The following is a 56,447-nucleotide window of genomic DNA, read 5'->3' on the forward strand; positions in this document are numbered from 1 at the left end:
TTCGTACCGTGTGCGGGCGGTACCCCGGCCTCGAACGAATCTACCTGCGGGCACTGACAACGCCCGGCCGCGAGGGCGTGGGCGCCGCCCGGGGCCAGAGGATTCATGAAGCGTTTCCCCTGGGGAACCCGGTGGCTCATGGGTCGGTAGCCGCCCCTACCCCGGGGTTCGTGATTCCAACCACTTCTTGGTCCCGACGGGTTGCGACGGGTTCTCCCAGGGGGCGCCTACCCACTCAGGTGGGGGTGTCCTCGCCCTCGTCCTCGTCGTTTTCGGCCAGAACGGGGGACGCGTGGTGCGACCAGAGCTTCCAGCCCTCGGGGGTGCGCCGGAACACGTTCGTGGCGACCACGAGCTGGCCGACCAGCGGGCCCAGTTCGTCGCTGTCGTCGGGGGAGGGGCCGCCGCTGAGGATGTTCTCCGTGCAGGTGACCAGCGCGGTGTCGCCGGTCACCGAGACGTGCACGTCGGTGAGGAAGAACTGGATGTACTCGGTGTTCGCCATGATCAGCGCGTACGACCGCAGGACCTCGCCGCGGCCGGTCAGCACCGGCCAGCCCGGGTGCACGCAGGAGATCACGCCGCTGTCCGCCGGGTCGTGGTACTCCTCGTCGACGCCGAGGTCGGCCGGCGTGAGCCAGAGCGCGGACAACTCGTCGAAGTCACCGCGCTCCAGCGTCTCGTAGAACGCGGTGTTGGCGAGTTCCACCTGTTCGACGTCGGTGTGTGGGGCGGTCACAGGGCTCCCTCGGAGCTGGTGTGCGAGGCCGCTCGGGCGCCCGGCGTGCGCGCCCCCTCGACGGCGCGTGCGACGCGTACGGCGTCGGCCGTGGCGCGGACCTCGTGGACGCGCACCGCCCAGGCGCCGGCGTGCGCCGCGAGCGCGGAGACGGCGGCTGTGGCGGCGTCGCGCTCGCGCGCGGGCGGGGGCGCGCCCTCGGGGCCTGCCAGGACGCGGCCGAGGAACCGTTTGCGGGAGGCGGCGACCAGGAGGGGGTGGCCGAGGGCGAGCAGGCGGTCGAGATGGGCGAGGAGGACGAGGTCGTGCTCGGCGTCCTTGGAGAAGCCGAGGCCCGGGTCGACGACGATCCGCTGGGGGGCGACACCGCCGGCCAGAACGGCCTCCACGCGTGCGTGCAGTTCGTCGACGACCTCGGTGACGACGTCGTCGTAGACCCCCCTGACGTTGCCGCCCTCCAGGAAGCCGCGCCAGTGCATGACGACGAAGGGGGCACCCGAGGCGGCGACGACCGGGATCATCGCGGGGTCGGCGAGGCCGCCGCTGACGTCGTTGACGAGGGCGGCGCCGGCGGTGAGGGCCTGCTCGGCGACGGAGGCGCGCATGGTGTCCACGGAGACGGTGACGCCCTCGGAGGCGAGGCCGCGCACTACGGGGATGACGCGCTTGAGTTCCTCGGCCTCGTCCACGCGCGAGGCGCCGGGGCGGGTGGATTCACCGCCGACGTCCACCAGGTCGGCGCCCTCGGTGACCAGGTCCAGGCCCCGCTTGACGGCCGCCGTGGTGTCGAAGAAGCGGCCGCCGTCGGAGAAGGAGTCCGGGGTGACGTTCACGACCCCCATGACCGCGCACCGGTCCCACTCCGGAAGGCCCGTGACGCGCCCGCGCCCGCTCTGCTTGCTCATACGTTCAGCGTAGGCCCAGGAGGAGGGGGTACGGCCCCGCGGGCCGGGCGGAAGCGGGCTGGTCCGGTGCGGGAGGGGACTCTGGGGTGGGGCCGGGTGTGGGGCGTTGCGCTTGAGGGGCGTGCGGGAGTCTGTGGGTGGGGCTCTCGGGGGTGGGTCGTCTTCGGGGTGGTGGTGTGAGGCTGCGCCGTGCCGGCTCGTGGCCTTGGGACGTCTGTCGGCGGGTACCGGCCCCTGCCGGGATCGCTCGCGACCTTCGGCGGACCGGACGGTGCTCCGGCGGTCGGCCTGCTCCGCAGGCAGAGGGGCGCGCGAGCCGGTGGATGGGGCACTCGGCCGTGGACCGTCCGGCGGCGGCCCGTCTTGGCGGTACTGGCTTGCGGCTTTGGGGTGTCTGGCGGTGGACGTCGGCCCTTGCCGTCGTCGCCCGCGATCCTCGGCGGACCGGCGCGTGCCCGTCGGCGCAACGCCCCGAGGTCCGCACGAAGGCCTCCGGGTCGGCCGGGCGGAAACCTCAGGCCCGGCCCGGGCGACACCCCCAGCCGGGGCTGAGGTGCTCGCTCGGGCCGGGCCCGTTGGTCAGGCTGCCCGGACATCCCGTTCCGCCAGGCCGTGGGTGCAGGCCGGGGCCGCGGTCGTGCGGCGGCGGAGGAAGCGGGGGAGGGGGAGGGCGAGGTTGACGAAGCCCTCTGCCTGCATCGCTGCGAAGCCGATGCGGGGGAGGTCGCCGGAGGCGCGGTAGACGACGAAGCGCGGTTCCCAGCGGGGCTGGAACTTCGCGTTGAACTTGTACAGGGACTCGATCTGGAACCAGCGGGACAGGAAGACGAGCAGTCCGCGCCAGGCGCGCAGCACCGGGCCCGCGCCGATCTTCTCGCCGCGGGCGAGTGCCGCGCGGAACATCGCGAAGTTGAGCGACACGCGCGTGATGCCGAGCTTCGGTGCCGCCTGGAGGGAGGCCACGATCAGCAGCTCGTTCATCCCCGGGTCCGCCGCGCGGTCACGGCGCATCAGGTCCAGCGACATGCCGTCGGTGCCCCAGGGCACGAAGTGCAGGATCGCCTTCAAGTCGCCGTACTCGCCCGGATGTTCGTCGGTCTTGTGGGCGGTGGCGATGAAGCAGTCACCGTCCTCCGGGTCGCCGATGCGGCCGAGCGCCATGGAGAAGCCGCGCTCGGTGTCGGTGCCCCGCCAGTCCTCCGCGGCGAGCCGGATCCGCTCCAACTCGCCCTCGCCGAGGTCACGTACACGCCGTACCCGGGTTTCGTAGCCGGCCCGCTCGATGCGCTTCACCATTTGGCGTACGTTGCGCATCGCGCGCCCGGCGAGCGAGAAATCCGCCACGTCGACCACCGCCTCGTCGCCGAGTTCGAGGGCGTCGAGACCGGTCTCGCGGGTCCACACCTCGCCGCCCGTCTCCGAGCAGCCCATGACGGCGGGCGTCCAGGAGTGGGCCTTCGCCTCGTCCATGAACCGCTCGATGGCACCCGGCCAGGCCTCCACGTCGCCGATGGGGTCACCACTGGCGAGCATCACTCCGGAGACGACGCGGTAGGTCACCGCCGCCTTGCCGCTGGGCGAGAAGACGACGGCCTTGTCGCGGCGCAGGGCGAAGTGACCGAGCGAGTCACGCCGGCCGTGCTTCTCCAGGAGGGCGCGCAGATGCGTCTCGTCCTCCGGGGTGAGCTGCGCGGCCGGGTGCTCGGGGCGGAACGCGAGGTAGATCGTGGTGACCGCGGTGAGCAGCCCCAGGGCGCCCAGTGAGAAGGCGACCGTCCAGGAGGTGCTGCCCTCGTAGTCGACCGGGCCCTCGAAGCCGAACAGGCCGTACAGGACGTGCGTAATCCGATCGGCCAGGCTCGGGTCGCCGACCATGCGCTTGGAGTGGACGCTGACGATGACCAGTCCGAGGACGAGGGAACCGGCGCCCATGAGCACGAAGTTGGCGAGCGCGCGCCACCGGCTGCGCGGGTCGGGCAGCGCCCGGAACTCGTCCCGGTGCAGCAGCAGCGGCGCGAGCAGCGCCGCCGAGATGACGACTCCTATGAGGGAGTGCCGGTACGCGAACTGCGCCACCGCGCCCGCCGGAAGCAGCGCGACGGCGGCCCGCCACGCCCGGCGCTTGCGCCGCCTGAGCCCGTGCGCGAGGAGCAGCAACAGCACGCCGGCACTGAGCGAGAGCGCCGCCGCGAACGGTCCGAGCGCGCCCGGCAGCACCTCGGCCATGGTGTGCATACGGCTGTGCCGGAAGCGCGGGAACACCCCCGCGGCGATGTCCAGCAGGCCGACGAGGGCGCAGGCCCTGGCGACGAGCGTGGGAACGACCTCGGGGCGCGGACCTCGGACTATGCGCCGGACCCGGCCTGAACGGCTCGGAACCCCACCCGACATTTCCCCATCTATCCTGACAGACATCGCATCCCGTAGTTCTGCGAGAGACCTTGGATCCGGGCCCGATTCGGGCATCCGGCGACATTGCGCCCTCTAGGACGGTGTCTAGGGGAAGGAGGTTCCTTCCTCACCGGAAAGCCGGTTCAAAGGCAGAGGAAAGCCTGGGGCAAACGCTCGCGAAACTTGCGTGCGCGCGCCGGGCGGAAAGCGCAGGCGGGGACAGCTCATGGGACTCACGAGCAGGAAAGTGCTGGTACTGGCGGTCGTCTGCGCCGTACTGCTGTTCATCGGCACAGTATGGCTGTGGCCCCGCCTGGCCAGACGCAACTGGCGGGCCGTCAGCGGGCGCGTGGGGCTTCTGCTGGCAACGCAGTTGGTGCTCTTCGCCTCGGTCGGCCTCGGTGCCAACCAGGCCTTCGGGTTCTACGCCAGCTGGACCGACCTGTTCGGCAAGGAGACCGACCAGGGAGTGGTCGTCGACAACTCGGCGCTCCAGGGCGCGGGCGGACCGCTCCAAGTGGTCGAGACCCGGCGGGTGGACGCACCGGGCGGCTCCTCGCGGCCGCAGAGCGTCGGCCAGGTGCAGCGCGTCGACATAGTCGGCCGTACGACCCACATCGCCACCCCCGCGTACGTGTACCTGCCGCCGGAGTACTTCCAGCCGCGCAACCGCACGCGCTCCTTCCCGGCGACGGTCGTCCTCACGGGGTACCCGGGCACCGCCAAGGCGCTCGTCGACAAGCTGAACTACCCGCGTACGGCACTGGAGTTGGCCAGGGCCGGCCGGATGCAACCGATGATCCTGGTGATGATGCGGCCCACGGTGGCGCCGCCGCGCGACACGGAGTGCGTGGACGTCCCGGGCGGCCCGCAGACCGAGTCGTTCTTCGCCAAGGACCTCCCCGACGCCGTACTGGCCCACTACAGGGTGAGCAAGAAGCCCGGGAGCTGGGGCATCATCGGCGATTCCACGGGCGGCTACTGCGCCCTGAAACTCGCCATGCACCACCCCGGGGTGTACGCCGCGGCGGCGGGCCTGTCGCCGTACTACAAGGCGCCGAGCGACGCCACCACGGGAAACCTCTTCCAGGGCGACGAGACGCTGCGCAACGAGGCCGACCTGTCGTGGTACATCAAGCACCGGCCCGCGCCCGACACCTCACTGCTCGTCACCAGCAGCAGGATCGGGGAGCACAACTACAACGACACCCTGAAATTCATCGACCAGGTGAAGGCCAGGAACTCCACCCGTATCTCGTCGATCATCCTGGACAGCGGCGGCCACAACTTCAACACCTGGCGACGGGAGATCCCGCCGGCCCTCCAGTGGATCAGCGGGCGGCTCACCGACTGGTGGAAGTGACCGCCGAACCCGTGTGAGGGAAGAGCGGTGGCTGTGTTTTTACCGGGCGGGGCACCATCATTCGCCTACGCGCGGTAAGTTTCTGGCCATGCCACGTGGACGTCACCGCCATTCCCCGCCGTTGCACCGGCTGTTGCCCCCCTCGGCGATCGCAGGCGTGTCGCTCGTCTGCGCCTTCGGGCCCTGGGTCTTCTCGCAACCGGCGGCGCTCCGCATAGTCGCGGCGATCGCCGCCGCGACCGCGCTCGTCGGCGCGGCGTTCATGCGCCGCTGGGACACACAGGCGGGCAAACAGGTGGCCGACCTGGTACGCGCGCGTACGAGCGACGAGTGGCGCTACGAGGAGCGGCTCGCCGAGCTTGAGTCCGACCTCGACGAGTCGCGCGAACTCCGCGTCAAGCTGGAGCACAAGCTGCGCGCCAAGCGCACGGAGCTGGCGGGCCTGCGCAACGAACACGCGGCCCTGCTGCGCCGGTACGCCACGGCCGAGACCGAGCGCGCGAGCGCCCTGGAGGGCCGCCGCCTGCTGGAGATAGAGGCCGCGGAACCCGCGCGCGCGTTGCCACCGGTTCCGGCGGACGACGACGAGGCCGCGGCGGACGTGGAGTTGGAGCTCCAGGACGACGTTCCCGAGACGGACGACACCGAGGCTGTGGCTGCTTCGGTCGACTCCGCGGGCGAGACGGACGCCGAGGGCGAGACCGACGCCGACGCCGGGGGTGACACCGAGGACGGGGAGCCGGAGGCGGCCGAGGTCGCCGCGGAGAAGCCCGCGGAGTCCACGGTGTTCTCCCCGGAGGGGTCCAAGCTGTTCCTGCGCGCCAAGGCGGCCCTGGTCCGGCTCGACGACGACACCGAGACCCCGGCGCCCACGCCGAAGGACTCCGCGCCGAGCGACCCGGCGGCGAAGGACTCCGCACCGAAGGACATCGCACCGAAGGACGACGACTCCGCGCGGGCCGAGCCCGCCCCGGTGTCGGCCGACAGCGGCGGTACCGAGTCGGAGGCCGCGCAGGAGGACGAGGCGGAGGGGAAGCCCGAGGCGGTCGACGGGCATGAGCACGCGGCCGCCGTTCCCCCGGCCGCACAGCCCGCCCAACTCGCCCCGTCCGCACAGCCGTCCGGTCACTTCACCGTGCCGACCGCGGTGGCCGTCGTACCGGCGTCCCCCGTACGGCGCCCGATGGTCGAGGGGGGCTTCGACTTCTTCGGTATGCAGAAGGGCGCTACGTCCGCCGCGATGGACGCCGTACAGAACGAGGACCTCGCCGACGTCGTGGGCGAGGAGGCCCTTGCCGTGCACAAGGCCGAGGAGGCGCAGTTCAAGCCGGCCGACGAGCGGTCGCGCGATGTCGGCGTCGGCCAGGTCATTGACCTGACGGCCCACGACGAGACCGAGCAGATCAACCTCCACGGGCTGCGCAGCGCGGCTTCCTGACCGGCTCTCAGGCCATCCAGCGGTCCGGGCGCGCGTCCCTGCGGCCCGTCCGTGACCGCTCGGCCTGGCCGCGGAGCAGCTCCGCGGCCTCCTCAGCGTCCCGCAGACGCGCTGTGACGGTCTTGTTGGCCCCGGTGTCCACGTGGACCTCGGCAAGCCGCCAGAGGCGCTCCCAGGGCCCCTGGCTCAGCCGTACGCTCTGCACCTTCGCGTGCGGCACCAGCGCCAGGCTCCGGCGGAGCAGGCCGTGCCGGGCCGCGAAGACCGTGTCGGTGACCGCGAGGCCGTAGCCCCGCCACCACAGGGGCATGCACCGGCCCGCCCGCCGTGGCGGACGGGACAGCGCCTCTCGTGGCGGCACGGTCACGCCGGGCAGCACGCGCGCGACGACCGCCTCGGCGATCTCGCGCGGGGCGACCGGCACCAGCACGGAGTTGGACGAACCGGCCACGTCCAGCTCGACCCGCACCCAGCCGCGCCGCCGCCACAGCAGCGGCTCCACGATCCGCACGGTCTGCACCCGCCCCGGCGGCACCGTCTCGTGCGTGCGGTCCAGCAGCCCGTGGTCGATGCGCAGCCCGTCCGGGGACTCGCCCACCGTCCAGTCGTACTCGCCGACGAACCGCCCCACACTGCTCGCGCCCGCCGCGCCCAGCAGCGGCAGCGCGGTCGCGAGGACCGTCCACACGCTGTGGGTGGCGAACCACAGCAGCGGCGGTACGACGAGTGCGGCGGCCAGTGATCCCCAGGTGGCGCCGGTCAGCACCAGGGACACGGCGAGGACCCCGGCCGGCACGTGCAGCAGTTGCCGCGCGGGTGCCTCGCCGACCTCGTGCGCGGTCTCGGGCGCGAACCCGGCCGCCCGCGCGAGGAGTTCGGCCCGCAGCGCCCGCGCCTCGCCCTCGCCCAGGAAGGCGAGTTCGTCCTTCTTGTCGGTCCCCACGACGTCCAGCTTCAGCTTGGCGACGCCCGCCACGCGCGCGAGGAGGGGCTGTGTCACATCGACGGCCTGGATGCGTTCCAGCCGGATGTGCGCGGTGCGCCGGAACAACAGGCCGGTGCGGATGCGCAGTTCGGTGTCGGTCACCGCGAAGTGCGTGAACCACCAGGTCAGGAAGCCGTACAGGGCGGCGGCCGGGACGAACACGGCGAGCCCGATGAGCAGCGTGACCGTGGTCAGCCGGGTCAGCTGTTCCTGCGCCTGGTTGGGGTCGTGCACCGCCCACCCGATGATGACGGCGACCGGCGCCCACGCCCGGCGCAACGGCGTCACCGGATGCAACCGCCGCTCCACGACCGGCACTTGCTCCCGGACGACCTCGGTCGCTTCGGGTACGTCCTTGTCGGCGCCCGGCGTCGTCACAGCCCCGCCGATCGGGCCTCGCCCAGCTCGGTGAGCCGGTCACGCAGCCGCTCGGCCTCCGCCGGGACGAGCCCTGGGATGGTCGCGTCGGTCGCCGCGGCAGCCGTGTGCAACTGCACGCTGGCCAGCCCGAAGTGCCGCTCCACGGGCCCCGAGGTCACCTCCACGAGCTGCATCCGCCCGTACGGCACGATCGTCTCGTGGTGCCACAGCACGCCCCGAGTGATCAGCAGGTCGTCGGCGCGCTCGGCGTACCTCCAGGAGCGCCAGTTGCGGCCCAGCAGCACCCAGCCCCACGCCATCAGGCCGAGCGGCAGCAGCGCGAACGCAGCCCACCCGGAGCCGACGAACAGGCCCAGCGGCACCCCCAGGGCCACGGCCAGCAGCCCCAGCCACACGACCAGCAACAGGCGTCGCATCTTCAGCAGCCCCGGCGGCAGCCCGGTCCACACCGGCTCGCGCGCCGCGCCGTCCTGCGCGGCAGTCCCCGTTTCCATGCCGCAAGCGTACGTACGAGAGACTGTGTCCATGACTCCCACGACGGAGACCATGGTCGGGATCGGCGGCGCCGCGGAGAGCACCGACATGGTGCTCAACATCGGCCCCCAGCATCCCTCCACACACGGTGTGCTGCGCCTGCGGCTCGTCCTGGACGGCGAGCGCATCCAGCACGCGGAGCCGGTGATCGGCTATATGCACCGCGGCGCCGAGAAGCTCTTCGAAGCGCGCGACTACCGCCAGATCATCATGCTCGCCAACCGCCACGACTGGCTGTCGGCCTTCTCGAACGAGCTGGGCGTGGTCCTCGGGGTGGAGCGCATGCTCGGCATGGAGGTCCCCCCGCGCGCGGTGTGGACGCGCACCCTGCTCGCCGAGCTGAACCGGGTGCTCAACCACCTGATGTTCCTGGGGTCGTACCCCCTCGAACTCGGCGGTATCACCCCGGTGTTCTACGCGTTCCGGGAGCGCGAGGTGCTCCAGAACGTCATGGAGGAGGTCTCCGGCGGGCGCATGCACTACATGTTCAACCGCGTCGGCGGACTCAAGGAGGACGTCCCTGCGGGCTGGACGGCACGCGCGCGTGAGGCCGTCTCCGCGGTGCGCTCCCGGATGGACCGCTTCGACGACCTGGTGCTCGGCAACGAGATCTTCCGGGGCCGCACGCGCGGAGTGGGCGAGTTGTCGCCGGAGGCCGTGCACGCGTACGGCGTGAGCGGGCCCATCGCGCGCGCCTCGGGCGTCGACTTCGACCTGCGGCGCGACGAGCCGTACCTCGCGTACGGGGAACTCCAGGACACTCTGAAGGTCGTCACGCGCCAGGAGGGCGACTGTCTCGCCCGCTTCGAGGTGCTCCTGGAGCAGACCCACAACGCGCTCGACCTCGCGGACGCCTGCCTCGACCGGCTCGCCGAGCTGGAGCCCGGCCCGATCAACCAGCGGCTCCCGAAGGTCCTGAAGGCGCCCGAGGGGCACACGTACGCGTGGACCGAGAACCCGCTCGGGATCAACGGCTACTACCTCGTCAGCAAGGGCGAGAAGACCCCGTACCGGTTGAAGCTGCGCTCGGCGTCCTACAACAACATCCAGGCGCTCGCCGTGCTGCTGCCGGGGACGCTGGTGGCGGACATGGTGGCGATCCTGGGGTCGTTGTTCTTCGTGGTCGGGGACATCGACAAGTAATTGGCCAGTAGGGGTTGTTCAGGGTTCGTCGAGCGGGTCCGGAATTCCAACCGACTGCACGAGCCAGCCGAAGTCGCCGAGTCCGCCGGTCGCGGTGAGCTCGGCTGCCTCACCGGCGCTCGCGAGCGCGCGGACGTACGCCGTCGGGTCGGTGGAGGCCAGCGTGAGCGGGGGGCGTGCGCCTGTGACGCCGAGGGCGCGCAGGGCGGCGCGTTGGGTGAGCAGGCGTGCGCCGGGGAGCGCGCTCCCCTTGTGAGCGGCCGCCTCGCCCGCTTCCGCGCAGGCGTCCAGGGCGACGTGCGCCGTGATGTCGCAGGAGCCGTCCGGTACGGGTGCCGTCTCGCGGCCCTCGCGGAAGCCGGTGAGCGTGCCGAAAGGGGGGCGGGTGTCCCGGGTGTGCGTGTAGTCGACGGCGATCGCGAGCCCCCGGTCGACGCCGGCGACGGCGGACGCCCAGGCCGTGTCCCTCGGGAGACCGATCTCGGCGCGCAGCCCCTCCTCCGGCGCCTGCGGCCACCACCGGGCGAGCCACTCGGCCTCCGCACCGGCCACCGGCTCCCCGAGCCGCTCGGTCCCGTCCTGCCGTACGAGGACGAGCCGCGGTACGCCGGCGGGGTCCACCTCGGCCACCTCCACGGGCACGTTGTCCAGCCACTCGTTGGCGAACAGCAGCCCGGTGATCTCCTTCGGGGGCACGGTCAGCCATTCGACGCGGGGATCGAGTCCTTCGGGGCGGTCGGCGAGCTCGACGGCGTGGGCACGCACGCGTGCGGCTACTTCGGCGGGCAGCGCGGCGAGCACGCCGGTCACCAGTTCACCGCGGCCGGCGGCGAGGTCCACGAAGTCGAGTCCCGCCGGCTGCCCCAGCGCCTCGTCCACCCGGCACAGCAGCCGCGCCACGGCGCCCGCGAAGAGCGCCGACGCGTGCACGGACGTACGGAAGTGTCCGGCGGGTCCCTCGGGCCTGCGGTAGAAGCCCTCGGGCCCGTACAGCGCGTCCTCGGCCGCCGTCCGCCAGCCGCGCCACCGGCCCGTGGTGTCTTCCGTCACGCGGTCAGACTAAGTGCACAGGACAACGGGGCCTCCACCTTGGGGAGTACGCGGGACGTATACGGATCGGTCCTCCGGTTGACCCCCGCACACATCACGCGTCCCTACGCTGGGTTACGTGCAGCGCCTCTATGACTTCCTCCGCAGACACCCGACATGGGTCGACACCTTCTGGGCTGTCTTCCTGCTGGGGCTGAGCGGCGTGAGCATCGCGAGTACCAGCTACGCGTCGGGCCGGCACGGGACGGCCGCCGGGGCGATGGCGGTGTCCGCCGTGATGTGTGTGGCGATCGCGCTGCGCCGTCGCTGGCCGGAGAAGATGCTCGTCCTGGCAAGTGCGACGGGCCTCGCGCAGCTGGTCCTCGACATCGAGCCCGTGGTGGCCGACTTCGCCATGCTGGTGATTGTCTACACGGTCGCCGCGGTCGGTGCCCGCTGGGCCTCCCGCTTCGCCCTGGCCGCCGGTCTGTCCGCGGCGACCCTGGCGCAGATCCGCTGGCCGCAGGAGAACACCAGTTCCGCCGGGCTGGTCGCGCTGGCGATCTTCCAGACGGTGCCGTTCGCGCTGGCCTGGGTGCTCGGCGACTCGATGCGCACCCGGCGCGCGTACTTCGCGCAGCTGGAGGAGCGCGCCGCCCGGCTGGAGAAGGAGCGCGAGGCGCAGGCGAAGGTCGCGGTCGCCGCCGAGCGCGCCCGGATCGCGCGCGAGCTGCACGACGTGGTCGCGCACAACGTGTCGGTGATGGTGGTCCAGGCCGATGGCGCCGCCTACGTCCTCGACTCCGCGCCGGACCAGGCGAAGAAGGCCCTGGAGACGATCTCCTCCACCGGCCGCCAGGCCCTCGCCGAGATGCGCCGACTGCTGGGCGTGCTGCGCACCGGCGAGCACAAGGAGGCCGGCGAGTACGTGCCGCAGCCGGACGTCGAGCAGATCGACGACCTGGTCGAGCAGTGCCGTACGTCCGGACTTCCCGTCGACTTCAAGGTCGAGGGCACCCCGCGCCCGCTGCCGAGCGGCGTCGAGCTGACGGCGTACCGGATCGTCCAGGAGGCGCTCACCAACACCCGCAAGCACGGCGGCCCGAACACGGGCGCCAGCGTGCGGCTGGTCTACTTCGACGACGGACTCGGGCTGCTCGTCGAGGACGACGGCAAGGGCGCCCCGCACGAGCTGTACGAGGAGGGCGGCGCCGACGGGCAGGGGCATGGTCTGATCGGTATGCGTGAGCGGGTGGGCATGGTCGGCGGCACGCTCGACGCGGGACCGCGGCCCGGCGGCGGCTTCCGTATCAGCGCGCTGCTGCCGCTGAAACCCGCGCACTGACGTGCCGTACGCCGAGCAGTGACACCTGTAACGAATTGTTGAACGACCTGTTGAACCACTTGTTGAACGATCCTGTTGACGGAACGGAAGAGGACCCGATGGCGATCCGCGTGATGCTCGTCGACGACCAGGTGCTGCTGCGCACCGGGTTCCGGATGGTGCTCGCCGCCCAGCCGGACATGGAGGTCGTCGCCGAGGCGGGCGACGGCGTCGAGGCCCTTCAGGTGCTGGCCGCGACCGCGGTCGACGTGGTCCTGATGGACGTCCGGATGCCGAAGCTGGACGGGGTGGAGACCACCCGCCGCATCTGCCAGGGCGAGAACCCGCCGAAGGTGCTGATCCTGACCACCTTCGATCTCGACGAGTACGCCTTCTCCGGGCTGAAGGCCGGCGCCTCCGGCTTCATGCTCAAGGACGTGCCGCCCGGCGAACTCCTCACCGCGATCCGGTCCGTGCACAGCGGGGACGCCGTAGTGGCGCCCTCGACGACCCGGCGCCTCCTGGACCGCTTCGCCCCGATGCTGCCCGCCACCGGCAAGGAGCCCCAGCACAAGGAGCTGGAGCGGCTCACCGAGCGCGAGCGCGAGGTCATGATCCTCGTCGCCCAGGGCCTGTCGAACGGCGAGATCGCGGCCCGCCTGGTGCTGTCCGAGGCCACCGTGAAGACCCACGTCGGCCGCATCCTGACCAAGCTCGGCCTGCGGGACCGGGTGCAGGTCGTCGTCCTGGCCTACGAGACGGGGCTGGTGCGGGCGGGCGGCCACGGCTGAGGAGGCCGCCGGCGATCTGCGGTGGTGCGGCTCTACGGGACCGCTGTCCGTCCGGTGCCGCCTACCTGAGGATGCCCTCCAGGAAGTCGCTGCCCAGGCGGGCCACCATCGTGACGTCCAGCTGGTGCAGGACGTAGCGGCCGCGGCGGCGGGTGGTGATCAGGCCGGCCTTCTTCAGGACGCCGAGGTGGCGGGATATCTCGGGGGCGGTCATGCCGTGCACCTGGGTCAGCTCGCCGGTGGTGAACGCGCTGCGGGCCAGGCTGCGGCACAGGCGCATGCGGACCGGGTGGGACAGGGCGGTCATCCGCAGGGTCAGCTGCTCCAGGGAGGTCGGCGCGGCGATCTTCGGGGTGTTGTGCACGGGGTAGTGCACGACGGGCTGCCAGCCGTACCGGTACAGGACCGTCAGGTGCGGCCAGCCCAGGGCCGTGGGCACCAGGAGGAGGCCGCCGTCCTGGGTCGCCGTACGGCCGGTGCCGAGCTTGTCGACCGTGATGCGGGTGGCGCTCTCGTCGAGGGTCACCGCGGTGGACATCGACGTCAGTGCCTCGGCGAGGCCCTTGTGGCGCAGGAGATCCGTCTTGTGGCGGGCGTCGGCCACGAGTTGGTGGTGCGTCCGGGTCCAGGTCTCCGCGAAGAACGCCTCGTCGCAGTCCTCCAGGAACTGCCGCAGCCAGCCCCTGGTCCGCGGCGGGTCGGCCAACAGCCGCTCGGTGAACGCGAGTTGATGCGGTCCGCGCGCGGCCGCCTGCTCCAGGGCGCGCCGCCGGATCCCGGCGTCGGTGAGCGGGCCGGGTCCGCCCGTGCTGTAGGAGATCGCGCAGGTGGTGAACTCCATGGCCGCGTCCACGAACTGCTCGTCGGTGAGCTTGTCCAGCAGGTCCAGCTCCTCGGCGAGCGTGGCCCCGGGGAGCGTGCTGCGGCCCGGGATGCCCGCGTACGGCAGGAACAGGTCGGAGAACGTCGACCGCCACAGGAAGTCCGCCTCGCACATCCGGTCGGCCAGATGCGGATCGAGCCGCGCGGTGACACCGGTGACCCAGCCCTGGAGGCCGGGGTGGTGCCCCGGCTCGGACATCGCGTGCAGCGCCATGCACAGCTCGCCCAGGGGTGAGGGCGCGAAGGTGATCCGCTCCGGCCGCAGCCCGGTGATGTCGATGTGCACGCTCATGTCCTCAATCGTGCACCCCGCCACTGACAACGCCCCCTCGTTTGACGGCGCCCGTCAATCGACGCGACAGTCACCGGGCGGCGGCGCAGCCTGGAGACACGAGCATCACCCAGCAGTACCTCCTCGGCACCTACCGCGCCCAGCGGCTGGGCGAGACCCCGCCGCCCCCGCCCGGCACCCACGACTGGCGCACCGCCCGCGAGCCGCGCGGCTACCGGCGGTTCCGCGCGGTCGTCGCCTCCTGGCGGGCGGCCGTCTCCTCCTTCAGGCGGATCACAAAGTCCGCGACGGCCGCCTTCACGTCCTCGGCCGTCCACTCCAGGGCGGCGGCGCGCACGTAGACCTCGGTGACCGCCAGGCCCGGGCCCTTCGCGTCCCAGTAGTTGGAGAACAGGGAGGTCTTCGTCTCCTCGGCCTGCCGGATCGCGGCCTCTGTGACGGTGTCGAGGTCGTACGGCAGCCAGACCTGGAACTCGTTCGTGTGCGGCTGCTCGGGGTGGACGCGCATCCAGGGCACCCCGGCCGCCGCGAACCCCTCGCGCAGCGCCTCGGCGACCACGCGCGCGTGGGCCACGTACGCGGGAAGCCGGGGGAGTTCCCGGTCCAGGCCCGCGAGGGCCGTCAGCGCGGTGGGGAACTGCTGGAAGATCGTGCCTCCGTAGCGGTGCCGCCAGGTCTTCGCCTCGTCGATGAGGGTCTTCGGGCCCGCTAGCGCGGCGCCGCCGAGGGCGTCGAGGGACTTGTAGAACGACACGTAGACGCTGTCGGCGAGGTCGGCGATCTCGTCTAGCGGGCGGCCGAAGTGGGTGGCGGACTCCCAGAGACGGGCGCCGTCGAAGTGGACCACCGCGTCGCGTTCGTGGGCGGCCTCGACGACGGCGGAGAGTTCCTCCCAGGAGGGCAGCACGAAACCGGCGTCCCGGAGGGGCAGTTCGAGCATCAGCGTCCCGAAGGGCTCCGGGAAGTCGCGGACCTCGTCGGCGGTCGGCTGCCGGGGTTCGCTCGTCACGTGGACCGGGCGGAGCCCGCTGACCTGGCTGAACGCATCCCGTTCGTGTACTTCGGGGTGGGCGAGCGGGTGCAGGGCGACGGTCGGGTTGCCGGTGCGGCCCGCCCAGCAGCGCACGGCGACCTGCTGCGCCATCGTGCCCGTGGGGAAGAAGGCGGCGGCCTCCTTGCCGAGCAGTTCGGCGACCCGCTTCTCCAAGGTCTCGACTATGCCGCCGCCGTACATGTCCGACGTCTCGTCCAGGTCGTACGGCTCGGCCGCCTCCTGTACGAAAGCCAGCCGTTCCCGGAGCGTGCCCAGGAAGCCGAGGCGCGCGAGCGCGCGCTCCGCGTTCCGGTTCGCGCTGAGGCGCCGTTCGCGGCGCGCCAGGTCGCGTTCCTCGTCCGTTGCCGGCTCCGCTCCCCGCTCGCCCTGCTCCGCCTGATCCACGCCCTGTTCCGCCGTATCGCTCATGCTCCGGATGATGCCTGGCACGGGTCCGCGGAAGCACCCGGATTTCCACAGGCTTTCCCGTACGGCACGGCTGTGCGACCGCCCACAGCCTGTGGACAACCGGACCTCCCTCGAACCGATCGCGTTAACATGACGAGAAATCGTCCGGTACCCGGAGCGGACTGGAACGGGAAGGCCGCCGTCGCGTGAGTACATTCCAACAGCCAGAGCCCAAGGACCGCCCCGCGCGGCTCGCCGTCGGGGTAGTCGGCGCCGGCCGGGTGGGACCCGCGCTGGCCGCCTCGCTCCAGCTGGCCGGGCACCGCCCGGTGGCCGTCTCCGGGGTGTCCGACGCGTCCAGGCGACGGGCCGCGCTGATGCTCCCGGACGTGCCGGTCGTCACGCCCGCGCAGGTCCTGGAGCGCTCCGACCTGGTGCTGCTGACCGTCCCGGACGACGCGCTGCCCGGGCTCGTGGAGGGCCTCGCCGACACCGGGGCCGTACGCCCGGGGCAGCTCCTTGTGCACACCTCCGGGCGGTACGGCGCGCGGGTCCTGGACCCCGCTCTGCGCGTCGGCGCGCTGCCGCTGGCCCTGCACCCCGCGATGACCTTCACGGGCACTCCGGTGGACGTCCAGCGGCTCGCCGGATGCTCCTTCGGGGTCACCGCGCCCGAGGAGCTGCGGCTGGCCGCCGAGGCCCTGGTGATCGAGATGGGCGGCGAGCCCGAGTGGATCGCCGAGGAGAGCCGCCCGCTCTACCACGCGGCCCTCGCGCTGGGCGCCAACCACCTGGTGACCCTGGTCGCCGAGTCCATGGAGCTGCTGCGCACGGCCGGCGTCGAGGCCCCCGACCGGATGCTCGGCCCGCTGCTGGGCGCCGCCCTGGACAACGCCCTGCGCTCCGGCGACGCGGCGCTCACCGGCCCCGTCGCGCGCGGGGACGCGGGCACGGTCGCCGCGCATGTCACCGAGTTGCGCAAGCACGCCCCGCAGACCGTCGCCGGCTATCTGGCGATGGCCCGCGCGACCGCCGACCGGGCCCTGGCCCACGGGCTGCTCAAGCCGGAGCTCGCCGAGGACCTCCTCGGGGTGCTCGCCAACGGCACCGAGGGAGATGCCGGATGACCGCCACCCTGCTGCGCACCGCCGAGGAACTGCACGCACGCACGCGTGCGGGCCGTCGCGCCGTCGTGATGACGATGGGCGCCCTGCACGAGGGCCACGCCACCCTGGTCCGCACGGCTCGCGAGATCGCCGGACCGGACGGCGAGGTCGTGGTCACCGTCTTCGTGAATCCGCTGCAGTTCGGCAAGGGCGAGGACCTCGACCGCTATCCGCGCACCCTGGACGCCGACCTCAAGATCGCCGAACTGGCGGGCGCCGACGTGGTGTTCGCACCCTCCGTGGACGAGGTCTACCCCGGCGGCGAACCCCATGTCCGCATCTCGGCGGGCCCCATGGGCGAACGCCTGGAGGGTGCGGTCCGCCCCGGTCACTTCGACGGCATGCTCACCGTCGTCGCCAAGCTGCTGCACCTCACCCGTCCCGACGCCGCCCTGTTCGGCCAGAAGGACGCCCAGCAGCTCGCCCTGATCCGCCGCATGGTGCGCGACCTGAACTTCGGCATGGACATCGTCGGCGTGCCGACCGTCCGCGAGGCCGACGGCCTGGCCCTGTCCAGCCGAAACCGCTATCTGTCCCCCCGGGAGCGGCGCACCGCGCTCGCCCTCTCCCAGGCGCTGTTCGCGGGCCGCGACCGGCACGCCGCCCAGGAGGCGCTCCGCGCGCGGGCCCGTGAGGTGCCCGCCACGCACGCGCGTGCCGAGGCGCTCAGCGCCATAGGGGAGTCCCGCGCGGCGGCCGACGCGCACGCCGTCGCCAAGGCGGCTCCCGGCCCCGGCAACCCGGCCTCCGTCCGCGCCGCCGCCCGCCTGGTCCTCGACGACGCCGCCCGCCTGGACCCGCCGCTCGCCCTGGACTACCTCGCCCTGGTCGACCCCTCCGACTTCACGGACATCGACGAGGACTTCACCGGCGAGGCCGTCCTCGCGGTCGCCGCCCGGGTCGGGACGACCCGGCTGATCGACAACATCCCACTCGCTTTCGGAACCCTCGGAGCCGCCTCGTGACCAGCACAGGCATACGACTGCACGCGCCCGCCCCCGGGTGGTCCATCGACGCGGACGTGGTGGTGGTCGGCTCCGGAGTGGCCGGCCTGACCGCAGCCCTGCGCTGCGAGGCGGCGGGCCTGCGGGCGGTCGTCGTCACGAAGGCCCGCCTCGACGACGGCTCCACCCGCTGGGCCCAGGGCGGTATCGCCGCGGCCCTAGGGGAGGGCGACACCCCCGAACAGCACCTGGAGGACACCCTGGTGGCCGGTGCGGGCCTGTGCGACGAGGAGGCCGTACGGATCCTCGTCACCGAGGGCCCCGACGCCGTACGGCGGCTCATCGAGACCGGTGCCCACTTCGACGAGTCCTCCGAAGGAGGACTGGAGCTGGCCCGCGAGGGCGGTCACCACCGGCGCCGTATCGCGCACGCGGGCGGCGACGCGACCGGCGCGGAGGTCTCCAGGGCGCTCGTCGAGGCCGTACACGCGCGTGGCCTGCGCACGATCGAGAACGCGCTCGTCCTCGACCTCCTGACGGATGCCGACGGCCGTACCGCGGGCGTCACCCTGCACGTCATGGGCGAGGGCCAGCACGACGGTGTGGGTGCCGTGCACGCGCCCGCGGTGGTCCTCGCGACCGGTGGCATGGGGCAGGTCTTCTCGGCGACCACCAACCCGTCCGTGTCGACCGGCGACGGGGTCGCCCTCGCCCTCCGCGCGGGCGCCGAGGTCTCCGACCTGGAGTTCGTGCAGTTCCACCCCACCGTGCTGTTCCTCGGCGCCGACGCGGAGGGCCAGCAGCCCCTCGTCTCCGAGGCGGTGCGCGGCGAAGGCGCCCACCTGGTCGACGCCGACGGCGTGCGCTTCATGGTGGGCCAGCACGAACTGGCCGAGCTCGCGCCCCGGGACATCGTCGCCAAGGGCATCATGCGGCGCATGCAGGAGCAGGACGCCGAGCACATGTTCCTGGACGCCCGGCACTTCGGTGCCGACATGTGGGAGCACCGCTTCCCGACGATCCTCGCGGCCTGCCGCAGCCACGGCATCGACCCGGTCACCGAGCCCGTCCCCGTCGCCCCGGCCGCCCACTACGCCTCCGGCGGCGTCCGCACCGACTCCCGGGGCCGTACGACCGTCCCCGGCCTGTACGCGTGCGGCGAGGTCGCCTGCACCGGCGTGCACGGCGCGAACCGGCTCGCCTCCAACTCCCTCCTCGAAGGCCTCGTCTACGCCGAGCGGATCGTCGCCGACATCACCGGCAACCAGGCCGAGAACGCCCTCCACGCGCGTGTGCCCGAGCCGGTCCCGCACCCCCAGAAGCCCGCGCACCCCCTGCTCGCCCCTGAGGCCCGCTTCGCGATCCAGCGGATCATGACCGAGGGCGCGGGCGTCCTGCGCTCCGCCGACTCCCTCGCCCAGGCCGCCGGACAGCTCCAGCGACTGCACAGCGACGCCCGTGACGCCCTCGACGAGAACGGCAAGACCGCCGAGCCCGGCGTCGACACCTGGGAGGCCACCAACCTCCTGTGCGTCGCCCGCGTCCTGGTCACCGCCGCCGCCCGGCGCGAGGAGACCCGCGGCTGCCACTGGCGCGAGGACCACGCCGACCGCGACGACACCGCATGGCGCCGCCACATCGTCGTACGGCTGAATCCCGATCGCACGCTGGCCGTACACACCACGGACACCGCAGACTTCCCCCCGACCCGGCAGCACCGTCCCCAGGAGCAGTGACAGAAGTGAGCACCCACGACCTTCCCCTCGCCGACAGCGGTGGCTGCGGCGACGGCTGTGCCTGTGGCTCGGGCGAAGATGCCGAGTACATGGAGTGCGGCCTTGATCCCGCGCTCGCCGAGCTCCTGGCGGACGCCGGACTCGACCCCCTGGAGGTCGAGGACATCGCCAATGTCGCCATCCAGGAGGACCTGGCCGGCGGCGTCGACGTGACGACCGTGGCGACCATCCCCGAAGAGGCCGTCGCCACCGCCGACTTCACCGCGCGCGAGGCCGGTGTCGTGGCGGGCCTGCGGGTCGCCGAAGCGGTGGTCTCCGTGGTCTGCACCGACGAGTTCGAGGTCGAGCGGCACGTCGAGGACGGCGACCTCGTCGAGGCCGGACAGAAGCTCCTGTCGGTCACCACGCGCACGCGTGACCTGCTGACCGCCGAGCGCAGCGCGCTCAACCTCCTGTGCCGCCTCTCCGGCATCGCGACCGCCACGCGCGCGTGGGCCGACGCCCTGGAGGGCACCAAGGCGAAGGTCCGCGACACCCGCAAGACGACGCCGGGACTGCGCTCCCTGGAGAAGTACGCGGTCCGCTGCGGCGGTGGCGTCAACCACCGCATGTCCCTCTCGGACGCGGCCCTCGTCAAGGACAACCACGTGGTCGCCGCGGGCGGCGTCGCCCAGGCCTTCAAGGCCGTACGGGAGGCCTTCCCGGACGTTCCGATCGAGGTCGAGGTCGACACCCTGCACCAGCTCCGTGACGTCCTGGACGCGGGCGCCGACCTGATCCTCCTGGACAACTTCACGCCCGGGGAGTGCGCGGAGGCCGTCGGTATCGTCCACGGCCGCGCCACCCTGGAGGCCTCGGGCCGGCTCACCCTGGACAACGCCAAGGCGTACGCCGACACCGGGGTGGACTACCTCGCCGTAGGCGCCCTGACCCATTCCGCGCCGATCCTGGACATCGGCCTCGACCTCCGTGAGGCGCAGTAGTCATGCTCCTCACGATCGACGTGGGCAACACGCACACCGTCCTGGGCCTGTTCGACGGCGAGGAGATCATCGAGCACTGGCGCATCTCCACGGACGCGCGCCGCACCGCCGACGAACTCGCCGTCCTCCTCCAGGGCCTGATGGGCATGCACCCGCTCCTCGGAGAGGAGCTGGGCGACGGCATCGACGGCATCGCGATCTGCGCCACCGTCCCGTCCGTCCTGCACGAACTGCGCGAGGTCACCCGCCGCTACTACGGCGACGTCCCCGCGGTCCTCGTCGAACCGGGCGTCAAGACCGGCGTCCCGATCCTCACCGACAACCCCAAGGAGGTCGGCGCGGACCGCATCATCAACGCGGTCGCCGCGGTCGAGCTCTTCGGCGGCCCGGCGATCGTCGTCGACTTCGGTACGGCGACCACGTTCGACGCGGTCTCCGCGCGCGGGGAGTACATCGGCGGTGTCATCGCCCCCGGGATCGAGATCTCGGTCGAGGCCCTCGGCGTCAAGGGCGCCCAGCTGCGCAAGATCGAGGTGGCCAGGCCGCGCAGCGTGATCGGCAAGAACACCGTCGAGGCGATGCAGTCGGGCATCGTCTACGGCTTCGCCGGTCAGGTCGACGGTGTCGTCACCCGGATGGCCAAGGAACTGGCCGACGACCCGGAGGACGTCACCGTCATCGCGACCGGCGGCCTCGCCCCGATGGTCCTGGGCGAGGCCTCGGTCATCGACGAGCACGAGCCCTGGCTGACCCTGATCGGCCTGCGGCTGGTGTACGAGCGGAACGTCTCACGGATGTGACCTGGTGAGCGGCGCCGGGCAGCGGCTGACCCCCGCCGGCGTCGCTCAGGCGCGCCCAGCGGGTGCTGTCGCGCCCGACGGAGCCGTAATGCCAGCGCAGTGCGCCTGCCCCGCGCGGTAGCGCCGTCGCCGCCCGCCCCGGGCGAAAAGCCCGCGCCACACCCGCCCCCTATGTCGAATTTGTCTGATTAGCGCGTATCGTCGGCACATGCCCACGCCATACGGATCCCGCGGCGGCATGGCGTTCGGTGCGGAGGAGCTGCGTGTGCTCCGTCGCGCCCTCGCCCTCGCCCTCCAGCCCCGAACCGCCTCGGCCGAGGATGTCCAGGACTGTCTCCGGCTCGCCGAATCGCTCGACGAGGCGGTACGCGAGGGAGTCCGACTGCGCGCCTTCCTGGTCGCCGACCTCGCCCGGTACCGCGCCGCCCTGCCCGGCACCACCGCCGGCTACCTCACCCTCCTGGAGGAGGCCCTCGGCGCCGGGTACCGCCCGGACGTCGACGACCTCTCCGCGCTGAGAGCACTGCGCGGGAACCCCTCCGCGGCCGCCCTCCTGGACCGCTGCCTCACCCTCGCCGAACAGGACGTACGCGCGCGCCTGGCCCGCCGTACGACCGCCAGGACCGCCGCCCCGACCGTCCCCGCCTCGCGCACCCGCCTCCTGGCGCTCCCTGGAGGTCTCTCCGGCGGCTTTCGCGCGACCGACGGCGAACTGGTCGGGGAGGACGCCAAGGAGCCCGTACGCAAGCCCGTGGAGCGGCCCGGCGGGCGGCCCGTGCCGGCGCCCGCGCCCGCGGCGCCGAAGCCGTCGCGGCCCATCCCCACCCCCGGCGAGGTCTTCCCCCGGCGCAAACCGGCACCACCTCCCGCGAACCCGTCGCAGCGGCTCGCCGCCGGCTGAACCGACCCCGTCCCGTCCTCCTTGGGGCCCGTGGCTACTCTGGGGGCATGGACTATGTCTCCGCGCTCGTGCCCCCGGTCGTCATGGCCGTGTTCTTCATCGGACTGATCCGGGTCATCGTGAAGACCCAGGGCGGGGCCATGAAGGCCAAGGAGGACGCGGCCGTCGACGCCGCCATCGCGCGCGCGGAGAGCGCCCGCCAGGCCTCTTCGGCCGCCGACGCCTGAACCCTCCGTTTTCCGCGGCGCCTTCAAGGGCGTACGACTCCTGCATGCGCACGCGTGCTTTCCGAGTCGTACGCCCTTTTTGTTCCTTTTCCACTATGGTTCTGAGCTGTGCCTCGCCCATTGGGAGAACTCGAAGACTCGGTCATGACGCGGGTGTGGAAGTGGAACCGCCCGGTGACCGTTCGAGAAGTCCTGGAAGACCTTCAGCGGGAACGGTCCATCGCGTACACCACGGTGATGACCGTTTTGGACAATCTCCATCAGAAGGGCTGGGTGCGTCGTGAGGCGGAAGGCCGGGCCTATCGATATGAGGCGGTCTCCACACGGGCCGCCTACTCCGCCGCCCTGATGAACGACGCCTGGTCCCAGAGCGACAACCCCGCGGCCGCTCTCGTCGCCTTCTTCGGGATGATGAGCGACGAACAGCGTGAGGCCCTCCGCAGCGCCGTACGCATCGTCCAGGGACCGGAAACACCCGAACCCGCGGATGGCGTCCAGAACCCCGGCTCCGCGCCCTCGGGCGGCGGGCGATAGCGTCCGCTCATGTCAGCAGAGCACCCCGAAGTCACCGCGAAAGCCATCACCGTCCGGCGGGCCCGGACCGGCGATGTCGAGGCGGTGCGCCGACTCCTTGACGCCTACGTCCGCGGTCGCATCCTGCTCGACAAAGCGACGGTGACTCTTTACGAGGACATCCAGGAGTTCTGGGTCGCCGAACGGGACGACAACGCCGAGGTCGTCGGCTGCGGGGCACTGCATGTCATGTGGGAAGACCTCGCGGAAGTCCGCACTCTCGCGGTGAAGCCCGGCTTGAAGGGTGCCGGTGTGGGCCATCAGTTGCTGGAGAAGTTGCTGCACACGGCTCGCTGGCTAGGCGTTCGTCGCGTTTTCTGTCTCACCTTCGAAGTGGACTTCTTCTCGAAGCACGGCTTCGTGGAGATCGGTGAGACACCTGTTGACACCGATGTCTACGCGGAGCTGTTGCGTTCCTATGACGAGGGCGTGGCGGAGTTCCTCGGTCTCGAACGAGTGAAACCGAACACCTTGGGCAACAGCCGGATGCTTCTGCATCTGTGATCGCGGCCCCCAATTCGGCCGGGTCGCCCTGCCCAGGTTCCCTATGTCCGAAACGCGCATCTTTCTGGACGAGGGAGGTCACTCGGTCTCTCCCAGGGGTTTGTGTTTTTCCAGCAAAAGCGGTTTGCTTTCCGACGTACTGCAGTACTGCATATAACAGGGGACGGCGAAACGGCGGACGCCGCAGACCCCAGGCCCGCAAGTAATCGATGAAAGGAAATCCGGTGGCACAGAAGGTTCAGGTCCTTCTTGTCGATGACCTCGACGGCGGCGAGGCGGACGAGACAGTGACGTTCGCGCTGGACGGCAAGACGTACGAGATCGATCTCACCACCGCGAATGCGGACAAGCTCCGTGGACTTCTCGACGCTTACGTGAAGGGCGGGCGCCGTACCGGTGGCCGCGCTTCGGGCGGTCGCGGAAAGGCGCGTGCCGCAACGGGCGGCAGCCAGGACACCGCGCAGATTCGCGCGTGGGCCAAGGAGAACGGCCACGACGTGAACGACCGCGGTCGTGTTCCCGCGGCCATTCGCGAGGCCTACGAGAAGGCCAACGGCTGAGCGCAGGAGCGCCGCAGCCGTACCCGGTGGCACTGAGTGGCCATCGTGTCCACAAGTCGTACGAGATCAGGGGCGTGCCCAACGCCCCCCACGGCCGGCATTGTCGGCAGCGAGGCCTCGACCTCGCACCCCGGCTCGGGGGGTCGCAGCCACACGGCGGCCCCCTGCAAGGGACGCGAACTGCCCGCGGGGAACGGTTGCACCTTCGCGACCCCCGAGCCCGGCAGTGGTGCCCCTGAGGGCCTCGCTCCGGGGAACGACGGCGCCTCCATGTGCCCGTCCGCGCCCAGCGCCACCAGATCCAGCGTCGGCGCCAGAGCGCCCCACTCCAGCCAGTCCAGCAGCCCCGGAAGTTCCTCCGCGCTGCCCGCGGCCACCAGAAGCCGCATCCGGTCGCCCCGTACGGCCACCGGAGAGTCCGGGCCCAGTCGCCAGAGCGCCGCGGCGCCGGCCTCGACCGGCACGTCCAGGACGTCGAAACGCAGGCCCGTGACGAGCCGTAGCGGCTCTCCGGGCACCGTGCGCCACCCCAGTTCGTTCTCGTACCAGTTCCGCTGCCACTCGTCCGGATCGAGCGGGCGGCGGGGGAGCGGGACCGTGCCGAGAGGGGGGACTGTGCGAACCATGCCAAGAGCAACCGCCGAAGCGGGCCGGGAGTTACGCTGGGTGGTCCAACGAATGCGCTGGGTACGGGAAACGGGGGCGTTCGGGGGTGCGGCGCGGCGCAAGGTTGTTCGCCCGTAGCGGAGGGAACCGGTGCGAACGGCATGGAGTGTCAGTCCGTACGGGTAAGACAATCCCTAGTGGGAGGGGGCGACACGCAGAAAAGGGCGTCTCACGTTCGCCATCGGCGTACTCATGGTGAGGGTAACTGCCTGGCCTGCGGGAACATCGTCTCGCACCATCAGGTTGGAGCAGATGTCGGCGTTCGGGTTCAGGAGGCAGTGTTGGATCTCGGTCCGGTGTCGGCAGTTGGAATGAGCGGTCCCCGCTTGCGGGACTAAGCTGCGGAAGGACAGGGAGGGGAGCGTCCCCTTACTGCCTGACCGCTCTGAGGAGCGATTAACGATGTTCGAGAGGTTCACCGACCGCGCGCGGCGGGTTGTCGTCCTGGCTCAGGAAGAAGCCCGGATGCTCAACCACAACTACATCGGCACCGAGCACATCCTCCTGGGCCTGATCCACGAGGGTGAGGGTGTCGCCGCAAAGGCCCTGGAGAGCCTCGGCATTTCGCTTGAGGCGGTCCGCCAGCAGGTGGAGGAGATCATCGGACAGGGCCAGCAGGCGCCGTCCGGTCACATCCCCTTCACCCCCCGAGCCAAGAAGGTCCTGGAGCTCTCGCTCCGCGAGGCCCTTCAGCTGGGCCACAACTACATCGGCACGGAGCACATCCTGCTCGGCCTGATCCGTGAGGGCGAGGGCGTCGCCGCCCAGGTCCTGGTCAAGCTGGGCGCTGATCTCAACCGTGTGCGGCAGCAGGTGATCCAGCTGCTCTCCGGTTACCAGGGCAAGGAGACCGCCACCGCCGGCGGCCCTGCGGAGGGCACCCCCTCGACGTCCCTGGTCCTCGACCAGTTCGGCCGCAACCTCACCCAGGCCGCTCGTGAGTCCAAGCTCGACCCGGTCATCGGGCGCGAGAAGGAGATCGAGCGGGTCATGCAGGTGCTGTCCCGCCGTACGAAGAACAACCCGGTCCTGATCGGTGAGCCCGGCGTCGGCAAGACCGCCGTCGTCGAGGGCCTCGCGCAGGCCATCGTCAAGGGCGAGGTGCCCGAGACCCTCAAGGACAAGCACCTCTACACCCTGGACCTCGGCGCGCTGGTCGCCGGCTCCCGCTACCGCGGTGACTTCGAGGAGCGCCTGAAGAAGGTCCTCAAGGAGATCCGCACCCGCGGCGACATCATCCTGTTCATCGACGAGCTGCACACGCTGGTCGGTGCGGGTGCCGCCGAGGGCGCCATCGACGCCGCTTCGATCCTGAAGCCGATGCTGGCCCGCGGTGAGCTGCAGACCATCGGTGCGACGACGCTGGACGAGTACCGCAAGCACCTGGAGAAGGACGCGGCCCTTGAGCGCCGCTTCCAGCCCATCCAGGTCGCGGAGCCGTCCCTGCCGCACACCATCGAGATCCTCAAGGGTCTGCGCGACCGGTACGAGGCGCACCACCGTGTCTCCATCACGGACGAGGCGCTCGTGCAGGCCGCCACGCTGGCCGACCGGTACATCTCGGACCGCTTCCTGCCGGACAAGGCGATCGACCTGATCGACGAGGCCGGTTCCCGGATGCGCATCCGCCGGATGACCGCGCCGCCGGACCTGCGCGAGTTCGACGAGAAGATCGCCGGCGTCCGCCGCGACAAGGAGTCCGCGATCGACTCGCAGGACTTCGAGAAGGCCGCCTCCCTCCGCGACAAGGAGAAGCAGCTCCTGGCCGCCAAGGCCAAGCGGGAGAAGGAGTGGAAGGCCGGCGACATGGACGTCGTCGCCGAGGTCGACGGCGAGCTGATCGCCGAGGTCCTCGCGACCGCCACCGGCATCCCGGTCTTCAAGCTCACCGAAGAGGAGTCCTCCCGGCTCCTCCGCATGGAGGACGAGCTCCACAAGCGGGTCATCGGCCAGAAGGACGCCGTCAAGGCGCTCTCGAAGGCGATCCGTCGTACGCGTGCGGGCCTCAAGGACCCGAAGCGTCCCGGTGGTTCGTTCATCTTCGCCGGCCCGTCCGGTGTCGGTAAGACCGAGCTGTCCAAGGCGCTCGCCGAGTTCCTCTTCGGTGACGAGGACGCGCTGATCTCCCTCGACATGTCGGAGTTCAGCGAGAAGCACACGGTGTCGCGGCTCTTCGGTTCGCCCCCCGGATACGTGGGCTACGAAGAGGGCGGCCAGCTCACGGAGAAGGTCCGCCGCAAGCCGTTCTCGGTCGTCCTCTTCGACGAGGTCGAGAAGGCCCACCCGGACATCTTCAACAGCCTTCTCCAGATCCTGGAGGACGGTCGCCTGACCGACTCCCAGGGCCGGGTCGTGGACTTCAAGAACACGGTCATCATCATGACGACCAACCTCGGCACGCGGGACATCTCCAAGGGCTTCAACCTCGGTTTCGCGGCCACGGGTGACACGAAGTCCAACTACGAGCGCATGAAGAACAAGGTCTCGGACGAGCTCAAGCAGCACTTCCGCCCCGAGTTCCTCAACCGCGTCGACGACGTCGTCGTCTTCCCGCAGCTCACGCAGGAGGACATCCTCCAGATCGTCGACCTGATGATCGGCAAGGTGGACGAGCGCCTCAAGGACCGGGACATGGGCATCGAGCTCTCCCAGGCCGCGAAGGAGCTCCTCTCCAAGAAGGGTTACGACCCGGTGCTGGGCGCGCGTCCGCTGCGGCGCACGATCCAGCGCGAGATCGAGGACACGCTCTCGGAGAAGATCCTCTTCGGCGAGCTGCGTCCCGGGCACATCGTGGTCGTGGATGTCGAGGGCGAGGGCGACGCGAAGACCTTCACCTTCCGGGGTGAGGAGAAGTCGGCGCTTCCCGATGTGCCGCCGATCGAGGATGCCGCCGCTGGTGGCGCGGGTCCGAATTTGAGCAAGGAGGCGTAAGGCTCAGCGGTTTGGGTTTTACGGCTGGGAGAGGGGCCGGTGCCTTTTGGGCACCGGCCCCTTTTGCTTGTTCAGAGGCGTGGCACTTCTATTACCTCGGCCGTGGGGAAGATTTCAGCGTACATGTCGTGGGAGGTCGCGCCCCCGTAGGTCCAGATGGTCAGCGTGCGCAGGCCTGGAAGGCGGGAGGCGAGGGTGCGAAGCCGACTTGGGTGCGCATCAGGGGCGGAAAGGCGGAGGGACTCGATGGAAGGCAGTTCTGGCATGACATCCACGGCGTAGCCGTTGAGCTGCCCGCTCAAGGCGAGGTGCCGCAGGGCGGGCAGGCCTTTCACTCTCCGCCAGTCTCTGGCGCTCAGTGGGGCGCGTGGTTCATCGAGGCGGAGCGTGGTGAGGGTCGGCCAGTGTTCCAGACCGCGTATGCCGGTGGAGGCCATCGTGTCCCAGCCCAGGTTCAGGTACTCCAGAGGCGCGTCCACGGGCAGGTGGTCGGGAAGCTGTCCGCCCTCCGGGAACGACTGGTCCAGGGAAAGCCGGGTGAGCCCGGACAGGGTGCGCAGACCTGTAGTGCGCCCGATGCGGAGACATGTCAGGTCTGTCAGGGGCGTTTTTGACAGGGCTGCCAAGGAGCGGACGTTGACGCAGTTCTGAAGCCGCAGCTCGGTCAAGGACCGGAAGGCCATCAATTCGTCCAGAGGACCTATGTCGTCGTTCCTCACAAAACTCAGCAGGTTGACGGCGTTCGGATCCACGATGGCGTCGACTATCTCGCCTATGCCGTGCGAACCGGTGAGCGTCAGTCTGGACCAGGGGCGCATCAGCCGCAGTGCCGCCAACTGTTCGGACGATGCGCAGCCCATGAAGAGACCGTCCCGGAGCAGATGGTCAAGGACCTCGACCGCGTACTCCCGGATGTCGAACCGGTCCCACGTTCCCGTGAGTTGACGCCGCACGCCGAGGGACGGATGGCTGCGGAAACGTCGCAGTACACCGAGGGCACCGTCGGGTTCCTCCGCGCCCAGGACCGAGGCGGTAACCGTGACGGCCCTCGCTTCATCGTCCGTCAGCCCTTCCGGCCCCGGCAGCAACTCCAGGACCAGCGGCCCGGCCTCGGCCAGCTCCTTTCCTTCCGCCGTCGTACGCGGCGGAATCAGCGCGGCGGCTCGTTGCTCCACCTGCGCCCGCACCGCCGGATCCAGCGCTGTCGCATGCTCAAGGCACGCCAGCGCCAGCAGGGTCAGGCGGGGGCTGTCCCGGGCCAGCAACTGCCTTAGCACTACGACCCGTTCGCGCGGCCGGGCGTGGGCCACCGCCATGCGGATGACGTCCTCCCACTGGGTGTCGTCCGCGTGACTGGTGAGGACGTCGAGGTGGCCCTCCTCCACCGCGTGCCGCGCGCCCAGGTAGTCCTGGAAGGTGCGGTGGACGAAGTCGACGACACCGTCGGCGGGTTGGCGGAGCAGGCCGCTTCTCAGCAGCAGGTCCCGTAGTACCGTCCTGGCGTCGCCCTGCCCGGCGACCGTGGGCAGGCATCGTTCAACGATTCCCTCCGCTGTCTCCTGGTCCATCTCCGTGCGGCCGCTCAACACCAGGGCGTACGCGAGGCGTTGGAGGATCTCCAGCTGAGCCTCCTCGCCCAGTTCCGCTCCCTCCAGCGCGCCCATGCCCCGCTCCCGGTCCCGCCGAGCCAGCAGCATTGTCAGAGCCGCGTCGTACAACTCCTTGCGGCCTGTGGGGAGATAGCCCCGGCGTTCGCGATGCAGGGCGCAGATCAGGCCGCACATCAGGGGATTGGTGGCGAGTCGCGCCAAGTCACGCTTCGTCCGCAGGGAGTCGAGAAGCGGGACCTCGTACTCCGGGGCCTGGGCCGCCGTGTGCCAGCGCTCGACGAAGGTCTTCACCTCGGAGCGGCGCATCGGGACCAGGGTCAGTTCGTGGAAGCCCTCGGAGGCCAGCCAGTCGGGGCGGATCGCGGTGGGGCGGGAGGTCAGGAGCCAGCGGTTGCCCGGGAAGGCTCGGATCAGGGACTGGAGCCAGTCGCGGGTGCGGTTGCGGTCGGCTGAGGGGATTTCGTCCAGGCCGTCGACGAGGACCAGGGCTCGTCCGGCGGTCAGGACGCGTTCCGTCCAGCCCTCCGGTGGGGTGTAGGGGCAGGCGGTGGCTGTCAAGAAGGCTTCGGGGGAGGGGAGTTGGCCGGTGCGGATCAGGGTGCGCAACGGGAGGACGTACGGGATGCGGTCGCCGTCCCGCGCCGCCGTCACCGCGAGCCACTGCACCAGCGTCGTCTTGCCCGAACCCGCGTCGCCGCGCAGCAGTACGCGGTCGTGGGTCGACAGGGCGTCCTCGGCCGGGAGTTGGACGGTGAAGGCGGCACCCGAGTGTTCGTCGGGGAGCTGCCGTTCCTCCGTCTCCGCTGCTTCCAGGCTGAGGTACGCCACCTCCAAGGGCCAGCGGTCCGGAGAGTCGCGGAGGTCGATGCCGTAGATGGTGATGTGGTTGTGGCGCTCGGCGACGTACGGGAGGTAGCGGCGTTCGAAAGCGCGGTCGTGGGCGCCGGGGCGTGGGGTGCGGGCGATCAACTCGTCGACGCGGGCGATCAGTTCGGCTTGCGTCCGGGTCTGTTCCACTAGCGTGCGGGCCACGAACGTGGACCTGCGGGTGAAGAACTCCAGGATCTGGAGGCAGGCCCACTCGGTGGCGTTTCCGAGGAAGTAGCGGGCGTCGGTGGAGAGTCCGTCGGGGGCAGGGGCGCCGTGCTCCAACTGCCTTGCAAGTTCCCGGTGTCCGAGGCGTACGGCCTGGACGTCGTCCATGTCCAGGTCGCCCAGGGCGAGCAGGCGGCGGGCCAACGCGTCGGCCACGGCGGTCTGTTCGTCGGGTGGGAAGGGGGTCTCGCCGGGGGAGTCCACCGCCCGCGCGACCAGGTGGGCGGCGAGCTTGTGGACGTCCTTCTCCGTCAGGGTGCGTTTCTCGCCCTTGAAGGAGACGAGGGAGGACAGGCGGACAGGTTTGTCGACCAGGCCCGCGCCGGGTGCGTCGGGCACGAACAGCTTCTTCAGCAGCGGTGTGATCAGGCTTGACGCCAACTTGCCACCGAGTACCGCGGGTTCCATCCGCCGCCTCACCCCCGTCGTCGAGCGAACGGACGGAGCCTAACGGCTCACGACAACTGGCCGTCGTAGTCCGGCAGTTTGAAGGTCTTCTCGGCGTGGCCGCCCGACAGGTCGGTGGCGCTGTTGCCGATGTTCGCGATGATCGTGTAGCCCTTGTTCTCGATCGTGGTGCGCTGGGCCGTCTTGTAGTCGGCGACGTCCTTGAAGAGGTCGAGGAGGCCGCGTACGTAGAGGCCGTCGACGTCGTAGCCGTCGTGTTCGAGGTTGTACTCGGTCGGCAGGTAGATGATGCCGGGGCGGGCCGTGACGAAGAACAGCGAAACGCCGTGTTCCTGGGCGTACTTGGCGACCGCGAGGACCGGCTTGTTGGCCGGCTGCGGCCAGCTGAAGCCGAAGTCGGTCTCCAGGGTGGTGTTGTCGATGTCGAAGACGATCGCCTGCTTCTCGCCGGGCTCGGTGGCCGCGATGCGCTGCTTCAGGTAGGGCAGGGCCTGGTTCATCACCGTCTGGCAGTCTGCCTGCCAGGTGGCGTAGTCCACCGTGGCGGTCGCGGTGGTGGTGCTTGTCGTCGCGGCCTCCGCGGGGACGGTCAGCGTCGCGAGGGCGGCCGCGGTCACGGCGACTATGGCGGTACGGCGAGCCCAGGGGCGTCGTCTCGTCATGGGGGTGGGGGTTCCTCTCACGTCTATGCGCTGCCGAGTGGTGCAGAAGGCATGGTCGCGGGCGCGGGTGGCGTGAGGGGAACCGTAAGGTTACTGAACGGTAGGTGTATAGAGGTCTGCGCCACATTTCGGCGGCCGGCGATGGTCCCCGCCGGTGACAAGCCGCACAGGCGATTCGGCCCCTACTAGGAGAGGTAGTCGCACGCCCCGATCGGGGCAAAAAGGACTTTTTTCTTGAGGTCCATGGAACCGAATGACCGATTTCGCCCTCCAGGGGGCTGAATCGGGATGCATGGGTGCTCTGTCAAGAAGTCTGAAGTTTTGTGGTGAAGTACTAGGTTCCGTCGTAGAAGAGGGGTTTGGGGGTCCGCGGGGTCCGGGGTTACCAATGAACGTGCCATCCGGCGGCCGTATGTGTGCCGGGTGGTTCTTCTGTCCCCGTCCCCCGTGAGGTTTCGATGTTCCAGCGCGCCACGTCCCGTTCTTCCCGTACGTCTTCGCTCCGCACCCGTGTGGCCGTCCTGGCCGTCGGACTGGGGGCCACCGCCGTACTGGGTACCGGGGTCGCCAGCGCCGCCTCCTCGACCGTCGCGCCGAAGGCCGTCAGTGCGAAGGTCGCCGCCTCCTGGGTCGACCCGGTGAAGAAGTACACCCTGTCCGCGAGCTTCGCCCAGGCCGGCAGCATGTGGCAGTCCACCCACAGCGGGCAGGACTTCGCCGTGGCCAGCGGCACCAACGTCATGGCCGCGCACGGCGGAACCGTCGTCAAGGCCGGCGGCAACGGCGCGGGCGACGGTGCCGCGTACGGCAACGCCATCGTCATCAAGCACGGCAACGGCACGTACTCCCAGTACGCCCACCTCTCGCGCATCGACGTGAAGGTCGGCCAGGTCGTCAGCACCGGTCAGCACATCGCCCTGTCCGGCAACACCGGCAACTCCAGCGGCCCCCACCTGCACTTCGAGATCCGTACGACCGCCAACTACGGCTCGGCGATAGACCCGGTCGCGTTCCTGCGCGGCAAGGGTGTCTCCGTCTAGGACCCGTCCCGGGCGGGCTTCGTACCCGCGTGGGCCTGCGTGATCATGTCGGTGGCGACCTCCAGGACGGCCTTGCGCTTGTCCTCGGGGTCGCCTTCGAGGTCCTGCACGGCGAACATGCCGGCGTGCAGCGTGAAGATCGCGCTGAGGGAACGCACCTGGTCGACCAGGCTCGCCCCGGGGTCGATCATGATCTCCCGCAGACCGCGCATGCGCTCCTTGAAGCGTTCGCCGATGCGCAGGTCCCGTACCGTCGCCTGGTTCTCCTGCATGAAGCGGAACAGCGGGGTCGCGCCGTCGAGCGCGACGGCGTAGCGCCGTACGATCTCCTGCTTGGTCTCCAGGGTGTGCGGCTGGTCGCGGCCCCACTCGATCAGATCCTCGATCGGCCTGGTCAGGTCCTCGAAGATGCTGACCAGGATCTCTTCCTTGGTCTTGAAGTGGTAGTAGAGCGCCGCCTTCGTGACGTCCAGGTGCTCGGCGATCTCGCGCAGCGAGGTCTTCTCGTAGCCCTGCTCGGCGAAGAGTTCGAGCGCCACGTCCTGGATGCGCTGGCGGGTGTCTCCGCGACGCTGCCGCTTGGTGCCGTCCATGGTGCCGCCCATTCGTCTCATGCTCCAGCAAACTTACTTGACGCCCGGCTAGTTACGGGTCTACTTTCCCTGAGTGTAGTCAACTAGCCGGGCGGCAAGTAAGTGGCCGGACGGTAGCGGTGTCAAGGGGAGTGGGAAAGATGGCGGACACACAGACGGTCGAGGCCGGGCCAGGGGCGCCCGGGCCAGAGGCGGACGGTAAACAGCCCAAGAGCGTGCGGGTCGTCCTGCTCGCGCTGATGATCACGATGATGCTCGCGATGCTCGACAACATGATCGTGGGTACGGCCATGCCGACGATCGTCGGTGAGCTGGGCGGCCTTGAGCACCTGTCCTGGGTCGTGACCGCGTACACGCTCGCCACGGCCAGCTCCACGCCCCTGTGGGGCAAGCTCGGTGACATGTACGGGCGCAAGGGCGCCTTCATGACCTCGATCGTGATCTTCCTGGCCGGTTCCGCGCTGAGCGGTATGGCGCAGGACATGGGTCAGTTGATCGGTTTCCGGGCCATCCAGGGTCTCGGTGCCGGTGGTCTGATGGTCGGCGTCATGGCGATCATCGGCGACCTCATCCCGCCGCGTGAGCGGGGCAAGTACCAGGGCATGATGGCCGGCGTCATGGCGCTCGCGATGATCGGCGGACCGCTGGTCGGCGGCACCATCACCGACAACTGGGGCTGGCGCTGGTCCTTCTACATCAACCTGCCGCTCGGCGTGATCGCGCTCGCCGCGATCAGTGCCGTGCTGCACCTGCCGAAGAAGCGGTCGCAGGCGCGGATCGACTACCTCGGCGCCGGGCTGCTGACCGTCGGCATCACCTCGATCGTGCTCGTCACCACCTGGGGCGGTTCGCAGTACGCCTGGACCTCCGTGCGGATCATGGAACTGATCGGGCTCGGTGTGGCCGCGCTCGTCGGGTTCGTGTTCTGGCAGACCAAGGCCGCCGAGCCGGTCGTGCCGCTGCACATCTTCCGCAGCCGCAACTTCACCCTGATGGCGATCATCGGCTTCATCACCGGGTTCGTGATGTTCGGTGCGACGCTGTTCCTGCCGCTGTACCAGCAGTCCGTGCAGGGCGCGTCCGCGACCAACTCCGGGCTGCTGCTTCTGCCGATGCTCGGCGCGATGCTCGTGACCTCGATGGTCGCGGGGCGGGTGACCACCAACACCGGTAAGTACAAGGTGTTTCCGGTCGCCGGCAGCGTTCTGATGGGTGTCGGCCTGTATCTGCTGTCGACCATGGACACGGACACGACCCGGTTCATGTCCGGGGTGTTCATGGCGGTCGTCGGGCTCGGCATGGGCTGTCTGATGCAGATCACCATGCTGGTCGCGCAGAACAGCGTGCAGATGAAGGACATGGGTGTCGCGTCCTCCACGAGCACGTTGTCCCGGACGCTGGGTTCGTCGTTCGGTGTCGCCATCATGGGGGCGCTGTTCAACAACCGGGTGCAGGACGTCATGGCCGAGCGGGCGGGTGCACTGGGGTCCAAGGTGACCGAGCAGTCCGCGACGCTCAACGCCGCGAGTCTGGCGAAGCTGCCGGCGGTGGCGCGGGAGGCGTATCAGCACGCGGTGTCTGCGGGCATCCACTCCGCGTTCCTGCTGGGGGCCGTGGTCGCTGTGGTCGCGATGATCGCCGCGGTGTTCGTGAAGGAGGTTCCGCTCAAGGGGGCGGGGCCGAAGGCTGAGGGTTCGGGCGAGGGTGCGGAAGCGGTGGCGCCGGCGTCGATCGTCGAGGCCGTGTGATTCGCCGACAGTGAGCTGAAGGTCCCCCGGTTGGTGTCCGCCCCGGGGGGCCTTCTTTGTGTGTGCGGGCACGCGCGCGTGCGTGTGTGTTTGGCTGCGGCGCCGTTGCTGGGGGCTCCGCCCCCAGACCCCCCATCGGCCCTGAAGGGGCCTCGTCCTCAAACGCCGGACGGGCTGATTGATGCCGGCCTGAGTTGAAAGGTGCCGGACGGCTTGGATGGTGCCGGCCTGAGTTGAGGGGTGCCGGACGGCCTGGATGATGCCGCCTGAGTTGAGGGGTGCCGCACGGGCGGATGAGACCGGCGCCGTTGTCAGTGCCGCGTGCCACCATCGGTCGCATGGACAAATTGCGGCAGTTGCGTCTTGCCAAGGACGCCATGGATCGCGACTGGGCCGAGCCGGAGCTCGATCTGGGCGTGGTGGCCGCGCATGCCGGATACTCGCGGTACCACTTCATCAGGGCCTTCAAGGAGGCGTACGGCGAGACGCCCGGGCAGTATCTGACGCATCGGCGCATCGAGCGGGCCGAGGAGATGCTCCGTAGCGCCGATCTGTCGGTGACGGAGATCTGCCATCTGGTCGGATTCAGCAGCCTCGGGACGTTCTCGGCGCGGTTCAAGGCGCGGACCGGGCTGACGCCGAGTGAGTACCGGGCCAAGCATGTGGGGCGCGGGGCCGCGCTCATTCCCGGGTGCTACGCGATGCTCTGGGCCGGTGGTTTCCCCACCGCAACTTTGAAGAAGCGTCGCGAGGTCCGCCCTGCCTACGGTGATGAGCGGGAAGCCGGCTCGACATCGACCTCGGCGTCAATCTCGTCCGACAGGAGTGCGGAGTCATGATCCAAGGCTTGGGCATCGCCACCGTGTGGACCTTCGACCAGCAGCGCAGCAAGGCCTTCTTCACCGAGAAACTCGACTTCGAGGTGCGCGACGACATCTCGATGGGCGACATGCGGTGGGTCACCGTCGGCGCCAAGAACCAGCCCGGCCTCGCGCTCACGCTGATGAGCCTGGACGGGCCGGGCCTCGACCCCGAGTCCGCCGAGGCGCTGAAGAAGCTGATCAGCAAGGGGGTACTGGGTGCCGGGGCGTTCACCACCGATGACTGCCGCGGTGATCACGCGGCCTTCAAGTCGCGCGGGGTCGAGTTCCTCCAGGAGCCGACCGAGCGGCCATACGGCATCGAGGCGATCTTCCGTGACGACAGCGGCAACTGGTACTCGCTGACCGAGCGCAGCGCCGAACTGGACTTCTCGAAGGACTTCGGATGAGCCCGGTGCAGCCGGTGGCGGAGGTCGAGCCGGACCACACGGCGGTGCGGGTCGCCCTGTGGCGGGCCCTGCACGTCCAGGCCGATCCGCCGCCGCACGTCATCGAGGACGAGGTCGGGCTGCGGCTCGCCGATCCCGGGGACGACTGGCGCGAGCGTCCCGACATGGACGTCGAGGCCACGCGGCGTATCCGTGCGTCGATCGTGGCCCGGGCCCGTTACGTCGAGGACGTGGTGGAGGAGCAGGCCGGGAGGGGTGTGGAGCAGTACGTCATCCTCGGCGCCGGTCTCGACACCTTCGCCCAGCGGCGGCCCGAACTCGGCGCGAAACTCCGGGTGTTCGAGGTCGAGCAGCCCGGCACGCAGGCGTGGAAGCGGCGACGGCTGACGGAACTGGGGTACGGCGTCCCGGACTGGCTGCGGTTCGTACCGGTCGACTTCGAGGGCGACTGGTGGGGTCAACTGGCCGCCGCCGGGCTCGACATGGGGCGGCCCGCCGTCGTGGCCGCGACCGGCGTGACCATGTACCTCACCCTGGACGCCATCACCACCATGTTCCGCCGGGTCGCCGGTCTCGCCCCGGGCTCCACCCTGGTCACCACGTTCCTACGACCCGTGGACGACGTGGAGCCGGAGCAGCGCGCGCAGTTGGAGGTCTCGGTGCGGGGAGCGCGTGCCGCGGGGACACCGTTCCTGAGCTTCTTCACTCCGGAACAGATGCTGGAGTTGGGGCGGGAGTGCGGGTTCCGGGCCGTGCGGCATGTGCCCGCCGCGGAGCTCGCTGAGCGGTATTTCGGGGGCCGGGTGGAGGGGGCTGCGCCGTCCCGGGGGGAGGAGGTGATGGTGGGGAGCACGTGAGGAGCCTCGATCCGCTCCCGTCCCCGATCCGTCCCCGTCCCCAATCCGCGCTCCCGTTCCGACGGTTCCACGCCCTCACCGCAGCACACCGGCCAACCGCCGGAGGCTACGGCAGCATCGGATAACTCCCCGTACTCGTAGGCGCATGCTCCGGCAGCCACAGCACCGCCACCGCACCCTCCGCCGGAATGTGGTCCGGTGCGCCCGCGGGGCGGACGTTGCGGAAGGTGAGGCGGGCGCCGAGGACGCGGGCCTGGCCGGCCGCGATGGTCAGGCCCAGGCCGTGGCCGTGGCCCGCACGGTCCTTGCTGCCGGTGCGGAAGCGGCTCGGGCCCTCCGCGAGGAGTTCCTCGGGGAAGCCGGGGCCGTGGTCGCGGACCCGGATGACCCGGCCCTCGACGGAGACCTCGATCGGCGGTTTGCCGTGCCGGGCCGCGTTGGCGAGGAGGTTGAACAGGACGCGTTCCAGGCGGCGCGGGTCCGTCGTCACCTCCGACTCGTGCACGACGTGCACCACCGCGTGCGGGTCCTTCGCGATCACCCGGCGGCTCACGAAGTCGCCCAGCATGAGGTCCTGCAGCTCGGCCCGCTCGGACGCCCCGTCGAGCCGGGCGACCTCCAGCACGTCCTCGACCAGCGTGCGCATCGCCTTCGCGCGGTCCAGGACCAGCTCGGTCGGGCGTCCCGGGGGGAGGAGTTCGGCCGCGGTCAGCAGGCCCGTCACCGGGGTGCGCAGCTCGTGCGCGATGTCCGCCGTGACTCGGCGTTCCGCCTCAAGCCGCTGCTGCAGCGCGTCCGTCATCGCGTCCACCGCGCGAGCCAGGTCGTCGGTCTCGTCCCGTACGACTCCGCCGATCGCGTCCCGCACCCGTACGTCCGTCTCGCCCTTGGCGACCTGGTTCGCCGCGGCCGCCGCCTTGCGCAGCCGGCGCGAGAGCTGGCCGCCGATCAGGACACCGAGCGCGCTGCCGCCGAGCACGGCCGCGATCGAGCCGATCACCAGCGCCTGGTCGAGATCCTTGAGGATGTCCGTGCTGCGGTCGGTGAACCCGGTGTGCAGGGACATGACGTGGCCGTCCTTGAGCGGTACGGCCGCCCAGATGTCCGGCACCCCGTGCGGCCGGTCGGTGACGTACGTCGCACGGCGGCCCTCCTCGACCTTCTCGCGCAGCGCCGGCGGCAGACTCGGGTCGTCGATCTTGATGCTGGGGAAGTTCGGCCGCCCGGACAGCTCGTAGTTGCGCTGCGCGATCTGGACGCGCTCGTCCGCGAGATCGCGTGCGTTGTCCAGCATCGAGACCCGGGCCGCGTTGTGCACGACCAGGCTGAGCGCGATCGCGACCAGCGTGCCGACCAGCGCGATGGCCGCGCTGAGCTTCCATCTCAGGCCCGTACGGATGCCCGCTCTGTCCATGAACGACGGGACCCTGCGCCGTGAATTCCCCCGCATACCCCTGCTCAGGCCTTCAACTTGTAGCCGAAGCCGCGGACCGTCTCGATCCGGTCCTGGCCGATCTTCGTCCGCAGCCGCTGCACATGGACGTCCACGACCCGGGTGTCACCGCCCCAGCCGTAGTCCCACACCCGCTCCAGCAGCTTGTCGCGGGACAGCACCGTGCCCGGCGCCGACGAGAACTCCAGCAGCAGCCGCATCTCGGTCGGCGTCAGCGCCACCGGCTGTCCGGCCCGGCGCACCTCCATGCCCTCGGTGTCGATCTCCAGATCCCCGAAGGTCAGCACCCCGCCGCCGACCGTGTCCGCCTCCGTGTCCGCCGTACGGTCGCTGCCGCTCGCGTGTCCGAAGCGGCGCAGGACCGCGCGGATGCGGGCCACCAGGACGGCGCCGTCGAAGGGCTTCGTGACGTAGTCGTCGGCCCCGGCTTCCAGGCCGAGTACGACGTCGATCGAGTCCGCGCGTGCCGACAGCATGATCACCGGGACCGTCGAGTCGTCCCGGATACGGCGGCACAGGCTCACCCCGTCCAGGCCCGGGACCATCACGTCCAGCAGCGCGATGTCGGGGCGGTCCGCCCGGAACGCCTCCAGGCCCGACAGCCCGTCGGGCATGGCGGTGACCACGAAGCCGTCCCGCTCCAGGGCGAGTTGGGTGGCCTCGCGGATGACGTCGTCGTCCTCGACGAACAGGACGTGGGTCTGGTCTGCCATCCCGGTGCTCTCAGTCCTCGTGTGGGTCGTTCTCAAGCATGGGACGCCTGGGGCGGCGTCCGCGTTCACTGAAGCATCGGATCGGGGCGGCCGATCGGTTCAGTCCCGACCGGTTCGGTTCCGTTCAGTTCTTGCTCGGAGCGGGCGAGGCGTCGCCCCCGACCGCGTTGCTGTACTCGTTGTGGGTGCTGTACTCCTGGACGAAACGGCCCGAGGTCCAGCGGTATGTGATCACGTTCTCCCCGGAGGGACTCGACACCGGGTCGCCCTTCTCGTACACCTGCTTGGTGACGACCAGATCGCCGCGGTCTATCTCCGCGTAGACCGGGGGTTCCTCGGCCTTGAACACATTCTCGTACGTCCCGGCCTTGTCGCGATACACGTACGAGCCGATCCCCACCGCATCGCCGCAGGTCATCACGTTGACGACGACGTCGTTCGCGGTGCCGCCGGTCAGTACGCCGTACGACACGTCGACCGCGTACTCGTCGGCGACGCACGGCTTCAGCTCGTGCTTGACCGCCGCCGAGACCTTCGGGTCGTCCATGACGAGCTTGACCGCGTCCACGTGGTCGTCGACGGTCGCGGAGGGCGAGGGGGACTTGGCCTCCGCGACGCCCGCCACCGAGTCGGAGTGCGCCGGGCCCTCGTCACGGGCACCCGTGCCGCCGGTTGCGCAGCCGGACACCAACAGGGCGAGGGCGGCGAGCACGGCCATCGCCGCGAACGCCGCCTCGAAGCTCCCGCGCACCCTGCTGGGCCCGGGGACGCTGCTCGGCCCGGGCCCAGGGGTGTCGTCGCTCAGGCCGCGCAACGCTCCCGCTCCTCACGCTCCAGCGCGCGTGCGTCCAGGTCGCGGGCCTCCAGCTCCTCCCGGAGCCGGGCGAGCGCCCGGTGCAGCGTGCTCTTGACCGTACCGGCCGACATGCCCAGGGCGGCGGCCGTCTCTTCGGTGGACATCTGCTCCCAGTGTCGCAGGACGACAACACTGCGCTGTTTCGGAGCGAGAACTTTCATGATGTCCATAAGAAGCGCCCGGTCCGCGTGCTGCTCGGTCGCGTCGTCGACGCTCGCGTCCGGCAGCTGCTCGGTGGGGACCTCTTCGAGCTTGCGGGCCCGCCACCACTCGGTCCGCGTGTTGATCATGACGCGGCGCAGGTACGCGTCCGCGAGGCGCTTGTCCTCGATGGTCTCCCAGCGGCCGTACGTCCGTACCAGCGCCGTCTGCAGCAGGTCCTGGGCGTCGACCGGGTCCGGCACCAGCCGGCGGGCGCTGCGCAGCAGCGCGTCCTGTCGGGTGCGGACGTACTCCTCGAATTCGAGCACCTCGCCCTGCGCCATGATCAACCGCCTCCATCCCCGTTTCCGACCCGCCTGCTGCCGGTTGTCCTCTGCTGCTGTCCCGCCGGTCTGCGGTACACAAATGAAGTTACGGAGGGGTTGTCACGGCACTGTGCGGAGCAGCCTGCGGAGAGCGCTCGGCTGTCCGTCGGTTGTGTAACGGAAGTAGGTCCGGGGTAAGGGGGCGGGGTTGTTGGGGTGGTTATGGTGCGATTTGCCCGTCGAGATGGAGCGGCGGGAGTGTTGCGAGAGCTTGGTGTGGGCTGTGGGACGGGTCGGAGTAGGGGCTCTGTCTGTGAAGTGACCGTGCGTCAGGTCGTGACGGGGTGTGTCCGGTTGTTTCAGGCGCGGGTCGCGGGGAGTCGGTACATGCCGTCGGGGAGGGGTTCGACGAGGCCGTCGGACACCAGGCCGTCCAGTGCCCTCGCCCGCTGTACCGGCTCGTGCCACACGCGGTCGAGTGCGGACTGCGGGACAGGGGTGTGCGCTTCGCGGAGTACGGCCAGGAGCTTGCCGCGGACCTGGCGGTCCGTGCCCGCGTACGTCTGGCCCTTGCGGGCCGGGCCCTCGTGTTCCGGCTTGCCCGCGAGGTTCCACGCGCACTGGGCGGAGATCGGGCAGCGGTGGCACGTCTCGTTCTTCGCGGTGCAGACGAGTGCGCCCAGTTCCATGGACGCTGCGGCCCAGCGGGCCGCGGTCTCGTCGTCCTGGGGGAGGAGGGCGCGGGCCAGCTTGCGCTCGGCGGCGGTGGTGGCGTTCGGGGGGTACTGGGTGCCGGTGACGGCGCGTGCGAAGACCCGGCGGACGTTGGTGTCCAGGACGGCGTGGCGCTGGCCGTAGGCGAAGGACGCGACTGCGGCTGCCGTGTACTCGCCGATGCCGGGGAGCGCGAGCAGTTGGGCGTGGTCGGTGGGGACGTCGCCGCCGTGGCGTTCCGTTATGGCGGTGGCGGCGCCGTGGAGGCGCAGCGCGCGGCGGGGGTAGCCGAGGCGGCCCCAGGCGCGGACGGCTTCGCCGGGGGCGTCCTGGGCGAGGTCGGCGGGGCGGGGCCAGCGGGCGAGCCACTGTTCGTAGACCGGGAGGACGCGGTTGACCGGGGTCTGCTGGAGCATGAACTCGCTGACCATCACGCCCCAGGGGCCGGCGTCGGGGCGGCGCCAGGGGAGGTCGCGGGCGTTGTCCTCGAACCAGTCGATGACGGGGGTGTGGAGGTGGGCGCCTTCTTTTTCACCTCCGTCCGGTGTGGTCGTGGCGGATGCGGTGTGCGGGGGTTTCGTGGGCGCAGTCATGGCGTTTCCGATCCTGCCACGGTTGGTGGGTGGGTCGGGGTCGTGGCGGTACGGCGAGCCCGCCGCTTGCGGGGCCCTTCTGTTTGTCACCACGGCTGAACGGGTTGGTGCCGGGTACGCGGCGGGCTGCGCCGTACCGCCACGACCCGCTCCCGTTTCGTCGGCGGCTGCCGGCTCGTGGTCCATCCCGGGCCATTCCAGGCTGGGTTGCCGGAATGATGATCCGGAAAAGTTGGGGCTGGGGCGGCGGGTGGGGCGAGGTAACTCGCCGATCTCTCGTACAGTTTGCGCCGTGGGATCACTGCGCAATCCGGTCGGGCCGCTTCCCTCCTCCATCTATTGGCGACGGAGGGTCCTCATGGTGTCCGTGGTCGCCTTGCTGGCGCTGCTGATCACCTGGATCGTCAACTCCGGTGGCGGGGGCGGCAAGAACGGTGCCGATGGGTCCAAGAACGGTAAGACTCCCGCTCCTACGATCACTGCCGGGCCGTCGGGATCCGGTCCCGCCATCAGCCAACACCCGGGCGGACGTGATGACTCGGGCGGCGGGAGTAGTTCGAGCGGGTCGAGTGGGGCGAGCGGTGGGAGCTCCGGCTCTGATGCCGGCTCCGGCTCCGGTGGGTCGAGTGCCGGGTCCGGTGGTGGTGACGGTGGTGGCAGTGGGTCCGGTGGCGGTAGTAACGGTGGTAGCAGCACGGGTACTACGGTTCCTGCCGACTCGACGCTTCCCAACTGCACCGCCGGCGCTGTGCAGTTGAGTCTGCGGAGTCTTCACAACTCGTACTCGCCGGACCAGACGCCGACGTTTGTGCTCACCGCCAAGAACTCCTCCGGCAGTGACTGCAAGGTCGATCTCGGGCCCAAGAGCGCCGTGTTGACCATTACGGAGGCCGGGGGCGCGTCTGATTTCTGGTCGTCCGCCGACTGCCCGAAGAGCGCCGGGAGTGTCTACTACCGGGTGTCCGCCGGGAGCAGCGTCACGTACACCCTGAAGTGGGACCGCAAGCCGAGTGCGCCCGAGTGTGCGACGCCCGCTGCTGGTTCGGCCGGGGCTGGGACCTATTTGGTCGAGGCTCAGGCCACCGGGTTCGCCAAGGCTCAGACTTCGTTCGTTCTGGCCAGCGACTAGCGGTAGTTGGCTCAGTAGGCGGTTGGGTCACACGTAGCGTTCGAGGATTGAGGACTCCGCCAGGCGGGAGAGGCCCTCTCGAACGCTGCGTGCCCTTGCCTCCCCTACGCCGTCGACTGTCTGGAGGTCGTCGACGCTTGCTGCCAGGAGTTTCTGGAGGCCGCCGAAGTGCTCCACCAGGCGGTCGATGATCGCGCCGGGGAGGCGCGGGACCTTGGCCAGGAGGCGGAAGCCTCGGGGAGACACTGCCGAGTCGAGGGCCTCGGGGGAGCCCGTGTAGCCCAACGCGCGGGCCACGGTGGGGAGTTCGAGGAGTTCCGCGTGGGAGAGGGCGTCCAGTTCGGCCAGGGCTTCGTTCACCGTGCGGGAGCGTTTCGCCGTGGGCTCGGGGACGTAGTCGCGTACCACCAGTTCGCGTTCCGGCTCCACGCCCGCGATCAACTCCTCCAGCTGGAGGGCGAGTAGGCGGCCGTCTGTGCCGAGTTCTACGACGTATTCGGCAATCTCGGTCGCGATCAGGCGGACCATTTCGAGGCGTTGGACCACTGCCGATACGTCTCGGACCGTCACCAGGTCTTCGATCTCCAGGGCCGACAGCGTTCCCGCCACCTCGTCCAGGCGGAGCTTGTAGCGCTCCAGGGTGGCGAGGGCCTGGTTGGCTCGGGACAGGATCGCCGCCGAGTCCTCCAATACGCGGCGTTGGCCGTCTACGTAGAGGGCGATCAGGCGCATGGACTGGGAGACGGAGACCACGGGGTAGGCGACCTGTTTGCTGACGCGGTCCGCCGTGCGGTGGCGGGTGCCCGTCTCTTCCGTGGGGATGTTGGGGTCTGGGACCAGTTGGACGCCCGCCCGGAGGATTTTGGACAGGTCGGAGGACACTACGATTCCGCCGTCCAGCTTGCAGAGTTCCCGTAGGCGCGTGGCCGTGAACTCCACGTCCAGGATGAAACCGCCCGTGCACATCGCTTCGACTGTCTTGTCGGAGCCGAGCACGATGAGGCCGCCCGTGTTGCCGCGGAGGATGCGCTCCAGGCCGTCGCGCAGGGCCGTGCCGGGGGCAACGGCGCTCAGTGAGGCGCGCATCAGGCCATCGCCGCCGGACTTTCCGGGAGCTGACGCCCGGTCGTTGGCTGCCACTGCACTCCTCCGGTCGCAGGTTTTTCCGGTGCTCCCGTTTCGCGTACCTGGTTCGTACGGACGGGCGAGACCAGGGCAAAGTCTACCGGCGGTCCTCGGCGTCCCGTGGGGCCTCTCGCTTACGGGACCTTGGAAGGACCCGGAGAGCGTCTCCTATGTCGGCTACTTCGATGACCTTCATGCCCGCGGGGATCTTGCCCGGGTCGGTCGGGACGAGGGCGTGGGTGAAGCCCAGGCGGTGTGCTTCGGAGAGTCTGCGCTGGACGCCTGTGACCCTTCTGACCTCGCCCGCAAGGCCTACTTCGCCGATCGCCACCAGGTTCTTGGGGAGGGGGGTGTCGCTTGCCGCGGAGGCCAGGGCGAGCGCGATGGCCAGGTCTGCGGCCGGTTCGGAGAGTTTCACTCCGCCCACCGTCGCCGAGTAGATGTCCCTTTTGCCCAGGGCGCTGATACGGCCTCGCTGTTCCAGGACCGCGAGCATCATCGAGACCCGGGATGTCTCCAGGCCCGATGTGGTGCGGCGCGGGGAGGGGATCTGGGAGTCGACCGTCAGGGCCTGGACCTCGGCCACCAAGGGGCGGCGGCCCTCCAGGGTGACCGTCAGGCAGGTGCCGGGGACCGGCTCCGCGCGGCGGGTCAGGAACAGGCCGCTCGGGTCGGCCAGGCCCGTGATGCCCTCGTCGTGCAGTTCGAAGCAGCCGACCTCGTCCGTCGTGCCGTAGCGGTTCTTGACGCCCCGTACGAGGCGTAGGCGTGCGTGGCGGTCGCCTTCGAAGGAGAGCACTACGTCGACCAGGTGTTCCAGGAGGCGGGGGCCCGCGATCGCCCCGTCCTTGGTGACGTGGCCTACGAGGAGGGTGGACATGCCGCGCTCCTTGGAGGCGCGGATCAGGGCGCCGGCCACCTCGCGGACCTGGGCCATGCCGCCGGGTGCGCCGTCGATCTCCGGGGAGGCCACCGTCTGGACGGAGTCCAGGATCAGGAGGGAGGGCTTCACCGCGTCCAAGTGGCCCAGGATCGTGGCCAGATCGGTCTCGGCGGCGAGGTAGAGGTGGTCGTCGATCGCCTTGATGCGGTCGGCGCGCAGCCTGACCTGGCTCGCTGATTCCTCGCCGGTGACGTAGAGCGTGCGGTGCTCTTCGCTCGCCGACTTCGCCGCCACGTCGAGGAGGAGGGTCGACTTGCCGACTCCGGGCTCGCCCGCGACCAGGACCACCGCTCCGGGGACCAGACCGCCGCCGAGCACCCGGTCCAGCTCGGGGACGCCGGTCGAGCGGGCGGTGGCCGTGCGGCCGTCGACCTGGCCGATCGGTACCGCGGAGGTGGTGACGCGGCCGGGGGCGGTCGTCCGGACCGCGGGGGCGCCGTACTCCTCGACCGTCCCCCACGCCTGGCACTCGGAGCAGCGGCCGAGCCACTTGGCCGTCTGCCAGCCGCACTCGGTGCAGCGGTAGGACGGTCGGTCCTTGGTGGTCTTCGTACGGGCAGCCATGCGTGAACCGTAACCGCCGCCACTGACAACGCGGTCGGCGGCCGAGTCGTGCCTCTTCGGTATCCGGCCACTGACCGTCAGGAACGAGCCATGCAGGTAAGGGTGCCTGTCCCCTTTTGAGGGATCGTTTCACCCGTACGGATTAAATGTGCTCAAGGGGGCGGAAGGGGGCATCGCCCGCCGCCTACGGTCGCACGGGTGATGAGCAGCAGTCCGGAGACCTCGACCCGCACCACCGGCGCACACCGGGCGCATCGGGAGGCGCGCGACCGCGCTGCGGCGCGCACGCTGGCGCAGCGCACGCCCGCGCGCTACGAGCCGTATCTGGACGGCCTGTTCACGTACTGCCTGTCCGTGCTGTGCGACCACGACGCGGCGACCGCCGCCCTGGGGGACGTGCTGGCGCTGGCCGAACGCCGGGGCGCGCGGGTGCCGGAGACTGACGGTGACCGGCGGGCCTGGCTGTACGCGCTGGCCCGCTGGGCATGTCTGCGCAAGCTGGCCGAGGCCAAGCAGAAACGTCAGGGCACGCACGCGGTGGGGCGTGGTCAGGTGGAAGAGCCCGCCGTTTCCGAGGAGTTGAGGGAGCAGCGGGGGCGTGAACTCGCCCTGCTGGCCTGGCCGGAGGCCGCCGGGACCACCCCGGAGCAGCGTGAGGCGCTCGAACTCGCCGTGCGTCACCGGCTCGCCGCCCATGAGGTCGCCGCCGTTCTCGGCATGGATCTCGCCAGTGCGCGGGAGTTGCTGGCGGCCGCGGCCTGCGAGGTGGAACGCACGCGTGCCGCCCTCGCCGTCGTGGAGACCGGGAGCTGTCCGAGCGTCGCCCGGCTCACCGGTGACCATCAGCTGGTGCTCAGCAGTGCCCTGCGCCGCGAACTCGTCCGGCATGTCGACGACTGCCCGCACTGCCGTCGTACCGCCGAGCGCGCGGTGCCCGGCAGTTGGCCCGGCGCGAGTGTCACGCCCGCCGAACTGCCCGTCCTGGAGGCGCCCCGCGCGGCCCTGCATGTCGCCATGGCGCATCTCCCACGCGCGCGTGGCGCCGCCGCACCGCGCTTCGACCGGCGGGGTTTCCCGATGGACCCGAAGGACCGTGCGGCCCGGAGAGACCGCCTCCGCGCGCGTGCCGTCACGACGACCGTCGTCGCCACCGTCATCGCGGCGCCCGTCCTCGCCCTGTGGGCCGCCTACCGGGGCACGCCGACCGGCGAGGGCGTCGAAGGCCGGGCCGTCACCGCGAGCGAGCAGCACGGCCCCGGCAGCCTGGAGGGCGAGGTCGCGAGCGGCGGCTACGAGAACACCGGGAACGTCGGCACGAGCCCGCGGCCCGGCAAGAAGGGCACGAACGACGTCTCCGTAGAGGTCATCAGCGTCACCGGCGCCGGCCGGAAGGGCGCCGGTCACCTCGCCGTCTCGGCCGCCAACAGCAGCGACACCACGCTCATCACCCTCACCGCGTCAGGCTCCGCCCCGGTCCGCTGGTCCGCGGCCACCGCGGCGCCCTGGCTCTACCTCAGCCAGTCCTCGGGAACCCTCGCCCCGGGCGAATCGTTGACGATCAAGGTGTACGTCGACCATCTGCGCGAGCCCTCCGGCCACTGGACCGCGCGCGTGGCCGTCTCACCGGCCGGGGCCATCGTCTCGATCGAGGGCTACGGCACCGCGCCGGCCCCGACCGACCCCACGCACCCCACCGATCCCGGCGACCCGCCCTCGTCGAGCCCGGACCCGACGCCCACCAGCACGGCACCCACCGACCCCACACCGAGCGACCCGCCGCCCTCGTCCGCCGACCCGACCCCGACACCGACCGCGACGGACTCGTCCTCCGCCGGCCCCGGGAGCTCGACGCCGCCGCCCGACGGCGGCGGCGACCCGAGTTCGTCGTAACCCGTCAGGCGACCGGGTCCGCGGGATGCGGTGCCAGCAGGGGGAGTTGCGAGGCCAGGCGCTGTTCGCACAGCTCGACCAGGCGGTCGTAGCCGGCCTTGCCCATCAGCTCGGTCAGCTCCGGGCCGTAGGACACGTAGACCGGGTCGCCCGCGCCGTGCGCCGAGGTCGCCGACGTGCACCACCAGTGCAGGTCGTGGCCGCCGGAACCCCAGCCCCTGCGGTCGTACTCGCCGATCGACACCTGGAGCACGCGCGTGTCGTCCGGGCGGTCGATCCACTCGTACGTCCGCCGCACCGGCAGCTGCCAGCAGACGTCCGGCTTGGTCTCCAGGGGCTCGCGGCCCTCCTTGACGGCCAGGATGTGCAGCGAGCAGCCCGCGCCGCCGGCGAAACCGGGGCGGTTCTGGAAGATGCACGAGCCCTGGTAGGGGCGGGTCTGGCGGTCGCCGTCCTCGTCCTTGGAGATCCAGCCGTTCTCCACGCCCTCGTCGTGGTGCTGCCAGATGTCGGGCGTGAGCCTCGCCACATGCCCGGCGACCCGTTTCTCGTCGTCCTTGTCGGAGAAGTGCGCGCCCAGGGTGCAGCATCCGTCGTCGGCGCGGCCCGCCTGGATGCCCTGGCAGCCGCTTCCGAAGATGCAGTTCCAGCGAGAGGTCAGCCATGTCAGATCGCAGCGGAACAGCTGCTCGTCGTCCGCCGGATCCGGGAACTCCACCCACGCGCGCGCGAAGTCGAGCCCCTTCTCGTCGGCTTTCAGGGCCTTCTTCGTCGACGGCTTCGGGGGCTTCGGGGACTTGGCCGACGTCACCGGCAAGGAATCGCCGGGTGATTTGGCCGCCTTGTCGGTCTTCGCCTTTTTCGTCTTTGGCACGCGTCCAGGGTAAGTCGCCCAGGGCGGCCCGAGACACCGCTCCGGGGACCGAGATAGGTGCAGGTGGCAGTAGCGTTCCGTATATGAGACTCGGTGTCCTCGACGTGGGATCGAACACGGTGCATCTGCTGGTGGTGGACGCACACCCGGGCGCGCGCCCGCTGCCCGCGCACTCGCACAAGGTGGAACTCCGCCTTGCCCAACTCCTCGACGAGGACGGCGCGATCGGCCCCGAAGGGGTCGACAAACTCGTCGGCGTCGTCCAGGAGGCGCTCCAGGCCGCCGAGGACAAGGGCGTCGAGGAAATCCTCCCGTTCGCCACCTCCGCCGTCCGCGAGGCCAGCAACGCCGACGACGTCCTCGCGCGCGTGCAGACCGAGACCGGCGTCGAGCTCCAGGTCCTCACCGGCGCCGAGGAGGCCCGGCTCACCTTCCTCGCCGTCCGCCGCTGGTTCGGCTGGTCGGCGGGCAAGCTCCTCGTCCTCGACATCGGCGGCGGCTCCCTGGAGATCGCCTACGGCATCGACGAGGAGCCCGACGCGGCCGTGTCGCTGCCCCTCGGCGCGGGCCGCCTCACCGCCGCCTGGCTCCCCGGCGACCCGCCGGAACCGGACGCGATAAGGGCCCTGCGCCGCCATGTGCGCGCCCAGATCGCCCGTACGGTGGGCGAGTTCAGCCGTTTCGGCGCCCCCGACCACGTTGTCGCCACGTCGAAGACCTTCAAGCAGCTCGCCCGCCTGGCCGGCGCCGCCCGCTCCGCCGACGGCCTCTACGTCCAGCGCGAACTCAAGCGCGAGTCCCTGGAGGCCTGGGTCCCGCGCCTGGCCGGCATGACCACCGCCCAGCGCGCCGTCCTGCCCGGCGTCTCCGAGGGCCGCGCCGAACAGCTCCTGGCGGGCGCGATGGTCGCCGAGGGCGCGATGGATCTGTTCGCCGTCGAGACCCTGGAGGTCTGCCCGTGGGCGCTGCGCGAGGGCGTGATCCTGCGACGGCTGGATCAGATGCCGTCGGCGTAGGTGCGGTCGCGTATGGGGAAGGGGGGCGCGGTGCACACGCGCGTGGCCGTTCGTGACGTGCACGCGTGCGTGGCCGTTGCCGGTGGCGCGGGCGCGCGTGGTTGTCCGTCGGGGCCTGCGTGCGTGGCCGTAGCGGAGGCGTGAGCCTGTGGTCGTGGTGCACGCGCGCGGTCGTGACGCACGCACGCGCGGCCTTCCGTGCCGGCGCTGCCCGGAACCCGCTCAGCCGCGACGCACGCGCGGGACCTCCCCGTGCCGCACGCGTGTGTGCCCGCACCGGACGCCGGCCCGGTACATGACACAGCCGAGCCGTACTGAACGCCGGCACGGTACGGGACGTATCGAACCCGCATGAAGTATCGCCACAACGCGGCCCCGCGCCGGAGATGGCCGGTTGCCGTCTCCCGCACAGCGCGGCCACAGCAACCGGCTCCCTCGCGCAAAGCGCCGCCCCGTAGTCTGTCCTCCGTGGCAGAACCAGTCGTGCGCATCCCGGATGCGAAGGTCGCGCTGTCCACGGCGTCCGTGTATCCGGAGTCGACGGCGACGGCCTTCGAGATCGCCGCACGCCTCGGCTACGACGGCGTCGAGGTCATGGTGTGGACCGACCCGGTCAGCCAGGACATCGACGCGCTGCGCCGGCTCAGCGACTACCACCAGGTCCCGATCCTCGCCGTGCACGCGCCGTGCCTGCTCATCACGCAGCGGGTGTGGTCCACCGACCCGTGGATCAAGCTCCAGCGCGCCCAGGCGGCCGCCGAGAAGCTCGGGGCGAGCACGGTCGTGGTGCATCCGCCGTTCCGCTGGCAGCGCCAGTACGCGCGCGATTTCGTCAGCGGGATCTGGCGGATGGCGAACGAGACGGATGTGCGGTTCGCCGTAGAGAACATGTATCCGTGGCGCTACCGCGACCGCGAGATGCTCGCCTACGCCCCCGACTGGGACGTCACGAGCGAGGACTACCGGCACTTCACGATCGACCTCAGCCACACCGCGACCGCCCGCACCGACGCGACCGACATGATCGAGCGCATGGGCGACCGGCTCGGCCATGTCCACCTCGCGGACGGCAACGGCTCCAACAAGGACGAGCACCTCGTCCCCGGCCGCGGCACCCAGCCCTGCGCCGAACTGCTGGAACGGCTCGCGACGACCGGCTTCGACGGCCATGTCGTCATCGAGGTCAACACCCGGCGCGCGATGTCCAGCGCCGAACGCGAGGCCGATCTGGCGGAGGCGCTCGCCTTCACGCGGCTGCATCTGGCCTCGGCCGTGAAGGTGCCCCGGCGGTGACCGACGCCACCGCCAAGCGCCGGGGCCGGCCCCCTCGTACGGAATCCGCCGACACCCGGGACCGCATCCTGACCGCGGCCCGCGAGGAGTTCTCCGAGCGGGGGTACGAGAAGACGTCCGTGCGGGGGATCGCCAAGGCGGCCGGGGTCGACTCGGCGCTCGTGCACCACTACTTCGGTACGAAGGAGCAGGTCTTCGAGGCGGCCATCGAGGTCGCGTTCGCGCCGGCGCAGAACGCGCCGGCGGCGGTCGCCGAGGGCCCGCTGGACGGCGTCGGCGAGCGGCTGACCCGCTTCATCTTCGGCGTCTGGGAGAACCCTGCCACCCGTAAGCCCCTGCTGGCGGTCGTCCGTTCCGCCGTCAACAACGAGGCCGCCGCTGCCGTCTTCCGCCGGCTCGTGGTCTCCCAGGTGCTGAGCAAGGTCGCCGCCCAGCTCGACCTCCCGGACGCGGAGCTGCGCGCCGAGCTGGCCGCGGCGCAGCTGGTCGGTACGGCGATGCTGCGGTACGTGATCAAGGTGGAGCCGCTGGCCTCGGCGGACGTGGAGCGGATCATCGCGGGGGTGGCGCCGGTGGTGCAGGGGCATTTGACCGGGCCGTGAGCCGCCGTTCTCCGAGATGGGCGTCCCGCGATGTGGACATCGTGTCCGACCCCTGGATGACCGGCGTACGCTCGTCAGCAGCCCTATCTGTCTGAAGGAGCGATCGACGATGCCCGAGCTGAGGTCCCGTACAGTCACCCACGGCCGCAACATGGCGGGCGCACGCGCCCTTATGCGCGCCTCCGGTGTACCCGGTGCGGACATCGGCCGGAAGCCGATCATTGCGGTGGCGAACAGCTTCACGGAGTTCGTGCCCGGCCACACCCACCTCCAGCCCGTCGGCCGGATCGTCAGCGAGGCGATCACCGCGGCCGGCGGCATCCCGCGAGAGTTCAACACGATCGCGGTGGACGACGGCATCGCGATGGGCCACGGCGGCATGCTGTACAGCCTGCCCTCCCGCGACCTGATCGCCGACTCGGTCGAGTACATGGTCGAGGCGCACTGCGCCGACGCCCTGATCTGCATCTCCAACTGCGACAAGATCACGCCCGGCATGCTCATGGCGGCACTCCGCCTGAACATCCCGACGGTCTTCGTCTCCGGCGGTCCCATGGAGGCCGGGCGCGCCACGCTGCAGGACGGCACGGTCCGCACGCTGGACCTGATCGACGCGATGGTCGACGCCGCCAACGACAGCATCTCCGACGCGGACGTCCTCAACATCGAGGAGAACGCCTGTCCGACCTGCGGCTCCTGTTCCGGCATGTTCACCGCCAACTCGATGAACTGCCTGACGGAGGCCATCGGCCTCTCCCTCCCCGGCAACGGCTCGGTCCTCGCCACCCACACGGCCCGCAAGGGCCTGTACCAGGACGCGGCCCGCACGGTGATGGACATCACTCGCCGCTACTACGAGCAGGACGACGAGACGGTCCTGCCGCGCAACGTCGCCACCTTCGCGGCCTTCGAGAACGCCATGGCCCTCGACATCGCGATGGGCGGCTCCACCAACACGATCCTGCACCTGCTGGCGGCGGCGCAGGAGGGTGGCGTGCAGTTCGGCCTGGAGGAGATCAACGCGGTCTCGCGCCGGGTGCCGTGCCTCGCGAAGGTCGCCCCGAACGTCGCGAAGAACCGCACGTACTACATGGAGGACGTGCACCGCGCGGGCGGAATCCCGGCCCTGCTGGGCGAGTTGCACCGCGCGGGCCTGCTGAACGAGGACGTCCACTCCGTCCACAGCCCGTCCCTCGCGGACTGGCTGAAGACGTGGGACGTGCGCGGCGGCTCCCCGTCCCCGGAGGCCGTGGAACTGTGGCACGCGGCTCCTGGATGTGTGAGGTCGGCTGAGGCCTTCTCCCAGTCGGAACGCTGGGAGGCGCTGGACGAGGACGCGGCCGAGGGCTGCATCCGCTCCGCCGAGCACGCGTACTCCAAGGACGGCGGCCTCGCGGTCCTCAAGGGCAACCTGGCCGTCGACGGCTGCGTGGTGAAGACGGCAGGCGTGGATGAATCCATCTGGACGTTCGAGGGCCCGGCGGTCGTCTGCGAGTCGCAGGAAGAGGCCGTCGAGAAGATCCTCAACAAACAGGTGACGCACGGCGACGTCGTCGTCATCCGCTACGAGGGCCCCAAGGGCGGCCCCGGCATGCAGGAGATGCTCTACCCGACGTCCTTCCTCAAGGGCCGCGGCCTCGGCAAGACCTGCGCCCTGATCACCGACGGCCGCTTCTCCGGCGGCACTTCAGGCCTCTCCATCGGCCACGCGTCCCCCGAAGCGGCGTCCGGCGGCACCATCGCCCTCGTCGAGAACGGCGACCGCATCCGCATCGACATCCCGAACCGCTCCATCGAACTCCTCGTCGACGACGCCGAGTTGGCCCGCCGCGAGGCCGCGCTGAACGGGCGGTACGCCCCGAAGCAGCGCGAGCGGAAGGTGTCGGCGGCGCTGCGCGCGTACGCGGCGATGGCCACCAGCGCGGACCGCGGAGCGGTGCGGGACGTCAGCAAGCTGGGCTGAGAGTCCCTGAGGGGGCCCTGGGGGCCTGAGGGGCGGGGCCGCAACTCCGGTGGCCCTGTGGTTCGTTCGGCCTTGGGCCGTCCCTTTCCTGAGGGGCGGCCCTTTTGCCTGCCTGTGCTACCAGGCGCCTGGGGTACGGGAGTCGACGGCGAAGACCGTGCCGTCGGGGGCGGCGGCGTAGACGTGGTTGTTCGCTACGACGGGTTCGGGCAGCGTGGCGACCACCTGCCCGGAGTTCGCGCCGAGCCGTGCGGCCGTCTGCCCGACGAGCTGCCCCGTGCCCTCGTCCACCGCCAGGAGGCGTCCGTCCGGGGCGGTGACGTACACGTGCTTGTCGTCGACGACCGGCACGGAGCCGCGGCTCACGGACGTCTCAAGATGCCACAGCCGCTTGTGGGCGTCCGTGTCGATTGCCTCCAGCGAACCACCGGTGGCCAGTACGTACACGACGTTCCCGCGCATGGCGGCCACGGCGTCCTGGCGCGGGACGGGCAGCACCACGCGGCTCGACGTCCTGGTCCCGGGGGAGTAGCGGACGATGGCCTTCGTGTCGCCGGAACTCCAGTCGGTGGAGAGGAAGAACACCGATGCGCCTTGAACGCCGACGGGCTTCAGCATCCCCTGCACCCGTGCCTTCCACCGCACGTCACCCGTGTCCGGATCGATCGCGGTGACCTGGGTGTTCGACCCGTCGTCGGACGGTCTCGTCGCGTACGCCAACGGACTCCCGGCGATCGAGGCGAACGAGGAGACGCCAGGGATCGGGCGACTCCACTTCGTCTTGCCCGACGCGGCGTCGACGCCCTTGACCGTGCCGTCCGCCCAGGTGAGCAGGGCCATGCCGCCGACGTAACTCACGGAGTCGCTCCCGGGCAGGGTCCGCTGCCAGACCCTCGCGCCCGAGGACGGATCGAGCGCCTCAAGAAGCCGGCCCCCGCCAATGTTCGGATGCACGAGCCCGTCGGCGACGACCGGTGCGCCACCGGGTCTCTCCTCGGCGACGGAATGCCGCCACAGCAGGGTGCCGTCGGCCGGTGCGAGAGCGTAGACCACTCCTGGCTGAGCACACAGCAACTCGCCCGCGCCGTAGGCGCATTGGGGCACACCCCCGGCCTTCGCCGCAGGCTTCACGGCCCAGGCCTTGGACGCCGTCGGCGAGGTCCGCGCGCCGGTGGTGCTCTTCGGCGCGGGATCCGCGCCTCCGGCCAGTTGGACCGAGGCGAGGACACCACAGGCGACCAGCACCGCGGTCCCGGCCGCCAGAATCGCCAACCGGCGCCGTCGGGGCTTGGGTTCGGGCTTCTGCACCGGGTCGGGCTGGGGCGCCGGTGCACCACCGGTCCGCTGCTCCGGTATGAACGCCTGTGTGTCGTACGAGGCCGCCACGGACCGCAGCTCCCGCATCAACTCGTCGGGTGTGGGCCGGTCTTCGGGCTCCTTGGCGAGGCAACGCAGCACGAGCGGCGCCAGGTCGTCCGGCACCTCGGCCAAGTCCGGCTCGTCGTGCACCACTTGGTACGCCACGACGTACGGGCTGTCCGAGTCGAACGGCCCACGCCCGGTCGCCGCGTGCACCATCAGGGACCCGAGCGCGAAGATGTCCGCGGCGGGGCCGACCTCCCTGGGCCGCCGGAACTGCTCGGGCGCCATGAAGGGTGGAGTCCCGATCAACTTGCCGGTCTCGGTGCGCAGTTCGCTGTCCTTTGGCCGAGAAATACCGAAGTCGATGACCTTCGGCCCGTCCTCGGCGAGCAGCACATTGCTCGGCTTGAGATCTCTGTGTACGACGCCGACCCGATGGATGTCGCGGAGCGCCTCGGCCAGTCCGGCCATCAGCTGGCGCAACTGGGCCGGAGCCATGGGCCCGTTCCGCTTCACATGCTCGGACAGGGTCGGCCCGGGAATGAACAGCGTCGCCATCCAAGGTCGTTGAGCCTCGGGATCGGCATCGACAACCGGCGCGGTGAAGGCCCCGCTCACCCTCCGGGCGGCGGCCACCTCCTGCCGGAACCGCCCCCTGAACTCGGGGTCCTGGGCGAACTCCGCGTGGACGACCTTCACGGCGACCTTCATCCCGGAGGTGCTCTGCGCCAGATGCACCACGCCCATGCCGCCGGAGCCCAGGCAGGACTCCAGGCGGTAGTGACCGGCGTACTCGGGAAGTTCCGCTTCCGCGCCCGCTCCGGTGTTGCGCTGTGGCGCCATGGAACCACCCCCGTGCTGATCGTTCGCGCGCGCGACGCACGGAGCCTAGTCCATGACACGTACGGGACAGAGGCGACTTGCCCGCCTCCCCGTGTGAGTTGCGCACATGTGTTTCATGGCGTGTTTTAGGGGAATCAACGGGACCCCATGGCAGTCATGGGGTGCAACGGGGGAGGTTTTTCATGTCTGTTGACCGCGCTCAAGAGGCCGAGGGCAGCGAGGCCGAGGCTGTCGCGACGGCAGCGGCCGTGCACTACTACACGACCGCCGACGTCCGCCTCAACATCCGCAGCGGCCCGGGAACGAGCTACAGCATCGTCGGCAGCCTGCCCGGGGGGTCGCGGGTGCCGATCTACTGCCAGACACCAGGCACGACGGTCACCGGCACCTACGGGACGTCGAACATCTGGGACAACATCAGCAGCGGCGAGTTCATCTCGGACGCCTACGTGAACACCGGCAGCGACGGCTACGTGGCCTCCCGCTGCTCCTGAACCCACGTCACCGACCCAAAGGACACGCATGTCATCCCGTAGACGCAGATCCGTCTTACTCGCCGGCGCGGCCGGAGCCCTGCTCATGGTGATGGGTTCACCGGCTCAGGCCAACGCGGCCGCGGCAGTGACGTACTACTCGACCGCACCCGGTATCAGCGTCAACGTCCGCAGCGGCCCCGGGACCGGCTACACCATCGTCCGCGTCCTGCCCGCCGGCTCGAAGGTCCCGATCTACTGCCAGACACCGGGCACAACCGTCTCCGGCTACTACGGCACGTCGAGCATCTGGGACAACATCGACGACGGCGAGTACGTCTCGGACACCTACGTGAACACCGGCAGCGACGGCTACTTCCGCCCGCGCTGCGCCTGAGCCCCCAACGGGAGCCCGCGCTGACCTCCGGAGCCATAATCGTCCCGTGAACGACGAGACGACCGGCACCCAGGACACCTCCGCGGGCTCCCCAGGCGAAGGCAGGGCCACAGGCCCCCGCCCCGAACCCCTCCGCTTCTTCGGCACCACCTGGGTGAACCACGACAACGGCTACACCGCACGCCGCGTCGCCACGGCCGTCGGCTCACTCGCCGCCGCGGTCGCCGCCTGCCTGGTCCTCCGCTTCGCCTACCAGGGCATCCAG

General features: G+C 70.4%; 51 protein-coding genes (1 of these 51 only partly in view). 30 read left to right on the forward strand and 21 right to left on the reverse strand.

The annotated features are described in order from the left end of the window. Positions 1-235: 235 nt before the first annotated feature. The 3 genes from ACGFY9_RS03985 to ACGFY9_RS03995 all read right to left on the reverse strand — a co-directional run bounded on the left by ACGFY9_RS03985 (position 236) and on the right by ACGFY9_RS03995 (position 4,035). Positions 236-739 carry a nuclear transport factor 2 family protein gene (locus ACGFY9_RS03985; RefSeq protein ID WP_019064272.1) on the reverse strand — a complete coding sequence of 168 codons (504 nt, stop codon included), beginning with the start codon at positions 737-739 and terminating at the stop codon, positions 236-238. Beyond that, a complete protein-coding gene (gene folP / locus ACGFY9_RS03990; RefSeq protein ID WP_393751634.1) occupies positions 736-1,644 on the reverse strand; it encodes a dihydropteroate synthase in 909 nt (302 codons plus the stop codon). Before folP ends, ACGFY9_RS03985 begins: the two co-directional genes overlap by 4 nt. 579 nt (positions 1,645-2,223) lie before the next feature. Beyond that, entirely contained in the window at positions 2,224-4,035 is a 1,812-nt protein-coding gene (locus ACGFY9_RS03995) for a phosphatidylglycerol lysyltransferase domain-containing protein (RefSeq protein ID WP_393751636.1), read from the reverse strand. Positions 4,036-4,261: 226 nt separating this feature from the next. Here ACGFY9_RS03995 and ACGFY9_RS04000 point away from each other — a divergent pair, with 226 nt between their 5' ends. Together ACGFY9_RS04000 and ACGFY9_RS04005 are read left to right on the forward strand one after the other, a co-directional pair. Beyond that, positions 4,262-5,398, forward strand: coding sequence for an alpha/beta hydrolase (locus ACGFY9_RS04000; protein ID WP_393751637.1), 1,137 nt, complete (start codon positions 4,262-4,264; stop codon positions 5,396-5,398). Between the two features lie 88 nt (positions 5,399-5,486). Next, the gene (locus tag ACGFY9_RS04005; protein WP_393751639.1) at positions 5,487-6,836 is read left to right on the forward strand and encodes a hypothetical protein; all 1,350 of its coding nucleotides are present in this window, start codon (positions 5,487-5,489) and stop codon (positions 6,834-6,836) included. Between the two features lie 7 nt (positions 6,837-6,843). Here the strand turns inward: ACGFY9_RS04005 and ACGFY9_RS04010 are convergent, their stop codons facing one another. Together ACGFY9_RS04010 and ACGFY9_RS04015 are read right to left on the reverse strand one after the other, a co-directional pair. Further along, a complete protein-coding gene (locus ACGFY9_RS04010; protein WP_393751641.1) occupies positions 6,844-8,199 on the reverse strand; it encodes a PH domain-containing protein in 1,356 nt (451 codons plus the stop codon). After that, positions 8,196-8,696, reverse strand: a complete 501-nt coding sequence (locus tag ACGFY9_RS04015) for a PH domain-containing protein (protein ID WP_393751643.1) — start codon at positions 8,694-8,696, stop codon at positions 8,196-8,198. Before ACGFY9_RS04015 ends, ACGFY9_RS04010 begins: the two co-directional genes overlap by 4 nt. A 31-nt stretch (positions 8,697-8,727) precedes the next feature. Between ACGFY9_RS04015 and ACGFY9_RS04020 the strand changes: the two genes are divergently transcribed. Further along, positions 8,728-9,879, forward strand: coding sequence for an NADH-quinone oxidoreductase subunit D (locus ACGFY9_RS04020; RefSeq protein WP_393751644.1), 1,152 nt, complete (start codon positions 8,728-8,730; stop codon positions 9,877-9,879). 18 nt (positions 9,880-9,897) lie between these two features. On the opposite strand, the gene ACGFY9_RS04025 is transcribed toward ACGFY9_RS04020, so the two are convergent. Continuing rightward, the gene (locus ACGFY9_RS04025; RefSeq protein WP_393751646.1) at positions 9,898-10,929 is read right to left on the reverse strand and encodes an SAM-dependent methyltransferase; all 1,032 of its coding nucleotides are present in this window, start codon (positions 10,927-10,929) and stop codon (positions 9,898-9,900) included. Positions 10,930-11,047: 118 nt separating this feature from the next. Between ACGFY9_RS04025 and ACGFY9_RS04030 the strand changes: the two genes are divergently transcribed. Then, on the forward strand, positions 11,048-12,253 hold the full coding sequence (locus tag ACGFY9_RS04030) for a histidine kinase (RefSeq protein WP_393751648.1): 1,206 nt from the start codon (positions 11,048-11,050) through the stop codon (positions 12,251-12,253). Positions 12,254-12,351: 98 nt separating this feature from the next. Beyond that, positions 12,352-13,023, forward strand: coding sequence for a response regulator transcription factor (locus ACGFY9_RS04035; RefSeq protein ID WP_026151569.1), 672 nt, complete (start codon positions 12,352-12,354; stop codon positions 13,021-13,023). A gap of 61 nt (positions 13,024-13,084) precedes the next feature. Here ACGFY9_RS04035 and ACGFY9_RS04040 read toward each other — a convergent pair whose 3' ends face one another. Then, entirely contained in the window at positions 13,085-14,197 is a 1,113-nt protein-coding gene (locus tag ACGFY9_RS04040; protein WP_393751650.1) for a DUF5937 family protein, read from the reverse strand. Positions 14,198-14,408: 211 nt separating this feature from the next. Next, on the reverse strand, positions 14,409-15,659 hold the full coding sequence (locus ACGFY9_RS04045) for a threonine aldolase family protein (RefSeq protein ID WP_393751652.1): 1,251 nt from the start codon (positions 15,657-15,659) through the stop codon (positions 14,409-14,411). A gap of 185 nt (positions 15,660-15,844) precedes the next feature. Here ACGFY9_RS04045 and ACGFY9_RS04050 point away from each other — a divergent pair, with 185 nt between their 5' ends. From ACGFY9_RS04050 to ACGFY9_RS04095, 10 genes are all read left to right on the forward strand, one after another. Further along, the gene (locus ACGFY9_RS04050; protein ID WP_366497602.1) at positions 15,845-16,765 is read left to right on the forward strand and encodes a DUF2520 domain-containing protein; all 921 of its coding nucleotides are present in this window, start codon (positions 15,845-15,847) and stop codon (positions 16,763-16,765) included. Beyond that, the gene (panC, locus tag ACGFY9_RS04055; protein WP_393751654.1) at positions 16,762-17,769 is read left to right on the forward strand and encodes a pantoate--beta-alanine ligase; all 1,008 of its coding nucleotides are present in this window, start codon (positions 16,762-16,764) and stop codon (positions 17,767-17,769) included. The genes ACGFY9_RS04050 and panC overlap by 4 nt, the downstream gene beginning before the upstream one ends. Beyond that, a complete protein-coding gene (locus ACGFY9_RS04060) occupies positions 17,766-19,484 on the forward strand; it encodes an L-aspartate oxidase (protein ID WP_393751656.1) in 1,719 nt (572 codons plus the stop codon). The genes panC and ACGFY9_RS04060 overlap by 4 nt, the downstream gene beginning before the upstream one ends. 5 nt (positions 19,485-19,489) lie before the next feature. Next, positions 19,490-20,467, forward strand: coding sequence for a carboxylating nicotinate-nucleotide diphosphorylase (nadC, locus tag ACGFY9_RS04065; RefSeq protein ID WP_393751658.1), 978 nt, complete (start codon positions 19,490-19,492; stop codon positions 20,465-20,467). A gap of 2 nt (positions 20,468-20,469) precedes the next feature. Beyond that, entirely contained in the window at positions 20,470-21,267 is a 798-nt protein-coding gene (locus ACGFY9_RS04070) for a type III pantothenate kinase (protein ID WP_393751660.1), read from the forward strand. A 238-nt stretch (positions 21,268-21,505) separates the two neighbouring features. After that, complete coding sequence (locus ACGFY9_RS04075; RefSeq protein ID WP_393751798.1) at positions 21,506-22,168, forward strand: hypothetical protein; 663 nt, start codon at positions 21,506-21,508, stop codon at positions 22,166-22,168. A 47-nt stretch (positions 22,169-22,215) separates the two neighbouring features. Beyond that, positions 22,216-22,395 (forward strand): hypothetical protein, encoded by a 180-nt coding sequence (locus ACGFY9_RS04080; protein WP_033286119.1) that lies wholly within the window; start codon positions 22,216-22,218, stop codon positions 22,393-22,395. A gap of 144 nt (positions 22,396-22,539) precedes the next feature. After that, the gene (locus ACGFY9_RS04085; protein ID WP_393751662.1) at positions 22,540-22,929 is read left to right on the forward strand and encodes a BlaI/MecI/CopY family transcriptional regulator; all 390 of its coding nucleotides are present in this window, start codon (positions 22,540-22,542) and stop codon (positions 22,927-22,929) included. A 9-nt stretch (positions 22,930-22,938) separates the two neighbouring features. Next, entirely contained in the window at positions 22,939-23,472 is a 534-nt protein-coding gene (locus ACGFY9_RS04090; RefSeq protein WP_019064250.1) for an amino-acid N-acetyltransferase, read from the forward strand. A gap of 224 nt (positions 23,473-23,696) precedes the next feature. Continuing rightward, positions 23,697-24,032 carry an Lsr2 family protein gene (locus ACGFY9_RS04095; protein WP_033286117.1) on the forward strand — a complete coding sequence of 112 codons (336 nt, stop codon included), beginning with the start codon at positions 23,697-23,699 and terminating at the stop codon, positions 24,030-24,032. Here ACGFY9_RS04095 and ACGFY9_RS04100 read toward each other — a convergent pair. Beyond that, positions 24,011-24,658 (reverse strand): SCO3374 family protein, encoded by a 648-nt coding sequence (locus ACGFY9_RS04100; protein WP_393751664.1) that lies wholly within the window; start codon positions 24,656-24,658, stop codon positions 24,011-24,013. The genes ACGFY9_RS04095 and ACGFY9_RS04100 overlap by 22 nt on opposite strands. Before the next feature lie 442 nt (positions 24,659-25,100). Here ACGFY9_RS04100 and ACGFY9_RS04105 point away from each other — a divergent pair, with 442 nt between their 5' ends. Then, positions 25,101-27,629, forward strand: coding sequence for an ATP-dependent Clp protease ATP-binding subunit (locus ACGFY9_RS04105; protein WP_328830748.1), 2,529 nt, complete (start codon positions 25,101-25,103; stop codon positions 27,627-27,629). Between the two features lie 71 nt (positions 27,630-27,700). Here ACGFY9_RS04105 and ACGFY9_RS04110 read toward each other — a convergent pair whose 3' ends face one another. Both ACGFY9_RS04110 and ACGFY9_RS04115 read right to left on the reverse strand, forming a co-directional pair. After that, positions 27,701-30,742 carry an NACHT domain-containing protein gene (locus tag ACGFY9_RS04110; RefSeq protein ID WP_393751666.1) on the reverse strand — a complete coding sequence of 1,014 codons (3,042 nt, stop codon included), beginning with the start codon at positions 30,740-30,742 and terminating at the stop codon, positions 27,701-27,703. Between the two features lie 47 nt (positions 30,743-30,789). Next, complete coding sequence (locus tag ACGFY9_RS04115) at positions 30,790-31,404, reverse strand: HAD family acid phosphatase (protein ID WP_393751668.1); 615 nt, start codon at positions 31,402-31,404, stop codon at positions 30,790-30,792. 458 nt (positions 31,405-31,862) lie between these two features. On the opposite strand from ACGFY9_RS04115, the gene ACGFY9_RS04120 reads away from it, so the two are divergent. Continuing rightward, positions 31,863-32,444 (forward strand): M23 family metallopeptidase, encoded by a 582-nt coding sequence (locus tag ACGFY9_RS04120; protein ID WP_393751670.1) that lies wholly within the window; start codon positions 31,863-31,865, stop codon positions 32,442-32,444. Here the strand turns inward: ACGFY9_RS04120 and ACGFY9_RS04125 are convergent. Continuing rightward, positions 32,441-33,049, reverse strand: a complete 609-nt coding sequence (locus ACGFY9_RS04125) for a TetR/AcrR family transcriptional regulator (RefSeq protein WP_393751800.1) — start codon at positions 33,047-33,049, stop codon at positions 32,441-32,443. The genes ACGFY9_RS04120 and ACGFY9_RS04125 overlap by 4 nt on opposite strands. Before the next feature lie 128 nt (positions 33,050-33,177). On the opposite strand from ACGFY9_RS04125, the gene ACGFY9_RS04130 reads away from it, so the two are divergent. The 4 genes from ACGFY9_RS04130 to ACGFY9_RS04145 all read left to right on the forward strand — a co-directional run bounded on the left by ACGFY9_RS04130 (position 33,178) and on the right by ACGFY9_RS04145 (position 36,912). Then, the gene (locus ACGFY9_RS04130; protein ID WP_393751672.1) at positions 33,178-34,785 is read left to right on the forward strand and encodes an MDR family MFS transporter; all 1,608 of its coding nucleotides are present in this window, start codon (positions 33,178-33,180) and stop codon (positions 34,783-34,785) included. Between the two features lie 338 nt (positions 34,786-35,123). After that, complete coding sequence (locus ACGFY9_RS04135) at positions 35,124-35,624, forward strand: helix-turn-helix transcriptional regulator (RefSeq protein WP_393751674.1); 501 nt, start codon at positions 35,124-35,126, stop codon at positions 35,622-35,624. Further along, the gene (locus ACGFY9_RS04140) at positions 35,621-36,055 is read left to right on the forward strand and encodes a VOC family protein (protein ID WP_329255306.1); all 435 of its coding nucleotides are present in this window, start codon (positions 35,621-35,623) and stop codon (positions 36,053-36,055) included. Before ACGFY9_RS04135 ends, ACGFY9_RS04140 begins: the two co-directional genes overlap by 4 nt. Further along, a complete protein-coding gene (locus tag ACGFY9_RS04145; protein WP_393751676.1) occupies positions 36,052-36,912 on the forward strand; it encodes a class I SAM-dependent methyltransferase in 861 nt (286 codons plus the stop codon). The genes ACGFY9_RS04140 and ACGFY9_RS04145 overlap by 4 nt, the downstream gene beginning before the upstream one ends. A gap of 106 nt (positions 36,913-37,018) precedes the next feature. Here the strand turns inward: ACGFY9_RS04145 and cseC are convergent, their stop codons facing one another. The 5 genes from cseC to ACGFY9_RS04170 all read right to left on the reverse strand — a co-directional run bounded on the left by cseC (position 37,019) and on the right by ACGFY9_RS04170 (position 41,708). Further along, positions 37,019-38,362 (reverse strand): two-component system sensor histidine kinase CseC, encoded by a 1,344-nt coding sequence (gene cseC / locus ACGFY9_RS04150; RefSeq protein WP_393751678.1) that lies wholly within the window; start codon positions 38,360-38,362, stop codon positions 37,019-37,021. Positions 38,363-38,370: 8 nt separating this feature from the next. Then, positions 38,371-39,078: a two-component system response regulator CseB gene (gene cseB, locus ACGFY9_RS04155; RefSeq protein WP_393751680.1), complete on the reverse strand. Its 708-nt coding sequence runs from the start codon at positions 39,076-39,078 to the stop codon at positions 38,371-38,373. Positions 39,079-39,202: 124 nt separating this feature from the next. Then, positions 39,203-39,892, reverse strand: coding sequence for a hypothetical protein (locus tag ACGFY9_RS04160; protein ID WP_393751682.1), 690 nt, complete (start codon positions 39,890-39,892; stop codon positions 39,203-39,205). Further along, positions 39,880-40,419, reverse strand: coding sequence for a SigE family RNA polymerase sigma factor (locus tag ACGFY9_RS04165; protein WP_019064956.1), 540 nt, complete (start codon positions 40,417-40,419; stop codon positions 39,880-39,882). The genes ACGFY9_RS04160 and ACGFY9_RS04165 overlap by 13 nt, the downstream gene beginning before the upstream one ends. Positions 40,420-40,760: 341 nt before the next feature. Beyond that, the gene (locus ACGFY9_RS04170; RefSeq protein ID WP_393751684.1) at positions 40,761-41,708 is read right to left on the reverse strand and encodes an A/G-specific adenine glycosylase; all 948 of its coding nucleotides are present in this window, start codon (positions 41,706-41,708) and stop codon (positions 40,761-40,763) included. 292 nt (positions 41,709-42,000) lie between these two features. On the opposite strand from ACGFY9_RS04170, the gene ACGFY9_RS04175 reads away from it, so the two are divergent. After that, positions 42,001-42,837: a hypothetical protein gene (locus tag ACGFY9_RS04175; RefSeq protein WP_393751686.1), complete on the forward strand. Its 837-nt coding sequence runs from the start codon at positions 42,001-42,003 to the stop codon at positions 42,835-42,837. A gap of 27 nt (positions 42,838-42,864) precedes the next feature. Here the strand turns inward: ACGFY9_RS04175 and disA are convergent, their stop codons facing one another. Beyond that, positions 42,865-43,923: a DNA integrity scanning diadenylate cyclase DisA gene (gene disA / locus ACGFY9_RS04180; protein ID WP_051801604.1), complete on the reverse strand. Its 1,059-nt coding sequence runs from the start codon at positions 43,921-43,923 to the stop codon at positions 42,865-42,867. Positions 43,924-44,059: 136 nt separating this feature from the next. Next, positions 44,060-45,469, reverse strand: a complete 1,410-nt coding sequence (gene radA / locus ACGFY9_RS04185) for a DNA repair protein RadA (RefSeq protein WP_393751688.1) — start codon at positions 45,467-45,469, stop codon at positions 44,060-44,062. Between the two features lie 201 nt (positions 45,470-45,670). On the opposite strand from radA, the gene ACGFY9_RS04190 reads away from it, so the two are divergent. Beyond that, positions 45,671-47,359: a hypothetical protein gene (locus tag ACGFY9_RS04190; protein WP_393751690.1), complete on the forward strand. Its 1,689-nt coding sequence runs from the start codon at positions 45,671-45,673 to the stop codon at positions 47,357-47,359. Positions 47,360-47,363: 4 nt separating this feature from the next. Here the strand turns inward: ACGFY9_RS04190 and ACGFY9_RS04195 are convergent, their stop codons facing one another. Beyond that, positions 47,364-48,233, reverse strand: a complete 870-nt coding sequence (locus ACGFY9_RS04195) for a hypothetical protein (RefSeq protein WP_393751692.1) — start codon at positions 48,231-48,233, stop codon at positions 47,364-47,366. An 83-nt stretch (positions 48,234-48,316) separates the two neighbouring features. Here ACGFY9_RS04195 and ACGFY9_RS04200 point away from each other — a divergent pair, with 83 nt between their 5' ends. The 4 genes from ACGFY9_RS04200 (at position 48,317) to ilvD (ending at position 53,107) form a co-directional block, all read left to right on the forward strand. Then, on the forward strand, positions 48,317-49,249 hold the full coding sequence (locus tag ACGFY9_RS04200) for a Ppx/GppA family phosphatase (RefSeq protein WP_393751694.1): 933 nt from the start codon (positions 48,317-48,319) through the stop codon (positions 49,247-49,249). 468 nt (positions 49,250-49,717) lie between these two features. Beyond that, positions 49,718-50,542, forward strand: a complete 825-nt coding sequence (locus tag ACGFY9_RS04205) for a sugar phosphate isomerase/epimerase family protein (protein ID WP_393751695.1) — start codon at positions 49,718-49,720, stop codon at positions 50,540-50,542. Next, positions 50,539-51,144, forward strand: a complete 606-nt coding sequence (locus ACGFY9_RS04210; protein ID WP_393751697.1) for a TetR family transcriptional regulator — start codon at positions 50,539-50,541, stop codon at positions 51,142-51,144. The genes ACGFY9_RS04205 and ACGFY9_RS04210 overlap by 4 nt, the downstream gene beginning before the upstream one ends. 109 nt (positions 51,145-51,253) lie before the next feature. After that, positions 51,254-53,107, forward strand: coding sequence for a dihydroxy-acid dehydratase (gene ilvD, locus ACGFY9_RS04215; RefSeq protein ID WP_393751699.1), 1,854 nt, complete (start codon positions 51,254-51,256; stop codon positions 53,105-53,107). Between the two features lie 117 nt (positions 53,108-53,224). Here the strand turns inward: ilvD and ACGFY9_RS04220 are convergent, their stop codons facing one another. After that, positions 53,225-55,312, reverse strand: coding sequence for a PQQ-binding-like beta-propeller repeat protein (locus ACGFY9_RS04220; RefSeq protein ID WP_393751701.1), 2,088 nt, complete (start codon positions 55,310-55,312; stop codon positions 53,225-53,227). 182 nt (positions 55,313-55,494) lie between these two features. Here ACGFY9_RS04220 and ACGFY9_RS04225 point away from each other — a divergent pair, with 182 nt between their 5' ends. The 3 genes in view from ACGFY9_RS04225 to ACGFY9_RS04235 are tightly spaced (at most 46 nt apart) and all read left to right on the forward strand, a layout consistent with a single transcriptional unit that may run on beyond the window. Next, entirely contained in the window at positions 55,495-55,806 is a 312-nt protein-coding gene (locus tag ACGFY9_RS04225) for an SH3 domain-containing protein (RefSeq protein ID WP_393751703.1), read from the forward strand. Positions 55,807-55,834: 28 nt separating this feature from the next. After that, on the forward strand, positions 55,835-56,182 hold the full coding sequence (locus ACGFY9_RS04230; RefSeq protein ID WP_393751705.1) for an SH3 domain-containing protein: 348 nt from the start codon (positions 55,835-55,837) through the stop codon (positions 56,180-56,182). 46 nt (positions 56,183-56,228) lie between these two features. After that, on the forward strand, positions 56,229-56,447 hold the beginning of the coding sequence (locus ACGFY9_RS04235; RefSeq protein WP_393751707.1) for an EamA/RhaT family transporter. Its footprint extends 306 nt past the window's final position; the window shows 219 of its 525 coding nt (coding positions 1-219); its start codon is at positions 56,229-56,231; its stop codon lies off the right edge, out of view.

The sequence above is a fragment of the Streptomyces sp. NPDC048504 genome (assembly GCF_043200035.1).
Classification (GTDB): domain Bacteria; phylum Actinomycetota; class Actinomycetes; order Streptomycetales; family Streptomycetaceae; genus Streptomyces.

Bases quoted from the DNA above. Each gene is read 5' to 3' on its own strand.
- folP (WP_393751634.1), bottom strand. From the start codon at position 1,644: ATGAGCAAGCAGAGCGGGCGCGGGCGCGTCACGGGCCTTCCGGAGTGG.
- ACGFY9_RS03995 (WP_393751636.1), bottom strand. From the start codon at position 4,035: ATGTCGGGTGGGGTTCCGAGCCGTTCAGGCCGGGTCCGGCGCATAGTC.
- ACGFY9_RS04000 (WP_393751637.1), top strand. From the start codon at position 4,262: ATGGGACTCACGAGCAGGAAAGTGCTGGTACTGGCGGTCGTCTGCGCC.
- ACGFY9_RS04005 (WP_393751639.1), top strand. From the start codon at position 5,487: ATGCCACGTGGACGTCACCGCCATTCCCCGCCGTTGCACCGGCTGTTG.
- ACGFY9_RS04015 (WP_393751643.1), bottom strand. From the start codon at position 8,696: ATGGAAACGGGGACTGCCGCGCAGGACGGCGCGGCGCGCGAGCCGGTG.
- ACGFY9_RS04020 (WP_393751644.1), top strand. From the start codon at position 8,728: ATGACTCCCACGACGGAGACCATGGTCGGGATCGGCGGCGCCGCGGAG.
- ACGFY9_RS04035 (WP_026151569.1), top strand. From the start codon at position 12,352: ATGGCGATCCGCGTGATGCTCGTCGACGACCAGGTGCTGCTGCGCACC.
- ACGFY9_RS04040 (WP_393751650.1), bottom strand. From the start codon at position 14,197: ATGAGCGTGCACATCGACATCACCGGGCTGCGGCCGGAGCGGATCACC.
- ACGFY9_RS04045 (WP_393751652.1), bottom strand. From the start codon at position 15,659: ATGAGCGATACGGCGGAACAGGGCGTGGATCAGGCGGAGCAGGGCGAG.
- panC (WP_393751654.1), top strand. From the start codon at position 16,762: ATGACCGCCACCCTGCTGCGCACCGCCGAGGAACTGCACGCACGCACG.
- ACGFY9_RS04070 (WP_393751660.1), top strand. From the start codon at position 20,470: ATGCTCCTCACGATCGACGTGGGCAACACGCACACCGTCCTGGGCCTG.
- ACGFY9_RS04075 (WP_393751798.1), top strand. From the start codon at position 21,506: ATGGCGTTCGGTGCGGAGGAGCTGCGTGTGCTCCGTCGCGCCCTCGCC.
- ACGFY9_RS04080 (WP_033286119.1), top strand. From the start codon at position 22,216: ATGGACTATGTCTCCGCGCTCGTGCCCCCGGTCGTCATGGCCGTGTTC.
- ACGFY9_RS04085 (WP_393751662.1), top strand. From the start codon at position 22,540: ATGACGCGGGTGTGGAAGTGGAACCGCCCGGTGACCGTTCGAGAAGTC.
- ACGFY9_RS04090 (WP_019064250.1), top strand. From the start codon at position 22,939: ATGTCAGCAGAGCACCCCGAAGTCACCGCGAAAGCCATCACCGTCCGG.
- ACGFY9_RS04100 (WP_393751664.1), bottom strand. From the start codon at position 24,658: ATGGTTCGCACAGTCCCCCCTCTCGGCACGGTCCCGCTCCCCCGCCGC.
- ACGFY9_RS04105 (WP_328830748.1), top strand. From the start codon at position 25,101: ATGTTCGAGAGGTTCACCGACCGCGCGCGGCGGGTTGTCGTCCTGGCT.
- ACGFY9_RS04110 (WP_393751666.1), bottom strand. From the start codon at position 30,742: ATGGAACCCGCGGTACTCGGTGGCAAGTTGGCGTCAAGCCTGATCACA.
- ACGFY9_RS04115 (WP_393751668.1), bottom strand. From the start codon at position 31,404: ATGACGAGACGACGCCCCTGGGCTCGCCGTACCGCCATAGTCGCCGTG.
- ACGFY9_RS04120 (WP_393751670.1), top strand. From the start codon at position 31,863: ATGTTCCAGCGCGCCACGTCCCGTTCTTCCCGTACGTCTTCGCTCCGC.
- ACGFY9_RS04125 (WP_393751800.1), bottom strand. From the start codon at position 33,049: ATGGGCGGCACCATGGACGGCACCAAGCGGCAGCGTCGCGGAGACACC.
- ACGFY9_RS04130 (WP_393751672.1), top strand. From the start codon at position 33,178: ATGGCGGACACACAGACGGTCGAGGCCGGGCCAGGGGCGCCCGGGCCA.
- ACGFY9_RS04135 (WP_393751674.1), top strand. From the start codon at position 35,124: ATGGACAAATTGCGGCAGTTGCGTCTTGCCAAGGACGCCATGGATCGC.
- ACGFY9_RS04140 (WP_329255306.1), top strand. From the start codon at position 35,621: ATGATCCAAGGCTTGGGCATCGCCACCGTGTGGACCTTCGACCAGCAG.
- ACGFY9_RS04145 (WP_393751676.1), top strand. From the start codon at position 36,052: ATGAGCCCGGTGCAGCCGGTGGCGGAGGTCGAGCCGGACCACACGGCG.
- cseC (WP_393751678.1), bottom strand. From the start codon at position 38,362: ATGCGGGGGAATTCACGGCGCAGGGTCCCGTCGTTCATGGACAGAGCG.
- cseB (WP_393751680.1), bottom strand. From the start codon at position 39,078: ATGGCAGACCAGACCCACGTCCTGTTCGTCGAGGACGACGACGTCATC.
- ACGFY9_RS04165 (WP_019064956.1), bottom strand. From the start codon at position 40,419: ATGGCGCAGGGCGAGGTGCTCGAATTCGAGGAGTACGTCCGCACCCGA.
- ACGFY9_RS04170 (WP_393751684.1), bottom strand. From the start codon at position 41,708: ATGACTGCGCCCACGAAACCCCCGCACACCGCATCCGCCACGACCACA.
- disA (WP_051801604.1), bottom strand. From the start codon at position 43,923: ATGCGCGCCTCACTGAGCGCCGTTGCCCCCGGCACGGCCCTGCGCGAC.
- radA (WP_393751688.1), bottom strand. From the start codon at position 45,469: ATGGCTGCCCGTACGAAGACCACCAAGGACCGACCGTCCTACCGCTGC.
- ACGFY9_RS04190 (WP_393751690.1), top strand. From the start codon at position 45,671: ATGAGCAGCAGTCCGGAGACCTCGACCCGCACCACCGGCGCACACCGG.
- ACGFY9_RS04200 (WP_393751694.1), top strand. From the start codon at position 48,317: ATGAGACTCGGTGTCCTCGACGTGGGATCGAACACGGTGCATCTGCTG.
- ilvD (WP_393751699.1), top strand. From the start codon at position 51,254: ATGCCCGAGCTGAGGTCCCGTACAGTCACCCACGGCCGCAACATGGCG.
- ACGFY9_RS04220 (WP_393751701.1), bottom strand. From the start codon at position 55,312: ATGGCGCCACAGCGCAACACCGGAGCGGGCGCGGAAGCGGAACTTCCC.
- ACGFY9_RS04225 (WP_393751703.1), top strand. From the start codon at position 55,495: ATGTCTGTTGACCGCGCTCAAGAGGCCGAGGGCAGCGAGGCCGAGGCT.
- ACGFY9_RS04230 (WP_393751705.1), top strand. From the start codon at position 55,835: ATGTCATCCCGTAGACGCAGATCCGTCTTACTCGCCGGCGCGGCCGGA.